Origin of the sequence: Shewanella sp. POL2 (genome assembly GCF_000282755.1) — a bacterium.
In the GTDB taxonomy this organism is placed as follows: domain Bacteria; phylum Pseudomonadota; class Gammaproteobacteria; order Enterobacterales; family Shewanellaceae; genus Shewanella; species Shewanella xiamenensis.
Window position 1 is genome coordinate 1 of record NZ_AKZL01000039.1, and the last position, 42,776, is coordinate 42,776.

A 42,776-nucleotide genomic window follows, 5' to 3' on the forward strand; every position below is an offset into this window, starting at 1 on the left:
CAGACGTATTGGATATAGAACGAAATGCACGGCAATTTAAGCTGGATGGTAAACGGGAAAGGGCATATCCACGAGTTCTTAAAATGAGCAAAAACAAGTTTCCGGTTAGACCAAAGAAAAATGCCGTTCACTCTTAAGTGAACGGCATTACGCCAAAGCGGGATTTTTTATCTCTGTTAACCTTTTAACACGGCATCGAAACTGGCCTTTAAAATGCCAAGCCCCGCTCCGAGCTGCTCATCTGGCACTGTCAATGGCACCAAAATCCGCAGCACGTTACCGTAGGTGCCGCAGGAGAGAAGAATCAGTCCTCGGTTTCTCGCCTCTGCTAAGATTTGCGCGCAATACTGAGGTGCTGGTTTACCATCCTCCATCAATTCAATGGCGATCATCGCCCCTAAGCCGCGCACATCGGCAATTTGTGGATGTTCGACTTGCATGGTATTTAACGCCGACTTAATCCGCTCGCCAATCGCATTGGCACGCTCAAGCAGCTTTTCCTCTTCAAACACCTCAAGTACGGCAAGCGCCGCCGCACAGGCCAGCGGGTTACCGCCGTAGGTGCCGCCAAGGCCCCCGGGGCCAATGGCATCCATGACTTCAGCTTTACCCGTAATACCTGAGAGTGGGAAGCCACCAGCAATGGATTTCGCAAAGGTGGTGATATCAGCGCTCACGCCCATTTGCTCCATCGCGAAGAAGGTCCCCGTGCGACCCGCCCCCGTTTGCACTTCATCGGCGATCAACATAATACCTTCACGGTCGCAAAGCGCGCGTAAACGCTGCATAAAGGCTGGCGAAGCGGCATAAAACCCGCCTTCGCCCTGCACTGGTTCGAGAATAATTGCGGCAATATCACTCGGCTCGGCATCATTTTTAAAGATACGTTCGATAGAGGCCATCGCATCATCATCGGACACGCCGTGTAGCGCACAGGGAAACTCAGCGCGGAACACATTCGCCGACATTAACCCCATGCCTTTACTGTAAGGCGCGACCTTTCCCGTTAATGCCAGTGCCGCCATAGTGCGACCATGATAACCCGAGGTAAAGGCAATCACGCCCGCCCGCTTAGTATATGCTCGAGCAACTTTAACTGCATTTTCAACCGCTTCTGAGCCGCTGGTGAATAAGGCCGTCTTCTTGGCAAAATCCCCCGGCACTAACTGATTCAGTTTTTCACAGACTTGAATATAGCTTTCATAACCCAGCACCATAAAACAGGTGTGGGAGAAGTCCTCAAGCTGCGCCGCAACAGCCGCCTTAACCTTAGGATGTAAATGCCCAGTGTTGAGCACAGCAATACCACCCGCAAAGTCGATAAACTCTCGACCTTCAACATCCCACACACTCGCGTTTTCAGCGCGGGCAGTAAAAATTGGGTGAATTTGACCCACTCCACCAGCTACAGCGGCTTGGCGACGTGCCATTAATGAATCATTAGTTGTGCTCATTTTGTGTTCCTTACTTGCATTCCCAACTTGCTGAAGTCGCATTGCCTGTCAAGCGTCAGTCACTTAAACAGACATACAGATATATTTGATTTCTAAATATTCTTCGATACCGAACTTAGAGCCTTCTCGGCCGAGCCCTGAGGATTTCATTCCGCCAAACGGCGCGACTTCGGTGGAGATCAACCCAGTGTTGACGCCTACCATGCCGTATTCCAATGCCTCGGCCACTTTCCACACTAAGGAGATATCACGGCCATAAAAATAAGCCGCTAACCCAAACTCGGTATCATTGGCTTGCTTAATCACATCGTCCACATCGGTAAACTTAAACAGCGGCGCCAGTGGGCCAAAGGTTTCTTCACGGGCCACGCGCATACTGCTATCGACATGCGTCAGTACCGTGGGCTCGAAGAAGTTGCCGCCTAAGCTATGGGGCTTACCGCCCGCGACTACTGTCGCCCCTTTACTGAGCGCATCCTCAAGGTGGCTCTGGACTTTTTCTACCGCCGCGCGATTGATAAGCGGTCCCGTAGTGACGCCTTCAGTAATCCCCTCGCCCACCTTTAATTTGCCCACGGCAATGCTGAGCTTGCGAGCAAATTCATCATACACACCCGCTTGGACATAGATGCGGTTAGCGCAGACACAGGTTTGCCCCGCATTGCGATACTTAGCGATCATGGCGCCTTCGACCGCCGCATCGATATTGGCATCGTCGAATACGATAAATGGCGCATTACCGCCTAATTCTAAAGATAATTTCTTCAGAGTCGGCGCGCATTGCTCCATCAACTTAATACCCACTTGGGTCGAGCCAGTGAAAGACAACTTACGCACAGTTGGGTTGCTACACATCTCATTACCAATTCCGATAGCATCACCGGTGATCACACTGAATACCCCAGCGGGGATCCCGGCGCGCTCGGCAAGCACGGCTAAGGCTAATGCGGTAAAAGGTGTTTGCGGCGCAGGTTTCACCACCATAGTACAACCGGCAGCCAGTGCTGGCGCGGCTTTACGGGTGATCATCGCCGCAGGAAAGTTCCAAGGGGTAATGGCCGCAGTCACGCCCACGGGCTGCTTGATCACCATGATACGTTTATCGCCCTGATGCCCAGGAATCGTATCGCCATAGACGCGTTTCGCTTCTTCGGCGAACCATTCGATAAAGGAGGCGGCGTAGGTGACTTCCCCCTTAGCTTCGGCAAGGGGTTTGCCCTGCTCAGTGGTCATCATTAGCGCTAAGTCATCACTGTTTTCATTGAGCAATTCAAACCAGCGACGCAGCTTGGCACCACGCTCTTTTGCGGTAAGTGCTCTCCATGCTGGCAATGCCGCTTCGGCTGCCGCAATCGCCGCTTGAGTTTCGGCTTGCCCCATCACAGGGACACTGGCGATCACCGCGCCCGTCGCCGGATTGGCGATAGCGACAGTTTCTTTTGACTGCGCATCGCACCACTGACCATTGATATAACATTGCTGACGCAGCAGACTCGGGTCTTTTAACAACACTGGAAATTCCTCTCGCTGCGAGGTAATGCCTTACCTCGTATAAAAAATTCAAATAAATTAAATACCTAATTTGTCTCTTAGACTGTAATACCATGCTCCCAACGCACTAAAAGGCACACGTAAGGCGTGTCCGCCGGGGAAGGGATAATGGGGCAGCGCCGCAAAAGCATCGAAACGCGTGGCTTGACCATTGAGCATTTCGGCAATTAACTTGCCTGCCAAATGGGTATAAGTAACGCCATGGCCGCTACAACCCTGTGAGTAATAGATATTTTTACCAATACGGCCGACCTGTGGTAGGCGCGATAAGGTCAATAAAAAGTTACCCGTCCAAGCATAATCAACCTTAACCCCTTTTAACTGTGGGAAGGTTTTGAGCATATTCGGGATAATCAGGGATTCAATATCCGCAGGATCGCGGGCACCATACACTACACCACCGCCGTAGATCAGGCGCTTGTCACCAGACAGCCTAAAATAATCAAGCAGATAGTTACAATCTTCGACGCAGTAGTCTTGGGGCAACAGACTTGCAGCCAGCTCTTCATCCAAAGGCTCTGTGGTGATCACTTGGGTACCGCAAGGCATAGACTTGGCTTGTAATTCTGGCATAAGTTTACCGAGGTAAGCGTTACCTGCCACCACCACAAACTTGGCTTTTACACTGCCCTTAGCGGTGTGTACGACAGGACTATCGCCTTCATCGACCCGCAGCACCGCTGAGTCTTCAAAAATCTTGCCGCCGAGGGATTCTACTGCACGGGCTTCACCCAAGGCTAAATTCAGCGGGTGAATATGGCCGCCGCTCTTGTCCAACATACCGCCGACATAGCGCTCAGTATTTACCACAGTTCGAATGCCGTTTGCATCGAGCATCTCAAGCTTGCCAACATGACCATGGCTTTCCCATAACTGCTTTTGATGGCGTAAATGTCCCATCTGCTTTTCGTTCATCGCCGCAAATACGCCGCCATCTTTTAGATCGCAGTCAATGTTGTACTTAGCAATACGTTCACGGATGATGCGTCCGCCCTCGAAGGCCATTTGACCAAAGAGCTTGGCTTGTTCTTTGCCAACGGTTTTTTCAATGGTATCAATGTCACGGCTATAGCTGTTGACGATTTGTCCGCCATTACGCCCCGAGGCTCCCCAACCAATTCGCGCCGCTTCGAGCACCACCACACTAAAACCCGATTCGAGTAAATGCAGTGCGGCAGACAGGCCTGTATACCCCGCACCAATCACACAAACATCGGCTTCAATCGATTCCTGTAAACGCGCGCGCTCAACCTTATCGTTGGCCGATGCCGCATAATATGATCCAGTGTGAGGTATGGCTGACATGATGTTCCCTTGATTTTTATGTTCATTATTTTAAACAACTATCACATCCTACACCTTCAAATCGGGAAACACTAGCCATAAAAGCACAATAATTTACACAATGTTTGATATTTCAAACATTGTGTCCTTTATGTCTTAAACAGATTTGAAAATTGAGTGTAGAGGTACAGATAAGAAGACTTGGCGGGAAGAGAGAAGGATGGCCTTTGGTATTAAGGCCATCCTTTTTCACTCGAGATTTCGACTCAGTGCTTGCTCACTCTGCTCTTGAATCTCAGCACTGGAATCCCCGCTTATTTGTGTATGTTAGTACACGTTAGTTAAGCGGCATTCGTTCACGTTTTTCGGCGCGTCTTGCCATATACCACGACAGGAAGGCAATTAACGACACGCACAGAATGATAAGTGTTGCCAAGGCGTTGATCTTAGGCGATACCCCCAAGCGCACCGAGGAGAACACCACCATAGGTAAGGTCGTCGCACCGGGGCCTGAGGCAAAGCTTGCAATCACTAAGTCATCGAGTGACAGGCTAAAGGATAACAACCACCCCGCCACTAATGCCGGCGAAATCATAGGCACAGTGATCAGGAAGAAGGTCTTAAGCGGTGTTGCACCAAGATCCATTGCCGCCTCTTCGATTGACATGTCTAACTCACGCAATCTTGAAGACACCACCACAGCCACATAGGCCGCACAGAAGGTCGAATGGGCAATCCATACAGTCACCATGCCGCGCTCTTTCGGCCAACCTAAAAGATCTGCCAAATGCACAAATAGCAGCAGTAATGACAAACCCGTGATGACCTCTGGCATAACCAAGGGCGCTGTGATCATATTTGACAAAGTGAGCTTGGCCCATGAACGCTTAAACCGCGTCATCACAAAGGCAGCCATAGTGCCGATAATCACCGCCATAGTGGAGCTGTAAAACGCAATTCTTAGGCTGGTCCATACGGCATCGAGGATCTGCTGATCGGCAAATAGCTCGCCGTACCACTTAGGTGAAAAACCGCCCCACACTGTCACAAGCTTGGATTCGTTAAAAGAATAGATCACTAGAATCAGCATAGGCGCGTATAAAAAGAACAACCCAAACCACAGCATTACAGAAGAAAAACTCAGCTTTTTCATAGGTCTTTCTCCAAACTACGTGCTTGATAGCGATGGAATAAGGTAATAGGAATAATCAGTAGTGCCAGCATCACAATCGCCAGTGATGAGGCCATAGGCCAATCACGGTTATTGAAGAATTCCTGCCACAACACTTTACCTATCATTAACGAATCTGGACCGCCGAGCAGTTCAGGGATCACAAACTCGCCGACTGCCGGAATAAATACCAACATCGATCCAGCAATCACCCCACTTTTGGATAAAGGAAAAGTAATTTTCCAGAAAGTGTTAATCCGGCTTGATCCTAAATCCGAAGCAGCCTCAATCAAGCTCATATCTAACTTCACTAAGGTCGCATACAGCGGCAAGATCATAAAGGGCAAATAGGCATAGATAATCCCGATATAGACCGCGATATTGGTGTTCAAGATTTGCAATGGCTCAGAAATGACACCTAACCACATCAATGTGTTATTGATAATCCCCGTGTTACTTAAGATCCCCATCCAGGCATAAACGCGGATTAAGAACGAGGTCCAAGAAGGTAGCATCACCAATAACAACAGCACAGTTTGCAACCTTGCTGGCGCACGGGCAATGGCATAGGCCATAGGATAACCAATGATCAAACAACCAATGGTTGAAATGAGCGCCATTTTTAATGAGCTGAGATACGCGGTGTAATACAGCGAATCATCTAGCAACATCAAATAGTTACCCAAATGCAGGAAGATATTTAGTACATCATCTGCATATTGAAAAGTCGCCTCATAGGGCGGAATTGAAATCGCCGCCGTAGAGAAACTAATTTTAAGGACAATGGCAAAGGGCAAGGCGAAGAACAGCAATAGCCAAGTATAAGGTAGACTTATCGTCCAGAAGCGTCCTTTAAGCCATTTAAGTTTGGACTTTATCTTCATGATCTTAACACCACGCCACTGGTGTCCTCCCAACTGATAAACACTTCATCATCCCAGGTTGCATGGTCGGCGCGGCGTTCACGGTTTGTCATACTGCATTGCACAATCTGACCATTTTCAAGGCGAATGTAGTACACCGAGATCCCACCTAAATAGGCTATATCATGCACTATGCCCTTAGCCCAGTTGTATTCACCTTCAGGTTGTTCACGGCTGATAATGGTTTTCTCTGGGCGGACAGCGAGCCATACGTGCTTTTCTTCAACACTGGTGGTTACCCCGTAACCCACATAGAAAGGCTGTACTAAATCATTGGGTTTAATGATGAGGTGGTCGACTTCGTCCACTTCAATCTCACCGCCAAAGAGGTTCACTGAACCGATAAATTCGGCAATCATGCGACTATTTGGACTCTCGTAGATATCCATAGGAGAGCCGGTTTGAGCTATCCAACCATCACTCATAATCGAGATCCGGCCCGCCATGGTCATGGCCTCTTCCTGATCATGGGTCACCATCACACAGGTCACACCAACACGTTCTAGGATTTCAACCACTTCCAACTGCATCTGAGTACGCAGTTTTTTATCTAGCGCACCCATGGGCTCGTCAAGCAATAATAATTTCGGACGTTTTGCCAAAGATCGAGCAAGGGCGACCCGTTGGCGCTGACCACCAGAAAGCTGATGCGGTTTACGTTTCCCGTATTGCTCCATATGTACCAACTTGAGCATTTCCTGTACGCGTTGCTCAATTTCAGCTTTCGGTAATTTGTCTTGCTTTAAACCAAAGGCGATATTTTGTGCCACTGTCATATGGGGAAATAGCGCATAGGATTGGAACATCATATTGATCGGACGTTCATAAGGCGGTAGATCGGTAATATCTTCACCATCGAGAAAAATCCGCCCAGAGGTCGGTCTTTCGAACCCCGCGAGCATACGCAACAAGGTAGACTTACCCGAGCCTGAGCCTCCAAGTAAGGCAAAAATTTCGCCTTTATTGATCGTCAATGATACGTCGTCAACTGCACGCACATCATCAAACAGCTTACTGACCCGCTCAATCTTAAGCAGGACTTTTTCTTGCGTCTTTGTAGTGGGTTTATTGGTGACGCCCGAGGTGCTTGCCATAGTACTTCTCCACCCGAGTATTGATGTGATAACACATTCAACACTTGAGATTTACACAATGAATTAATGAATAGAGATTTAATCTTGAAGACTTAATGTCCAAAGGAGCAGCCATTGTCTTGTTTATCAAAAGGGGCAAGCTGTGCTTGCCCCATGTCGATTATTGGCCAGATTTCACTTTGGTCCAGACGCGAGTTAATACACGTTGGATTTTCAATGGACGAATTTCGCCAATATACAATTTATCTAATACTTCTTTTGGTGGATAAATCGCTGGGTCATTGCGAATCGCTTCATCGACTAAGGGCTGTGCAGGATCGTTAGGATTTGCGTAAGCCACATAGTTAGAGATAGGTGCAATCACCTCAGGGCGAAGTAAGTAGTTGATAAGCTTGTGAGCATTTTCCACGTTAGTGGCGTCTGCTGGGATGGCTAACATATCAAACCACAGGTTGGCGCCTTCTTTAGGAATAGAGTAACCAATCTTATTGCCATTACCCGCTTCATCGGCGCGGGCAGCAGCTTGGAACACATCACCAGAGAAACCATAAGCCACGCAAATATCACCATTGGCGAGATCAGAGATATAACGTGATGAATGGAAATACGTCACATAGGGACGAATCTTTTCGAGTAACTCACCGGCTTTTTCGTAATCTTCGGCCTTAGTACTGTTAGGATCGAGCCCAAGATAAATCATCGCCTGTGGCACCATATCATCGGCCGAATCTAACATGGCAAAGCCACATTTAGAGATTTTTTCAGCATATTTTGGGTTAAAGATCAGCTCCATAGAATTTAATGGTGCATCTTCACCCACAGCCGCTTTCACTTTATTGATGTTGTAACCAATACCATTCGTTCCCCAGAGATAAGGGACTGCATATTGATTACCTGGATCGGCCTTCTCTAACAGCTTCATCAGGTCAGCATTGAGGTTTTTAAAATTGGTGAGTTTAGAGCGGTCTAGTGGCTTGAATGCACCAGCCTTAATCTGTTTAGCGAGGAAATGGTTGGATGGGACAACGATGTCATAGCCGCTGCGACCAGATAATAACTTAGCTTCGACGACTTCGTTGCTATCAAACACATCGTAAATCACCCGAATCCCAGTTTCTTTTTTGAAGTTTTCTAAGGTGTCTTCTGCAATATAATCAGACCAATTATATACACGCACAACTTCTTCAGCTTGAGCAGCTACGCTGGCAAGTGATCCTGCGGTTACTAGCGCCAAAGTCGTCATCTTATTAAATAGCTTCATGCTTTCTCCTTTCTCGGGTAGCAGAATTGCCTTTAACAATTCTGAAATTGTGTCACCGACCATCTGCTCGGTTATTGTTGTTATTCTCGACCAATGCTACACCTTAAAAACCGCATCGGCAGTCTCTACAGCACCATAATGCCTTCATCTCTAGGTCGCTGCAATGAATGGGATTATCAGATTTCATGCCAAATTTATCTATATCTATATTTGCATTAACAAGCATAAAAATAGACTAGTTATCGTAACACCATACATCTTGCAATATTAAGGCAAATGCCTCAAGCCCCTAGGGAAACCGCTGCAACCATCTTACAAAGTTATTAACTAACAGCCAGTTAAAACCAAACTTACAGGTTCAACTTTATGTATTTACTCTTAGGACCCAAGCACCGCACACAGAGACACTAAATGAATGAGCACTCAAAAGAGCAGATAAATCTTCCCTTTATCCAAAGTAAGCACTTAAGGTTAAAAGCACTCTGCACCAAAGTTAAGCAAGCAACCCAAAATGGTGCAGAGAGTTTTTAATCACTGTTTGAATGTTCTCATTGTCAGGCGTCAGAATCCGTTAACAACATGACAATATTGAACAAAAACAGTGCAACCCATGTAAAACATTTTATACACTGAGTAATAAAAATTCTCGCTCCCACGAACTCACCACTCTGCGGAAATTTTCAAGTTCGGCCTGTTTGACGGCCACAAAGCCCGTGGTAAAGGACTCACCTAAATATTCCTTACAGGCATCACTTTCTTCCATCGCGGCTAACGCCTCTTCCAAGGTTAATGGTAAGCAGTGTGGGTTATTGCTCCGGCTTTCATTGGATTTACCTTGAACGGGTGTGGAGGGTTTGAGTCCCTCGACCATACCGATATAACCACAGAGTAAACTCGCTGCAATGGCTAAGTAGCAGTTAGCATCCGCACCAGGTATACGGTTTTCAATACGACGATTTTGAGGTGAAGATTCCGGAATACGTAAACCACAGGTCCTATTTTCAACCCCCCATTCCAAGTTAACGGGCGCAGAGGTTCCCGGTAAGAATCGACGGAACGAGTTAGCATTTGGGGCCATCAAAGGTAGGAGTTCAGGGATAAATTTCTGTAGCCCTGCGATATAACTCAAAAACAACGCACTTTGCGTACCATCTTCGTTGGTAAATATATTTTTACCGGTTTCTTTGTTAATCACACTTTGATGAATATGCATAGCACTACCCGGCTCATCGGTTACGGGTTTTGCCATAAAGGTAGCGCAAACATTATGCTTTAATGCCGCTTCACGTAGAGTGCGCTTAAACACAAACACCTGATCCGCTAGTGATAACGGGTTGCCGTGACTGAAGTTAATCTCCATCTGTGCTGGGCCATCTTCATGGATAAGCGTATCAATATCTAAACCCTGAATTTCGCACCAGTCATACATGTCTTCAAACAGAGGATCGTATTCGTTGGCGGCATCAATTGAAAAAGACTGACGCCCCGCTTCCGGTCTGCCTGAGCGACCAATAGGCGGCTTGAGGGGTAAATCGTGATCATCGCTGCGGCTGGTCAGGTAAAACTCCATCTCAGGTGCAATAACAGGCTCCCAGCCTTTTTCATCATAAAGAGACAGCACTTTTTTCAAGACGTTACGAGGTGATAATTCGATAGGATTGCCCATTCTGTCGTAACAATCGTGGATCACCTGTGCCGTAGCTTCAATTGTCCAAGGCAGCATAAATACTGCATTTTCATCGGGAACGCAGACAAAATCGATATCGGCATCATCGAGCAAACTGTAATAGATATCATCGTCGACAAAGTCACCGGTGACGGTTTGCAGCAACACGCTTTCGGGTAAGCGCATACCTTTTTCATCGAGAAATTTATCTACTGGGGCAATTTTGCCACGGGCGATACCAGTCATATCGCTGATAACACATTCGACTTCTGTGATTTTTCGTTCTTTTAAAAAAGCGATTAGCTTATTCATTTTATTTCACTCGAGTTGTAGCCCTACGACGACACGCATCGCCAAAGGCATTGAATATTGAGAGGTAAAATGGGTTTTCACTTACTTTCCATTCAGGATGCCATTGCACACCGAGGGCAAATTCAGTGGCATCTATCACGGAGAAAGCCTCCACAAGACCATCAGGAGCACAAGCTTCTGGCCGCAACCCCATCCCAAGGCGCTCCACGCCTTGAGTATGCACAGAGTTAACCTCTGCAGAGTTACGGCCCCAAGCCTCGTAAATGACCCCCCCAGGCTCCACAGTAATACTGTGGGATGGCCCATATTGCACCTCTAACGAGGCCTCTTTATCTTCTCTATGTTCAATAAAACCGCCCACTTCGTGTAACTTCTGGTGCAGACTGCCACCAAAAGCCACGTTCATTTCCTGAAAACCGCGACAAATCCCAAGCACGGGGACTCCCGCAGCAATGGCAGCTCGAATAAGTGGTAGTGTCGTAGCGTCACGCTTAGGATCGTGGTGAGTACCCGCTTCACTCGGTACCCCCGCATAAAGGTGTGGCTCAACGTTAGAGGGCGAACCCGTAAACAGAATACCGTCAAGTCTTGCCAGAATGGCTTCGATAGGTTGGTCCGCGCCTAAGGATGGGATCACAAGTGGCCACCCCTTAGCACCATTTACCACACCTAATAGGTATTTTTCGCCAACAATATTAAAAGGGTGTGAACCCAATCGTTGGTTACACGCAATAACACCAATAAGGGGTAACAGGGTAGACATAACTCACCTTCCAAGCATTTATTCACGAGTACAATGAACAAGTTAATTTTTAATGTTCATTTTTTCACACAGTACACCGAAATTTAACCTCAGGCAAGAGGTTAAACACTTGTTAATGATAGTTTGATTTAAATGCGTAATTTTCAGTTTTAATACAGAAACTTAAACTAACAATCTTTGTTTTTTGATGACAAAACAACCACCAGCAGTATTGTTAGGATAAAAATTAGCCAAAGATAAAGACTGAAAACCTAAGTTCATTTGAAAAATATTATTTACACTTTGAATGATATATTACAATCCAAAGCCGGACTAATATGGTGAGTAACTGGTGGGTTCTCAAAGATAACGCTACCCTAGGCAATCTAGGACAGCGTTACGCAATTAGAAATTAGCAGGGGTTGTAGCACTGATCAGCCGACAAGGCTCATCGAAGGGATTGCGAAATCGATGGGGTAGCTCACTATTAAAGTAATAGCTATCACCCGCTTCTAAGATATATACCTCGTCGCCAACGGTAAGCTCGAACTTACCTTCAATCACCATGGCAGCTTCTTCACCTTCGTGTTTCAGCATTTCCTCGCCCGTATCCGAACCCGGTGGATAGGTTTCACTCATCACCGACATGGCACGATTGGGAAAATCACGACCAATCAATTTGAATTCTAATGGCCCAGTACCTATGTTGAGGAGTTCATCGGAGCGATATACCACTTTTTGCTCACACTCAATTGAAGCTTCAATTGAGAAAAAATCGACTAAAGACATAGGGATACCCGACAATACTTTTTTCAAAGAACTGACGGATGGGCTAACACTGTTTTTTTCGATCATTGAAATCGTACTGTTAGTCACACCAGCACGCTTAGCCAACTCGCGTTGGGATAAGCCTTTCATTTTTCGAACAGTTCTGAGACTGGCTCCAATATCCAAATTTCACATCTCCCCAAAGGATCGGTCGCCCCGATAGATGAAGAACGGTTGTTCAGGATAAACACCATCCCAAACACATTTTAGCCCTAAAAGCGTGAGTTTAATCGCTTCCGTTGTATTCTAGCTAAAAAGTGTGTTAAATAAAACGAACACTTTAAAGCAGTATCACAAAAGTGTGATGAGTATACTGAGACAAGCCCAATTTACAATAAAAACAATTTTTTGGAGCCCTAATGGCCACTAAACCTCCAGTGCACAGTGAACAATACCCTCACTCTTATTATCTTGATACTGCTAAAGAAATTTACGATCACCCTCAACTTGAAGGCAGCATAACGGCAGATGTTTGTATTGTGGGTGGCGGCTTTAGCGGCATTAACACAGCAATTGAGCTAAGACAGCGAGGCTTAAGTGTGGTGTTGCTTGAGGCCAAACGAATTGGCTGGGGCGCTTCAGGACGCAATGGCGGTGAGCTGATCCGCGGTATTGGCCATGACCCAGCGCAATTTATAAACGAAATTGGACAAGAAGGTGTCAGTGCGATCCAGCAAATGGGCTTTGAAGCCGTGGAGATCGTTAGAAATCGGATACAGACCCATGATATCGATTGTGACTTACAAATGGGTTATTGCGATCTTGCGGTGAAGCCTCGACATATGATTGAGCTTCAAGACGAATTCGACAGTCTTAAAAGCCTAGGATATCAGCATGAAATAAAGCTGCTGACCCAATCCCAACTCAGTGAAGTTATCGGCTCAGAATTTTACCAAGGTGCCCTAGTGGATATGGGAAGTGGCCATTTACATCCACTTAACTTGGCCTTGGGCGAGGCTCGTGTTGCCCGTGAATTAGGTGCGCAATTATTTGAATACAGCGCCGCAGAAAAGATTATTTCAGGCAATAAACCGCGAGTATTAACGGCAAAAGGCGAAGTGACTTGCCAATATCTCGTACTCGCAGGCAACGCCTATATTGGCCATAAATTAAATAGCTACATCGGCGGTAAGGTGCTTCCTGCGGGGAGTTATCTACTTGCAACTGAACCACTAACAGAAGCGCAATGCCAAAGCCTTATCCCGCAAAACATGGCATTTGCAGATATGCGAATCGCCCTAGATTACTTCCACTTATCAGCGGATAGACGCTTACTGTTTGGTGGACTTTGTACTTATTCAGGCAAAGACCCAAAGGATATAGAGGCAGCGCTTAGGCCCAATCTTGAAAAGGTATTCCCACAATTAAAAGGCATCCGCATCGATTACGAATGGGGCGGCATGATAGGCATTGGCGCCAACCGTATGCCGCAAATTGGTCGCCTACCAGATGCGAGTAATATTTTTTACGCCCAAGCCTATGCAGGTCATGGCGTAAATGCCACCCACATGGCAGCTAAACTCCTAGCCGAAGCCATTTGTCAGCAAGCAGGATATTTTGATGTATTCGCCAAGATTAAGCATATGACCTTCCCTGGCGGCCCCACATTCCGCTCGCCTATGCTGGCTGCGGGTATGCTGTACCACAGGTTTAAGGACTTATTCTAAGGTTTGCCCTGTCGTTGGATAAACGAGCAAGTATCCAACGACCTATAGGGCGCGGGTTAATTTAATCCGCCTACGCCGCCTTGCCCACAGAATAAAAGGCAGTGAACCAAGATAATGCACGATTAACGCCACTAACACGCCAAAACCGATACCACTGGCGGTTAACGGGATGCCAGGCTTAAAGTTAACAATAGTCTGCTCTAAATATTCAAAACGAGCGGGATTGAACATATAGGCGGTTTTCTCGAAGAGATTCCCCTGCTCAAAAGTCTTCATTCCCTGTTGAAGTGTTTGCAGCAGAGCCAACGTCTGGCGCTTTTGCTCGGCATCCGCCCTGACGCTAGGCTCTTCATTTTGCAAATGGCGGGCGATCATGGTTTCAACATCGTTGAAGTGATACGCCTTAGCCGTGGCCTTATAGCCCTCAACTTGCCATTGGGTCGAAGTATAGAGCCCCGCCAAAAATTGCTGATAATGATCGGCTAATTGGGGGAGTTGCAGCGCCATCACTAAGATAAAGCCGAAGATCAATTTATCGAACAATCTGGTTATCATGACAAACTCCTTGATAAGTCAAAGGACATATCACCGTCAATTGATTGCTGCAAGGTTAGCATTCCGAAGGACAGCACTCCACCTAATATCGTTCAACGCTCGATGGGAAAATCGTTGCGACAGCCCCAGTCAGCCCAAGAACCATCGTAAAGTACCGCATCAGTATGCCCCGCAGCGACCGAGGCTAAGATTAAAATACAGGCGGTAATACCCGAGCCACAGCTAAAAATCCTTAACGGTTTATCGCTAACAAGCCCTTGAAACAGCTTAACCAATTCGACCACATCTTTGATTTTGAAGCCATTGAGCACGTCACCAAAGGGGAGATTGACCGAATGGGGAATATGCCCGCTGCGCACACCAGGTCGCGGCTCACTCACTTGGCCTAAAAAGCGCGCCGATCCCCGTGCATCAATAATCGCACTATCGCTATCATCAAGCTTGGCTAACACAGCCTCAGCATCCATCACCTTCGCAGGCTGATATTCCAGTACAGCAGTCAGTTCCTCACTATCGCTTGCGCCATAATCTATCCCTTCTTCCTGGTAGCGAGATGAGGTGACTCTGTCTTCAGCCATCCATTGAGGTAAGCCACCATCGAGCACATACACACGGTGAAATCCCATTACTTTGAAAATCCACCAAGCGCGCGGAGATGAATAAATACCTTGATTATCATAGATAACAACCACGCTGTTCGGGCTAATACCAAGCTTGGCAATTCCTTCTACAAACTGTTCAAATTTGGGTAAGGCATGGGTTTGAGAAGACGTTTTATCGCAAAAATCCTCTTCCACATCAAAGCGCCTCGAGCGAGGAATACATACAGGCTCTGAATAGACAATCGGCTCTTTGCCCAAAACCACGGCCATACTGGCGTCGAGTAACACTAAATCAGGCGAGGTAAGATGCGCTTCGAGCCATTGGGTACTGACGAGAGGATATTCCATTGGTTGTCCTTATTGTTGTTTTATTGATTCAAATTCAACACCCCATTGCTATTATCTTGCATTAATGGCGTATTGAAGTTTCGCGGGGTATTTTGACAGCAATTTAACCTGAAAACGCCCCCTAAATACTTTCAAAAGATTTAGGCTTAGTGGTGATTCACCTCCACTAAACCAGCTATTTTCTACAGGTGCAACAAGCATTTTTCGATAACTTTGATACTTAACGGCCTATAATCGCTGAATCAAAACTAAGCCAATACGTTGAATAACAATATAAAAAACACGCTCAACTTTAGTTACTGCAAAGGGTAAACCGAGGTAGCGCCAGATAAACCATCATATCTTTAACCCTAGCTCACCAGCTAGCCATCTTCGCCTTCACGACTTCTAGTCTCATAGGTACCGTTTACTCGTTATCTGTAGGTAAAGCGAGAGTCACAATTGTATGTGCACAGCTCAAAATAATTGGCCTCATAATAAAGACTTATGCTATAAGTTACCCCATTAGGAATAGGCTGATATGGACATAAAATGCGTGTTTGCGGTGAGACTAAGGCTAAAATTGAGCAGCGACGTTTTTCGACACTGTTTTTTTTACTGAGTACCTCACTATTATTGTTATTCTTAGTCAGCCATCAAGCTAAAGCTCAAGAAAGTCAAAATGTTATACAAAACTCCTCATCTCAGACTGTTACCTTAGCAGCCGAAGACAGTTGGCCCCCATTTGCAAACCAGTTTGGCCAAGGCATTTCTCATCGACTGATCGAAGCCGCATTTAAACAAGCTCACATTGAGGTCAATAGTCTTGTTGTGCCCTACAGCCGAGCCTTGATGATGGCCGAAAAAGGGGCTGTCGATGGAGTATTTAATGTCACAAGAGAAGCCAGTACCGAGCAGCGATTTGTGTTTGGTAATACACCTTTATTTATTGCCAAAGCCTCTTTTTACCAACGAAAACAGCGTCCGTTAATTGCAGAAAATAAATGGAAAATCCCAAAAGGTAGCATTATTGGGGTGATAAAAAGCTATGAGTATGGCGATGAATTTCCTGAATTAGTCAAACAACGCCAACTCAATCTCGTCACCGTCGCCACCCAACAACAACTAATCAATTTACTGCTGATTGGCCGAATCGATGCTGCTGTTATGTTTGATCTTGTCGCACAAGAAAAACTGCAAAACATGGGGGTAACCGATGAAGTGATTGCCGCATTCAATAACCACAGCAGTAATATTTATTTAGCTTTCTCTAAACAAAACCCCAAATCCACATTATTAGCCCAAGCCCTTGATCAAGGCTTAGCCATACTTAAAGAAAATGGCCAATATCAGCAATTGCTGAGTGCTAACTAATCACCGCTTCCAGCTTTGCAGTTAACTCCCCACACTCTGCCCTTGAATGCGAATAATCTCTTGATTAACCCAATTTAATAGCTGTTTAATTGCCTTAGATAAAATCTGATTTTGGCGCACAATATAGCCTAGGCTTGTACTTGGAAAATCCGGCAGTGGTGTCACCTTACTCTTTAAGTTTGTCTTAGTGTAAATGGAAAACTCAGGCACAATAGCCACCCCAAAACCAGCCTCAGCCCAATCGATTTGAGCATCAACACTGCCGACTTCCATAATCCGATAGCGAGGCAAATTTAAGCTAGGTAAGGCGGGATCAAGCAGCTCGCGGGTACGGGTATCGTGCCCAAGTAAAATCAAGGTAGGTTGCTCCGCTAATGGCATATCATCACGCCCTTGACTCTGCTGCCATAGCGCTAAATTGTTCCCAAGTGCGCACCATTTGATTTGCTGCAACTCAGTAAAATGTAGCGGCTGACTTTCCTTTTGAGCGATAACAAAACCTAAATCCGCCTCGGCATTGGTGACCAGTTCCGAAGCTTGAAACGAAGTCGTATTAAGCAGGGAAAAATCAATCCCGGGGAATTCCGCTTTAAACAATTGAAAAGGCTGAATTAACAAAAAGCGAGAAATGATGTCGCTAGCCGCTATGGTTAAGGTACCTTGGCTAAGATCGTTGATGGCATTGAGATCCGCCTGACACACTTGCAACTCCATCAAGGTCTTCTGGCTGCTCTCGAGCAAACGGAACCCCGCCTGAGTTAACCTAAACGGATTGCGTTCAATCAACTTCACCCGCGTGTTCTGCTCAAGTTGTTTGATATGTAGGCTGACATTGGGCTGTGTCATATGCAGCGCCGCAGCTGCTTTACCAAAGTGTTTACACTCAGCCAATGTCACAAAGGTTTTTAGCCAATGAAGTTCGAGCATTGCTTTTATCTCCATCCATCATTCCCAATTGCGTCATGATATATGACTTTCTTATCGATGCGATAACTATAATTAATTTCTCTTATTCGATAACGGGGTCTAGCATAACCGCTTAATTCCTGTGGAGATGATGTTATGCCGTCTATCGTAGTTGTGGGTGCAAATTGGGGTGATGAAGGCAAAGGCCGCATCGTAGATTATTTAGCCGCTGATGCTGCTGCGAGTGTTCGCTTTCAAGGCGGTAACAACGCAGGCCATACAGTCGTAAACGACTATGGCACCTTTAAATTACACCAATTACCTAGCGGTATTTTCAATCCAAACTGCGTTGCAGTACTTGGCCCAGGCATGGTGATCAGCCCTGAAAAACTCAGTGTTGAGATCGCCGAAGTCGAAGCGGCTGGCATTGAAGTTAAATTATGCATTTCTGACCGCGCAACCCTTTGCTTACCGATCCACGCACTGGAAGATACCTTAGAAGAACAACGCTTAGGCGATCTGGCCTACGGTTCAACCCGTCAAGGTATCGCTCCCGCCTATGGCGATCGTGTGATGAAAAAAGGCATTCTGGTTGGTTGGTTAAAGCAACCCGAAGTACTGCAAGAGCGCATTCAATTTATGCTTGATTGGAAGCTACCACAGTTAAAGGCGCTCTATCCAAGCTGTGACTTCTCCCAAACTGCCGCCGAAATGACTCAGTGGTTATTAGATGTCACCACGCCATGGCGTCCCTTTATCTGTAACGTGACAGAGCCATTAAAAGCGCTGCAAAAACAAGATGCTAACTTACTGTTTGAAGCGCAATTAGGCGCAGGTCGTGACTTAATTTACGGTGAATATCCGTACACAACCTCTTCTAACGTAACAGCGGCTTTCGCAGGTTTAGGCAGTGGCTTACCCGCACTGCGCCCAGAGCGCATCATTGCCGTAGCCAAAGCCTTTAGCTCATCTGTCGGTACGGGTACTTTAGTTACCGCGATGGAAGAGCAGGATGACTTCCGTAAAAACGCCAACGAGTTTGGTGCGACTACGGGTCGTCCACGTGATATGGGTTACTTCGATGCCGTTGCTACTCGTAATGGTGTTGAGCTGCAAGCAGCAACTGAAATCGCCCTGACCAAGATTGACTGCCTGACAGGCATGAAAGATCTCAAGATTTGTGTTGCCTACGACGGTGAGCACACTGAGAACCCAATTTGGCCACAAACAGCTGCATTAAGCCCAGTGTATGAGCAAATGGAAAGCTGGAGTGAAGACATCACCACTTGCCGTACCTTCGAAAGTCTGCCAAAGGCTGCACAACATTATGTTGAACGCATCGAAGCCCTCATGGGCGTGCGCGTCAGCATGGTGTCAGTTGGACCTGAGCGCGATCAAATGATCATTCGCTAACGCATCGATTACCCTACAAAAAAGCCATATTCGTTTCGGCGAATATGGCTTTTTACTTTTGCTTTTTATACTCATCCCCCATTCCAATGGGACTGAGCGACTCTCTTGGGTTTTGTTTCACAAAATAAACCGCTAGACTGCGCTCAAATGAATAATCCTATATCGATGATTTTATGCCGCAATTTAGCCCGACTTATTCTTTTCCTGTGCAAATTTACTACGAAGATACCGACTTTTCTGGTGTGGTGTATCACCCGAACTTTTTGAAATACTTCGAGCGCGCCCGTGAGCATGTGATTGGCGCCGAGCGTTTACGCGAGCTCTGGCAACAGCAACAATTAGGTTTCGCCGTGTATCGCAGTGATATGTTGTGCCACGAAGGCGTGGAATTTGCCGACATCATCGATATCCGCACTAAGTTCTACTTTGAGAGTAAATACCGCACTGTATGGCTGCAGGAAATTTGGCGACCCAACGGCAAAAAACCTGCGGTTACGGCCACCATTGAAATGGTCTGTATGAATCAAGCGCGACAACTCGCGCCGATGCCAGCAGAGTTAATAACTCAATTAAGCTTAGGAATGTGACCCCATATTGACGCAAAGCATTTTGGGAGCAGGACGAAGTCGATGCCAGTGCATCTCAAGCTCTACTGCCCGCATTGGCTTGGCGTAGCATATGCCTTGAATCCGATCGACGCCCATCTTGACTAAGAAATTAAGCACCTCTTGGGTTTCGACGCCTTCGACCGTTACCTCATAACCGAGTTTTTTAGCAATATTAATGCTGGCCTCAAGGATATATTCAGAGGGTTCGTTCGGTTTCAGATCCTCAAGAAATGCTTTATCAATCTTCACTTCGTTTGCAGGTAAATGTTTTAAATAAGCGAGGGAAGAATGACCTGTACCAAAATCATCGATGGCGAGTTTTACCCCAAGGCTGCGGATTTGCGCTAAGGTATCAACGGCTTTATTTAAATCTGCCATCAAAGTACTCTCAGTAATTTCAATCATTAAGCATTCTGGCGGTAACTGGTAATGCTTTAGGCGCGCATCGATTTCATGGGGTAAGGTTTCACTATCGAGATCGCGAGTCGATAAATTCAACGCAACACAAACAGAAATCCCCGCTAATCGCCATTTTACCTGCTGCTGGAGCACTTGTTCTAAAGCCCAATGGCTAACGAGATCGATCATACCCGCGCATTCGGCAAGTGGGATAAATTCCCCAGGAGAAACCAATCCTAGCTCTTCATGTTCCCAGCGGATTAATGCCTCGACCTGAGTGCATCCGCCTGAAGCAACATCCTGCTTAGGTTGGTAAACCATGTATAAATGATTGCGTTGTAAACCATTAGGCAAGCTATCAATAATCTTTAATTCTCGCAGCTGGCGAATATCGTCATTCTCACTGTAACAGGCTATTTCAATTCGAGTTGAACGGGCTTTTTTGAGTGCTAAATCGAGTCTTCTGAGCATATTACTCACGTCGGCATGGTGCTGCGCTAATTGCAAACAGCCAATTTGTAGGCGCACACTGACTGGCGTATCCTTAATTTTAAAGGGTACCTGCAAGCGACCACGTAAATGCAGCAACGACTCCTGCGACAAACTCTGCTCATAATAGAGAAAAAACTCATCACCATTTAAGCGGGCAATCAGTTTCGGCTTTAGGCTTAAGCCAGTTAACCGATCGGCAAACTGTTTTAGCAAAATATCGCCAAACACAAACCCAAAAAGATCGTTCACATAGCGAAAACGATAAATATCAATAAGTACTAAAGTACCTTGTGTGATAGGCATTAACGAAGCCAGTGCGCGTTTAAGCCCAACACGATTATTTAACCCTGTCAGCTTATCTTTGCCCATGCCCGCTGGCAGTGCAGCGAGCATCTCATTTAAGGAATGATACAGGGACGCATACTCTTGCGGCACATCTGCAATATTAAGTGGGCTTCGGTCAGTCTTTTGCTTTTCAAGTTGAGGGCATAACTGTGCTAAGAATTGCTGCTGTTGGCGCAATGCTTGGGATCTTGTGCGTAAAAGAAACAGCACGGCGATCAAAACGATAACCAACGCTAAACTGATAAACTCCAGAATAACCATATCTAGGCCTCAATCTTACAGCGTAAGCTAATGACCAATATTTCCTCACCATAGGACAAGATTAATTTCCTTCTAAGCCCTAGGATTACTGGTAACTTTCTTTGATTGAATGGAATTTATCCATAAATTCATCACTTGCTAAGTCATTCGCCGAGACGGGCAATCCACGGCTAACAAACACATCCATCCGCTGCTCAAAATCAGCTCCTGCGCGTAACTCGCCAGTGTAGAATGCCGCGGCACGGATAAAATCTAAGTAGGTAACATGGTCGGGTAAATAGGGCAAATCAGCCCATCGCTCAACCACTTCCATCACCTCTGGTGCAAAATCCCAACTTTTTAACACGGCACGACCTAAAGGGCCTTGCATTTTACGTACTAAAGAACGCAATTGCTCAATACTGGTAAATAACTCAGGATGGGCCTCCGCCTCGGTGAGCACAGGCAAAGCACCGATATTATGGACTAAACCTGCAAGGGTTAAAGTGTCTAAATTTAACTGGCTAGGACGACGCTTATTGTACATCTGCAATATGGCACAAGCCGCAGCCGTCACATCGATAGAAGTACGCCAAACCTCATCCATCACTTCCCACACCATTTCATTGGTGGAAATAAATAGCTGCTCCATCGCCACTGATGTCGCAATACTCTTAATTTGGATTAAGCCAATGCGGGAGACTGCGCTATTAATACTCTCGGCGGGAATCCCACGACTATACAAGGCACTGTTGGCCACTTTAATAATACGCGCCGAAATGGCCGCATCTTGACCAATCACCTCAGCCACTTGCTTAAGACTTGCATCTGAGCGGCTCACCACTTCTTGCACCCGCATGGCGACTTCAGGCAAGGTTGGCAATACTAAGGCATCATCTTTTAATTTTTTAAGTAATCCGACTAACAGTAGATGTTCAGTAGACATCTTCGCTCCCATCAATCTGCAAACATAAAGCGGTAATAGTTGGAGTATATCAGTTGACGATCATTTGATGGGCAGAAAAAAGCATCAGACGTTAATTATTTGTATGACGCTGTTATCAATTTAGTCTCACGACAAAACATTTTACGCTTTGATATCTCAGATTAAGTTAAAGGTGAAAATCAATGGAAACACACAAATGGATTCATGGTCTCGCACGATCGTCAGAGTAAGAATGGTAGGTATATTCGTAAAACGCGAACTATACCTAATCTTAGACGTAGCAATTTGCATAACCCTACTTTGATTGTGTAAAATGCCGCCCCCGCGCACTGCGCCTCCATCTACCAACCAATTCGAGAGTCATTATGTTTAAACCAGAGTTGTTATCTCCCGCTGGGACGCTGAAAAACATGCGTTACGCCTTTGCCTATGGTGCAGATGCCGTGTATGCCGGTCAGCCGAGATACAGCCTAAGGGTACGTAATAACGACTTTAAAATGGAAAACCTCGCAACGGGTATCGAAGAAGCCCATGCGTTAGGTAAAAAGCTTTATGTGGTGAGTAACATTGCCCCCCACAACGCTAAGCTCAAAACCTATATCAAGGATATGGAACCCGTAGTGGCGATGAAGCCCGATGCGCTGATCATGTCAGACCCAGGTTTAATCATGATGGTACGTGAGGCCTTCCCTGAGCAGGTGGTGCATTTATCGGTACAAGCCAACGCCATTAACTGGGCATCGGTCAAATTCTGGCAGACCCAAGGCATTAAACGGGTGATTTTATCCCGCGAATTATCCTTAGATGAAATCGAAGAAATTCGCCAACGTTGCCCCGATATCGAGTTAGAAGTGTTTGTCCACGGCGCCCTGTGTATGGCCTACTCGGGCCGTTGTTTGCTGTCGGGTTACATCAATAAGCGCGATCCAAACCAAGGCACTTGCACTAACGCCTGCCGTTGGAAATACGATGTGCACGAAGCGCAGCAAACTGACTCTGGCGATATCATTGCCACCCCCAATGCGGTGCAAATCGAGACGCCGACCTTAGGCGCGGGTCCTGCGACCGACCAAATCTTCCTGCTGCAAGAAGCCAATCGCCCCGGTGAATATATGCCAGCGTTTGAAGATGAGCATGGCACTTATATCATGAACTCTAAGGACCTGCGCGCAATCCAACACGTTGAGCGTTTAGCCAAGATGGGTATCGATTCGCTTAAGATTGAAGGTCGTACTAAGTCGTTCTACTATGTGGCCCGTACCGCCCAGCTATACCGTCAGGCCATCGACGATGCCGCCTCAGGCAAGAGCTTCGATCGCAGCTTAATGAACCAACTAGAAGGCTTAGCGCACCGCGGCTACACCGAAGGTTTCTTACGTCGCCATGTACATGATGAATACCAAAACTACGACTATGGCTACTCGGTTAGCGATACCCAACAATTTGTCGGTGAATTAACCGGTAAACGCAATCTGGCTGGCCTTGCCGAAATCGAAGTGAAGAACAAATTCTCTGTCGGTGATAGTGTTGAATTAATGACGCCGCAGGGCAATATCAGCCTTACTATCGAACAACTCGAAAACCGCAAAGCCGAAGCGGTTGAAGCGGGATTAGGTTCGGGCCATACCGTTTACTTGCCCGTGCCGAAAGAGGTTGATCTGAACCACGGCATTTTACTGCGTAACCTGCCTCAAGGTCAGGATACCCGTAACCCACACGAAGCAGGCTAAGGCATGGCATTACTGATCGACGACAGCTGCATCAATTGCGACATGTGTGAACCTGAATGCCCAAATCAGGCCATCACCATGGGGGAAGAAATCTATGAAATCGACCCAGACCGCTGCACCGAATGCGTAGGCCACTACGATAAGCCGACCTGCGTCTCCGTCTGTCCGATTGATTGTATTGACCCAGACCCTAACCGCGTCGAGTCCCACGACGAGCTGTTGGTCAAATTTGCCATTCTCACGCAAAAAATTTGAGTGAGTGTCAGCCGTTTAAACTTAACAAAAAGCCCCGCAATGTAAGCGGGGCTTTGTTTATCAGTTAATTACAACCACGTTCGCATCAGCTTAAGCTTGGGGATTTAGCTAAAATCACCGTCGGTTTTGCCTCAAGCTGCAAATGCACAATGGCATCGGCCAGCTTTTCAACGCTTAAGCGGATCGGCGCAGGTAAGCTAGCAAACTCGATACTAAGCAGCAGGTTTTTCACCTCAAGCCCTAACTCGGTATCGCCTTCAATGCTCAGTTTACGCTGGAAAAACAGCGTATCAGGGTCTTCTTTCGCCGCCGCAACCAACAATAATTCCGCAGACTTGGCACTAAACGTCACTTGGGCATCGGTCAGTTCACGCACCTGCCAACGGCCATCGAAACTCACTTCAAAATGCAGATTTAGATCTTCAACTCGAATCGCAACCCACTTACCTGCCAAAAAATCTAACTCGCCATCTTCGGCCTGCGATGCCAGCAACTGTGTTAGTAGCTGGCTTAGCACCTTAGCCTTGAGGCTAAAGGGCACTTTAGAGAGTGGTAAACGGATCAGTTTTGGGGTGAGTTCTAACAATTGTTTAGCAAGATTAGCTGAAAAAACAGCGGACATAAGCAGTTACCTAAGGATAAAAAACACTATATCTCCCAGTTTACCGAGATTTTATGATCTTAAACCTGTTTTAAATCAATTCACCGCCATTCAATCTTCCCTACACTCTGCCCCTGTTATTTTATCGGGAGCACCATTATGGAGTTGTTGTGTCCAGCAGGAAACCTGGCCTCGCTAAAGTCGGCGCTGCAGGCCGGAGCCGATGCTGTCTACCTTGGGTTAAAGGATGATACCAATGCACGTTCATTCGCGGGCTTAAACTTCACCCCTGCAAAATTACAGGAAGCCGCCGAGCTCACCCATCAGCGGGGCAAGAAAATCTTCCTCACCTTAAATACCTTTCCTAAGCCGAATGAGGAGCACCGTTGGTATCAAGCTATCGACTTGGCGGCCAGTATTGGCGTTGATGCCTTAATCGTTGCCGATCTGTCGCTGCTCGACTATGCCCACAGGCAATATCCGCATATTCCGCTGCATTTATCGGTACAGGCCAGCGCCACCAACTTGGGCGCACTGAGTTTTTATAAAGAGGCTTTTAATATCGCGCGGGTGGTATTACCCAGAGTGCTGTCGATGAAACAAGTACGCGACCTCGCCAAGGTCAGCCCTGTCGATTTAGAGGTCTTTGCCTTTGGCAGTCTGTGCATTATGGCCGAAGGCCGCTGCCACTTATCCTCCTATGTTACCGGTCAATCACCAAACACTGGTGGCTCTTGCTCGCCAGCGAAACACGTGCGCTGGCAGGAACAGGGCAAAGACAGATTGACCCGCCTCAACGAGGTCTTAATTGATAAATCAGGGCTCGATGAACAAATGGGCTACCCCGTGGTCTGTAAAGGCCGTTATCTCACCCAAGACGATGATAAACCGCAATATCTGCTCGAGTCTCCCACCAGCTTAAATACCCTTAGCTTGCTGCCTGAGCTTGCCAAGGCGGGCATAGTGTCACTCAAGATTGAAGGGCGTCAGCGCAGCCCTGCCTATGTAGAACAGGTGACTAAGGTTTGGCGCCAAGCGATTGATACCTATCTTCATCAGCCAGATAAATTCCAGACTCAGGCCCATTGGGAGCAAGCCCTCGCGAAAGTCTCCGAAGGCCAAATTACCACCTTAGGCGCCTACGAGCGTGACTGGCAGTAGCCCTAGCGATAACCACGAAGAAGAAACGATTATGAAAATTTCCCTCGGCCCACTGCTCTATTGCTGGGAAAAACAACAGGTCATCGACTTTTACCAGCAGGTGGCCAATAGTCAGATCCCGTTAGTTTATTTGGGTGAAGCCGTCTGTAGCCGTCGACGCGAACTCAAATTTGGTGACTATCTCGAACTGGCCAAAATGCTGAAATCTGCGGGTAAAGAGGTAGTGCTGTCAACGCTCGCCCTTATCGAAGCGCCCTCGGAATACACAGAGCTTAAACGTCAGGTCGATAATGGCGAATTTAGCATTGAGGCCAACGACATGGCGGCCGTGTATCTCGCCAAGGAGCACAAGCTACCCTTTGTCTGCGGCGCCAGCATCAATAACTACAACCGCGCCAGTTTAGATATTTTGCAGCGCTTTGGTATGCAGCGCTTTGTGATGCCGGTAGAACTGTCGAAGACTTGGCTTAGCCAAGTGATAGAGAACAAGCCCGCATTCGAAGTCGAAGTGCTCGGCCATGGCTACTTGCCGCTCGCCCACTCGGCGCGTTGCTTTACCGCTAGGCATCGACATTTGTCGAAGGACAGCTGCGAAACCGTTTGCCGCCAATACAGCAAGGGTTTACTAGCGCAGACGCAAGAGGCGCAACCTTTACTGAGGTTAAATGGCATTCAAACCCAGTCGGCCAGCTGTGTCGATTTACGCAGCGAAATCAATGAAATGATAAAGGTTGGCGTAGATGTGTTTCGGGTTTCGCCCAGCAGCGTAGCCTGTATCACTAAAGCCGATGCGCTGGTCGAGGCGTTAACTAGCAAGGCAACGGACGCTCAGTTTCCTCTTAGCGATGAGCACTGTAATGGCTACTGGTTTGGCGAAGCAGGGCTAAAATCCTTGGTCAGATAAAAGACATAGCCTACTTCACTCAAGCGTTTGCTGCTGGGTCAATGTGGGGATACATGATGGTGGCGTTAATAGCAGCGCCACCGTCCAACTTAATAGACTCCCAAGCCCAATCCATTCCAGCAATGCAGGCCACCATAAATCGGGCCTTGGCAATTGCAGTACCATTTCTTGATAGAAAGGTCTGTCTCCTTCCGTTAAGCCCAATGCTAACAGCGGCACATAGAGAAAAGTCATCATACTGAGCAATACCAACAGCGCTAATAATATCGTCAAGCGCTGACGGTGCTGCGAGCCGAATCCCACCCATAGTAGATAACAAATTGCACTTAAGCTGCCAAAGTAGAAAAACCATTTAAGTGCGAGGATATGCAAGTGATACACATTGACCGGAAATAGCCCAACACAGGCCAAGGCTAAAAACGTCAGTGCTAGAGCGCAAAAGAAAGGATACCCCCAAAACCCGCTTACAGTCTGTAGGGAGGAAAGACAATAAAAAACAACGCTTAAACTGCCAAAAAACAAACCGCCATTGAGCACCACGGCAAAGCTAGAATGGCCATAGGTTCCCAATTCACTCAGTGTATGATTTAAAAAATTGAAGGAGCGTGTTTCAGAGTAATCAAATCCGAATACTGCCACACAGATCCCCAGCATCAATCCAAAAATACCAAGGAAACCAAACTTAGTGGCAAGTGCCGAGCCCCTTGTTGCCATATTCATTTTTATAACAGTCATGGATAATTTAGCCAAACCAAAGTAGTACTAACTTACATGGAATTACAAAGAATTAAAGCGGCCCCTATCCTCTTTAGCGTAATATTTTATTTCATCACTATTCGCGATTTTTTAGTCATCGCAAAAACACTCCGAATTTAGTCATTTTTCAATAAAATATATGCAAATCCAAAGTTAAAAATGAATAAATAATCACAATAAATTCAATTATCGCTGTATCGTCCCAAAAGGTTAACCCATCATTGCCACCAGTGTTAGTTCGCTCACATTAAGTTAGCAACAACTGAAGCCCCGATACGATTCATGGACAAAAAAGCATCTAAAAGTGTATTTAGTGAAGATCCATTGAGAAAATTTTGAACAAAATATCACAAAAAAACCAATAACCCCAAGAGCAAAACAACTCAATAAACAATTCGCAACATGACAATGTAATCACTTGATTCAATAAAAATAAACCGCATCAAAACGTAATTTCGCACCCAAATCATTCATTAGAAATCGCCCAAATAACTATGCTATTTTGCTGCTTATCTCAAACAAATTTCCGAATCGTTTTACATGGCGGCGCTAAGCGAGTAATCTTCCCCCTTCTCGATTTTGAGTTGAATTAAAATGCACCTCACCCCAGCAAAGAATGCGGTTTTGAGAGAGCATTTATTCAAGTTTATTTGTGCGACTCGTACTTTAAGGTGTACACCATTGGCTACTGAACATAAAAACCGCAACATTAAGACGATACTCACCTTTATCGTCCCTTCGCTGATCGGTCTGCTGCTGTTTATGACCCCTATCAGCTATAACGATGCGATAACGATTCCCATCGCAATCATCTCTAAAGCACTGCAAAGCGTGTTAAGCGATGTATTAACCTTAATCGTGACTGTGATTGTTGTCGCCATGGCCTTTGCCTCTGTGCTGACAAAGTTACTCAAACCTAAGTTTGTGCTGAACAATCACTTCCTCAATGGTTTACTCAACATCAGCCCGCTGTGGCTTACCACCCGTGTCGTTGGCGCTGTCTTTATCGTGCTGACCTACTTTGGCATTGGCCCTGAAGCGATTAACTCCTCAAGTACTGGTGCCTTAGTGCTGAACGACCTGTTACCCGTACTCTTCTCGGTGTTTATCTTCGCCGGTATGTTGCTGCCACTGCTATTAAACTTCGGTCTATTAGAGCTATTTGGTACTCTGCTGACTAAAGTGATGCGCCCCGTGTTTAACCTGCCAGGTCGCAGCGCCATCGACTGTATGGCCTCTTGGTTAGGTGATGGTAGCGTTGGGATCCTGCTGACCAGCAAGCAATACGAAGCGCGTTTTTACACCCAAAGGGAAGCCGCGGTTATCGGTACCACCTTCTCGGCGGTGTCAATTACCTTCAGCTTAGTGGTGATCTCACAGGTGAAGTTAGAGCATATGTTTGTGCCCTTCTACCTGACTGTGTGTTTAGCGGGTTTTGCGGCGGCCGTGATTGTACCTAAGTTACCGCCACTGTCGTGGAAGAAGGATAACTATATCGACGATACGCCACGTCAACCCGATGATGAGATGATCCCCGCAGGACACGGCGCACTCTCTTGGGGCTTTGATAAAGCGCTCGAGAAAGCGGCCAGTGCTGGTGGTATCAAAGCCGTCTTAAATGAAGGTATTAAAAACGTTATCGATATGATATTTGGCATTCTCCCTGTAGTAATGGCCATTGGTACCACGGCGCTGATCATCGCCGAGCATACGTCCATCTTCAATTACTTAGGTATGCCGTTTATTCCGTTACTGGAACTGCTGCATATCCCTGAAGCGACCGAAGCCTCTAAAACCATCGTTGTCGGCTTTGCCGATATGTTTATCCCGTCGATTTTAGCCAGCTCTATCGAATCGGATATGACCCGCTTTGTGATTGCTGCCTTATCAGTCACACAGCTGATTTACATGAGTGAAGTGGGCGCGCTGCTGATTGGCAGTAAGATCCCAGTGAATTTTGTTGAGCTATTTGTCGTGTTCGTACTGCGTACCTTAGTGACGTTGCCAGTCATTGCTGGCGTGGCTCATTTGCTGTTCTAAGCGCAACATCACCTAAAATATCAAGGGGAGTCAGATTAACTGACTCCCCTTTTTTATACTGTCCAAACTCCACTCGTAACCACACAACTCAGTTTAAGAATAAAAGCAAAATAGCCATTTGATCTGCTCAACGAGTTTATTGTCATTGTTTCCCCAGTGACTCGCCGTGAATATATCCCTATAGGCTCGACGGCGACATCCATGTCGCCAACGGTCACTGATGCCCCAATGCCAATTTTAACTACCCATTTGCCGTATGTACGCAAAAAGCTAAGGGACAAAAGCGTGTCAGAACCTCGGCTGCATCAGGCGAATTTCGGATAAAAATTTCTATGGCGATAACGGCGTTGTAATCGGCAAAAAATTGTTGGCTAAAATTTTGTGAGGCACGAACAAAGCCAACGGTTTTTTGTTCGCGTTTACAACTTTGTTAGCTGTGCGCTGCGCGGTCATTGTAAATGTTATCGGCTCGTTCAAAAACAGCTCTGTGTTCATTTGAACATACCGCAACTTCAGCCCAAGTAATAACGGCGTCGAAATTCCTAACAGTAGTTGCTTTAGGCCTGTATTTCGATGAGCACAACCCTACAAGATAAACTTGATTCCAAGGTAGCTCACTACTCTGTATCATTTCTTTAGCAAGAACCATCTTTTCGATTTGATTAGGGCTAAATTTTTGGTTTGCTTTGGCCTCAACCAATACGATTGATTCATCAGAAAGAACAAACACATTATCGAATGTCTGTTTCTCAAACGACTTATCTTCACGACCAATATATCCCTCTTTCGCTAAATCTCTGAATAAACATATTTCATAGCCACTATCTATTATTTCAACACCACTATCCAAACCTAGCTTATTGATTAACAACGTTTGAAGCGGTTCACGATCGCTGACATACGCATGATGCAGAGATGAAGTAAAAAAAACTTCCGTTCTTGTTATTTCACTTAATTTTTTCATATACATTTGAGAAGCCATGAGATGAATTGCTATTGACACCTAACGTCTGAAATAAGCGGCGCGTGGTAGCGCGTCCGGCGCCGAAGGCGCGAAGTTAATTGATTTGTTAGGCATTATTTCAGCTTCCCTTCAAAGGCCAACAACTGCTCCGCCTTTATGATGATCCCTAAATTATTCGGAATTCCTGCAACAGCCACTGCTCGTTGTTGCGTTGCAACTGGAACAACTATTACATCACCTTGCACCGTATGTTGAGGTCCTGCGTATAACACCCCTAAAAGCTTTATCCTAGACCCCATCACAAGCGCATTACGAGTTTGGTAATTACCGATCTCAAACAGCAGAACAGGTGAGCCACTGGAGCCAGGAAAACAAGCCGCATCAATCAAAAACTCTTTCTTTCCGTTCCAATCTCTTTTGTAATCAGATGCCAAAACACCTTTTCTGAAAATTGGAAGGTTATTAGCCTTGTCCCATAATCCGTTAGGATAGCCAACCATTAAAATATTCTCTAACCCGAGCATATCGTTTAGATCGGCCTCTGTGGGAATAAGCTCCTTATCCAGAGTTATAAAATAAAACTGGGTGTTTGTTGCTTCAGCTTCCCGGATTAGCGGCGCTATAGGCATAACGCATAGGTCAACTTCATTATCAGGATGTGGTAGCCATCTTGCTTGAAAGTTATCAAGCTCAAATGATTTTGAGTTACCAATATCAGGACCACCTTCGGCATTTCTCAAGGTTAGGAGAAATCGACCTCTGGTTGCCCCTTCTATTACATGCTTGTTGGTTACGATAACAGGGATATGTTGATCACCGTTTTTATCCAAGCTATAGAAAAAGCCAGTACCAGTACCAACCCCACCACCTTTCATATCACATTCAATTCGTACAGTGCTATGAGCAAATTGCTCTGCGGGACTCAATTCCATGTGTATATCTCCTGATGCCTAACGCCTCTAACACCGGCTTGGTGAAGTTGGCGGCTTTTTTGCGCAAGCGAAAAAGGTGACAGCTTTACCAAGTCCGAGTGCTTTGACTTGTTATGCGTGAATGGCACGAAGCTCATTTACCAAGCCTTTATATTCTTTGCCCACCAAGCCAAGGTTTTGATGGAACCGAAAACCAGACTTCTTTATTTGAGCAGCGTCAAATGCTTGTCCGGCATGATTGGCAGCCTGCTCAGAGTTGCCACTTTCTGCGGAAATTATTGCCTTTGCTGCATGCCAACGAAAATGGTCAACTGGAAACATTAACCGCTCCTGATGTTCATCTAGGACTTGGTTGGCAGACTGATATAACTTAGAAAGTTTGTTCTCAACGATCACTAGCGGATAAAGAATATATGCATCGGTCTTTAAATTTGGAAATACCGACTCTCTTTCTAAAGCCTTGCCATAAGAGTTGATTGCATTTTCGAGCTCACCCTTAGCGATATATGCAGTTGCCATATCACAGTAAGCCTGAGCATGGTCGAAGTCATCGTTAAGCTCGAAGTATTGTTTGAGTAGCGAAAGTGCAATATCAGGTTCTGTACTGGCAATGGTGCAAGCCTGGATTCGCAAATACTGCTCTTTTCGACGAGCACGCTTTAGCTTCTCGAAGAACTTGCTTTCAATTTCTTCGCTCCACTCTTTGTTTCTATACCAGTCTTCGCTACTCACTCGGTATTTCCTTTACGCATAACATTTTATTCGTGCGCATGCGCGTTTACCTCGTTGGACCAGTGAAAACGCGCACGGTTAACTATCTGTATGCAAAGAACTTATCAGCTTTCTTCCAAATACACCATCTGGAAAAACGCGCATGCGCGTTTTCCAAACCTATTATCTAATCCATGTGATTTATATGTAATTGATTATAAATATATTTATTTGTATTCAAATGTGAAAACGCGCACAAAGTTAGGATGAAAATCATCATTTTTAAATATGACTGTATGCCTATCCAGCCTTTAGTCATCTGTATGAATTGCAAAAGTTGAGTTATTAAGGATGAAAACTTTTAGGCAAGAAAGTCTGCTTTTAGATGCACCACAGACAACTTGTTAAATCACTTTGGGGGCAAAAATGAGTTAACTCAATCTATCGACAGTCAATGCACCCAGAACGGAATCTTGTTGGGTTAACTCCAGCCTAATCCACTCTTTTGTCATCTGCATGTCACTTAAGCTTCATCATTCAGTCAAAGCCCGTCACTAATCTCTAAGGCAGTCAACAGCCGCATAGGGTGAATATGAGATGACTGGAGCTAATTACAGGGGACTTGATCGCACGCTTATCGACGCACTTAAGGCTCCCCGCAACGCTTCCCGTAACACTCCTTCCAACTCTTCCGACAATGCTCCATCCAGTGTTAACGCCACTTCCTTCTCAACCCCACATATTGCCAACGCCAGCAATGCCGCAAATAACCAAGCCATCACAGTTAACGCCCTCTGGTTATCGGATATCCATCTAGGTTGTAAGGATTGCAAAGCCGACTATCTGTTAAGCCTATTAAATACCGTGCGTTGTCAGCACTTGTATCTGGTCGGCGACATTGTGGATTTATGGGCGCTCAAACGCCGCCTGCACTGGCCCGAGAGCCACAATAAGGTATTACAAAAGCTGATTGAACTGGCACAAAACGGCACTCAGGTGATGTACCTGCCGGGTAACCACGATGAGCTAATCAAGCCCTATGCCGAACTGACGCTGCTGAATATCAAAATTGCTCGTCAACATATTCATCAGGGGATTGGCGGCCACAAACTATTAATGCTGCATGGCGATCAGTTCGATGCAGATGTTTGCGTTGGCCGCTTCTACGCTATCTTGGGCGATCACCTCTACGACTTACTGCTGTTTCTCAACCGCAACCTCCATCGCCTGCGTGAGCGTTTAGGTTACCCGTATTGGTCACTTGCCAGCTATATGAAATCACGCGTTGGCAAGGCGCAGACGGCTATAGCCCGTTTTCGCCAAGCCGTGGTGAATTATGCCCAGCACTATGATGTGGATGGCGTCATCTGCGGCCACATCCACCAGCCAGAGCTATCGGTTCACGCTCGAGATAACCAATACAGCACGCCGGATAAGCGCCAGATAATCTATGCCAATGATGGCGACTGGGTCGAAAACTGCAGCCTGATCACCGAAACCTTAAACGGGGAATTACAGCTCTGCCGCTGGAACGAGCAAAGCGTAAACCTCGATATTCTGAGCAGTATTGTGCTGGCGCAAACGCCACCCCAAGCGCCTGTTAACGCCCCCAAACCTATTCCACAAACGGCCACACACAGCCCCAAACAAGCAGAAATCCAACCAAGGGATGTCGCCTAATCATGAACCCATTAACACCTCATACCCCAAACGCCGAGTCATTAAACCCTAACACATTAAGCGCCAACGCATTAACGCAGAACGCAGCCATGCCACTGCCCGCCTTAAAAGCCAGTTCGATGATCTTTACCGTCGATAATGTGGTGGAGCAAAACCTGCCCGCCCTCAAGGACAAACCTTGGTTAGCCAAGCCGACTAAGGCCATGCTGCGCTACCTGTTGAATGAAAAACAATGTAACGAGATAGCCAATCAATTTGCCTATCTGCAAGGGGTCGATTTTGTCGAGCAAGTGCTCGCCAGTTTCGATTTTAGCTTTACCGTGCCCGCCAACGAGGTCGAAAATATTCCCTGCGAGGGCCGCGTGGTGATCTTCGCCAATCATCCGATTGGCTCCCTCGATGCCCTCGCCCTGATTAAACTCGTCAGCGAAATCCGTCCCGATATCAAGGTTGTAGCGAACGAGCTCCTGATGGCGCTCGAGCCTTTGCATTCGATCCTGCTACCAGTGCGCAATATGACGGGCGGCACGCCGAAACAGCACCTCGAAAAAATCCATCAGCATCTGCGCAATGAAGGCGCGGTACTGATTTTCCCGTCGGGGGAAGTCTCTCGCCTGCGTCCGAGCGGCGTGCGCGATACCCTGTGGCACTCGGGCTTTTTAAAGATGGCGATTTCCTGTAATGCGCCGCTGCTGCCAATCTTTTTGGATGCCAAAAACTCCGCCACCTTTTACGGCGCCTCAATGATTTATAAACCCTTAGCCACACTGCTACTGGTTAAGGAAATGTTTAAGCAGGCCAAGCGCAATATGCCTATCCGCATCGGCGAGCTTATCCCGAATGAAGCCGTGCGCTCGATGGATTTCCCGCTAAAGACCAAGATAAAACTGCTTAAAAATCATCTGTATCGCATCGGTAAAGATAAAGACCCGCTGTTTATTACCCAAAGCGCCATCGCCCACCCTGAGTCGCGCCGAGAGTTGCAGGCCGCGCTACAACAATGTGAACTCCTCGGTGAAACCCAAGATAACAAGTTGATTTATTTGTATCAGCATCAGGACAGCAACCCCATCATGCGCGAAATTGGTCGCCTGCGGGAAATTGCCTTTCGCGCCGTCGGCGAAGGCACGGGCAAGCGCCGCGATATCGATAAATACGATTCCTACTACCAACATCTGGTGCTGTGGGATAAAGAACAGTTTGAAATTGTCGGCGCCTATCGTTTCGCCAGCGGCGAGCAAGTGCTAAATCGCTACGGCGACAACGCCCTCTACAGCCAATCCCTGTTCCAATATGCCGACAGCTTTATGCCCTACGTCAAACAAGGCTTAGAACTTGGCCGCAGTTTTGTGCAGCCCAAATATTGGGGCAAACGCAGTCTCGACTACCTCTGGTTTGGCATTGGCGCCTTCCTCGCTAAACACCCTGAATACCGCTACCTGTTTGGCCCAGTGTCCATCAGCAATCAACTGCCTGGGAGCGCGCGGGAGATGCTAGTGCATTTCTACTCCAAGGAGTTTGCGCCAGCAGAGCAGCTCGCGGTATCCATGTCGCCCTTTGGACTATCCAAGCAGCGCAAATTGCAGTTGGATGAAATCTATTCGGGCGAGGATTACCAAAGCCACTTTAAGCAGCTAAAACAAATGCTGGCGAGTATGGGCGCCGCGGTGCCAACCCTGTACAAGCAGTATGGCGAGCTGTGTAAGCAGGATGGGGTGAAGTTTCTCGCCTTTGGTATCGATGCCGATTTTGGCGACTGTGTCGATGGCTTAGTCTTGGTCGATACCCATAAACTGAAAGGGAAAAAGTACCAACGTTATATCGGCGCCCATTTACCCGAAGACTTACGCAATCCTTTGATGGCTGAAGATGGATCCGACGAGCAGGATTAAGCATAATCCTGTTTAAGGTATTGGCTAAATAAACATCGGTCTGTTATAAGTATCTGTAATACAGTGCATTAAGGATACATATCCTTGTAAGGGTTTATCATGCCGATCATTATCGCCGATATTATGCGTACCCGAGTCGTCACAGTCGAAATGGACGATCGTTTAACCGTGGCGAAGGAGATTTTCGAGCAGGCAAACTTCCACCATCTGCTGGTGGTGGATGAATATAAACTCGAAGGCGTACTGTCGGAGCGCGACTTGCTGCGTGCTATCAGTCCGAATCTGGGCAGCAGCGCCGAAACCTCGAAAGATCTCGAAACCCTACAAAAACGCGTCCATCAGGTGATGACCCGTAATCCGGTGACCGTAGCGCCACATGTGTCGCTCGATGTCGCCAGCCGTACCTTGCTGGAACACAATATTGGCTGTTTGCCAGTACTCGATAATGGCGATCTGGTCGGGATTGTGACTTGGAAGGATTTACTGCGAGCCTATTGTGAACACAATGAGGTGAATGAAAGCGAGTGCTAACGGCACTCGCTTTCGACTTTATAGAGTAACCTAGATTGCCCAGCCACCCATATAAAAGGCCACCAGGCCCAGTGTAATGGCGAGCACGCCTAACTTAAGCTGACGGATTTCACCGCTAAAAATACGGCCAACCACTAAGGTCACAAAGCCGAGCATAATACCGGTCACAATGTTACAGCTGAGGATGATGAACACGGCGCAGGTTAAGCCCGCCATCGCATCGACCTTGTCGTTAAAGTCCAGCTTAGTCACATTGCTGAGCATCAATAGCCCCACATACATCAGCGCTGGCGCCGTCGCATAGGCAGGCACCAAATAGCTGAGCGGCGCTAAAAACACCATCAGCAGGAATAATCCGCCCACTATGGTCGCGGTTAAGCCCGTCTTACCGCCCGCCGCCGTACCCGCCGCCGATTCGATATATACGGCCGCAGGAGCGCCACCAACGATACCCGCAAACATGCTGCTGACAGAATCTGACGTTAATGCCTTGCCACCGCCGACGATATTATCGTCTTTATCCAGCAGATTGGCTTGCCCCGCAACCGCGCGGATGGTGCCCGTGGCATCAAAAATCGCCGTCATCACCAGCGCCAGCACAATCGGTAATACCACAGGATTCAAGGCGCCCATAATATCCATTTGACCAATCAGCGAGTGCTCAGAGGTAAAATCAGGCACGGCGAATAAACCTTGGAATGTCACGCTTGGATCAAACACTAAACCGAACAGGGACAGGCCGATAATCACCAATAAAATCCCGCCGGGTACGCCGCGACGCTCTAAACCAATAGTGGCCGCTAAGCCCAGCACGGTGGCGATAACGGGCAGGCTGTTAATGTCGCCTAACTTCACTGGCAGACCCGCGTCATTGGCCACAATCAACTGCACACTGTTAGTGGCAATTAAGAGTAAAAACAAGCCAATACCTATACCTGTACCATGGGCAATCCCCTTGGGTAGGTTTGCCAGCACCCATTGACGCACGCCCGTGACACTCACGACGGTAAAAATCACCCCCATCCAAAAGATGGCGCCTAAGGTGACAGGGATACTCATGCCCTGACCTAACACCAAGCCGAAGGCGGTAAAGGCGGTGAGTGAAATCGCACAACCAATGGCCATGGGCAGATTCGCCCAGAGTCCCATCAGCAGCGAGCCAAAGGAGGCAATTAAACAGGTAGCGACGAACACGGCACCGGGGTCGAATCCGGCTTTACCTAACATATTGGGTACCACAATCACTGAGTACACCATAGCGAGGAAGGTGGTTAACCCTGCAATCACTTCTTGGCGAACTGTGCTACCACGTTGTTGAATTGAAAAAAAACGGTTCAGAAATGAACCAGAGGGTACGGCTGTTGAACTCAATTGCTCAGACATATCTTGTTATACCTTGTGATCTCTTAAAATAGGGTCGATACCAATTGGCTTTACCATTGGCGACGCCGGCTGCGGCAGATTAGAGCCCCAAATCCAATGACTTGGGTGAGAGATCCACATCATTCTCCTACATCGGGAAAAATCCATGATCTGCAAGCAGTGACGCTTTGCCCAGTTAAAATCACTTTAACCATGCAAACGCAGCCTTTGTTGGCCGCGGATAATACTGTAAACGCCGCCAGATAGCTAAGACCTCGCCTGCACTTCAGTAAATAATTAGCCAAAAAAGTCAAAATCAGTGTTTAAAAAAACACCTAAACTGCATATCAAACTGCCGATAGCGATCACAGAAATAAGATTAACGCTCTGTCAGTAAAACAAAAAATGATGAGACTTTTAAAATTTTCATAATTTTTCATATATTGTCAAAGCCCATTCATCCCAACAGGCAAGTCCATTCACATCTCCCCTTTATAGTGCTCCCATCAAAAATCGCTTTCGAACGGAGCTCTTCCCAATGACAAAGCCCACTATGCAAACATCGGATAAGTCCTCACGCAGCAATGAGTTAAAGGCGCTGGGATTCATCATTTTCATACTCTTTCCCGCACTGACTATCGCGGGGATCAGTCTCTACGGTTTCATCATTTGGATGATCCAAGCCTTCGGCGGCGTTGTCGGCCACTAATTCACTGATACTTTGAGGACGCTATTATGAAGTGGTTAATCAACCTCTGCCGCACGCTAAATAAACCCACCAAAGCGCTGACCTTAGGCGCTGTCAGCATCAGTGCTTTTATCATGGGCATCATCTTCTGGGGCGGATTTAACACCGCATTGGAAGCCACCAACACCGAAGCCTTCTGTATCAGCTGCCACAGTATGGAAAGTAAGCCCTACCAAGAGTTACAGGAAACTGTGCATTGGTCGAATCACTCTGGTGTGCGCGCCACCTGCCCCGACTGCCACGTGCCCCACAACTGGAGCCGTAAGATTGCCCGTAAGATGGAAGCTTCCCACGATGTCTGGGGCTGGTTATTCAATACGGTCAACACCCCTGAAAAATTTGAAGCTAAACGTCTCGAAATGGCGAGCCGCGAATGGAAACGTTTCGATCGCGACAATTCTCTGGCGTGTAAAAACTGCCACAACTACAACTCGATGAAGTGGGAAAGCATGTCACCGCTGGCGCAAAAACAGATGAAACGCGCCGCCGAAATTGACCAAAGCTGTATCGATTGCCACAAAGGCATTGCTCACCATCTACCTGAAATGGGCACGGCCCGTGCACCTGAACTCATCGCCGAAGTCGGCGCTGGCGTCAGCTCACTGGAAACCAACCAAACCTACTACAGTGCCCTAACTAAGCCACTGTTCTTTAGTGAAAAAGGTGACGTTGAAGCCGGTACCTTAAACGTCGCGACTAAAGTCAAAGTGCTCGAAACTAAAGGTAAGCGCATCAAAATTGCTATCGATGGCTGGCGTAAGAAAATCGGCGCAGGCCGCGTGATCTACATGGACTTTGGCGTAAACATTCTGTCGGCACAGTTAAGCAAAGATGCAGCAGAAACCGAAGGTGTTATCCAAACCTTTGAAGAGAAAGAAGACCCAATGACAGGCCTGAAATGGCAACGGGTTGAAGCCCAAATCTGGACCGATAAAGATTACCTGCTCACCGAGCTGCAACCACTCTGGGGCTATGCCCGCGATACCTTCCGCTCAAGCTGTAGTGTGTGCCATACCCAGCCAGATGAAGCGCATTTCGATGCCAATACCTGGCCAGGCATGTTCCAAGGCATGTTGGCCTTCGTGAACATGGACCAAGACACTCAAGCGCTGGTGCAGAAATATCTGCAAGAACATTCGTCAACCTTCGTGAAAAAAGAGCACTAATTCGGGAGTAATACCATGAACAGAAGAGACTTTTTAAAAGGCTTAGCCTCAACCTCTTTCGTTGCTTTAGGTGGCAGCTCAGTGTTAGCGCCCTTAAATGCGCTCGCCAGCACAGGCTTAAATGAAGACGAATGGCTGACCACAGGCTCACACTTTGGCGCCTTTAAAATCAAACGTAAAAACGGTGTAATTGCCGAGGTCAAAGCCTTCGATTTAGATAAATATCCAACGGATATGATTAACGGTATCCGCGGTATGGTCTATAACCCATCCCGCGTGCGTTACCCTATGGTTCGCTTAGACTTTTTACTGAAAGGCCATAAGAGCAATACCCAGCAACGGGGGGATTTCCGCTTCGTTCGCGTGACCTGGGATAAAGCATTAAAGCTGTTTAAACACTCACTCGATGAAATCCAAACCCAATACGGTCCATCGGGCTTACACGCAGGACAAACAGGTTGGCGCGCAACCGGGCAACTGCATTCCAGCACCAGCCATATGCAGCGCGCGGTGGGGATGCACGGCAACTATGTGAAGAAAATCGGAGACTACTCCACCGGTGCAGGCCAAACCATTCTGCCATATGTATTAGGCTCAACCGAAGTGTATGCCCAAGGCACCTCTTGGCCGCTGATCTTAGAAAACAGCAACACGATTGTGCTCTGGTCAAACGATCCTTACAAAAACCTGCAAGTGGGTTGGAACGCTGAAACCCATGAGGCCTTCGCGTACCTCGCGCAATTAAAAGAGAAGGTCAAACAGGGTAAAATCCGCGTGATCAGTATCGACCCTGTGGTCACCAAAACCCAGGCTTACCTTGGCTGTGAGCAGTTATATGTCAACCCACAGACTGACGTAACCCTGATGCTGGCGATCGCCCATGAGATGATCACCCAAAAGCTACACGATGAAAAATTCATCCAAGGTTACAGCTTAGGTTTCGAAGAGTTTGTACCTTACGTGATGGGCACTAAAGATGGTATCGCCAAAACCCCTGAGTGGGCGGCGCCTATCTGCGGTGTTGAACCACACATTATCCGCGATCTGGCAAAAACCTTAGTTAAGGGCCGTACCCAAATCATGATGGGTTGGTGTATTCAGCGCCAACAACACGGTGAGCAACCTTACTGGATGGCCGCGGTACTCGCGACCATGATAGGCCAAATCGGCTTACCCGGCGGTGGTATTAGCTATGGTCACCACTACTCCAGTATTGGTGTGCCGGCGACCACAGCTGCAGCTCCGGGGGCTTTCCCACGTAACTTAGACGAGAATCAAAAACCGCTGTTTGACAGCACAGACTTTAAAGGCGCAAGCAGCACGATTCCCGTTGCCCGCTGGATTGATGCGATTCTCGAACCCGGCAAAACCATTGATGCCAACGGTTCTAAAGTGGTGTATCCCGATATTAAGATGATGATTTTCTCGGGTAATAACCCATGGAATCACCATCAAGACCGTAACCGCATGAAGCAAGCCTTCCAAAAGCTTGAATGCGTGGTCTCTATTGATGTGAACTGGACAGCCACTTGTCGTTTTTCCGACATCGTGTTGCCAGCTTGCACCACCTATGAGCGTAACGATATCGACGTATACGGCGCCTATGCTAACCGCGGTATTTTGGCGATGCAGAAGATGGTCGAGCCGCTGTTTGAAAGTTTGTCAGACTTTGAAATCTTCACTCGCTTTGCCGCGCTGATGGGTAAAGAGAAAGAATACACCCGCAATATGAGCGAAATGGAGTGGATAGAAACCCTCTATAACGAGTGTAAAGCCGCGAATGCGGGTAAGTATGAGATGCCAGATTTTGCCACCTTCTGGAAGCAAGGTTATGTGCACTTTGGTGATGGCGAGCTGTGGACACGCCACGCCGACTTTAGAAACGATCCTGAAATCAATCCACTAGGCACGCCGTCTGGCTTGATTGAAATCTTCAGCCGTAAGATTGAACAGTTCGGTTATGACGACTGCCAAGGCCATCCCATTTGGATGGAAAAAGCCGAGCGTAGCCATGGTGGCCCAGGTTCGGACAAATATCCAGTGTGGCTACAATCTTGCCATCCGGATAAACGTCTGCACTCACAGATGTGTGAGTCGAAGGAATACCGCGAAACCTACACAGTCAATGGCCGCGAACCCATCTATATCAGCCCTGTGGATGCCAAAGCGCGCGGCATTAAAGATGGCGATATAGTGCGCGTCTTTAACGACCGTGGCCAACTGTTAGCGGGCGCCGTGGTATCGGATCGCTTCCCTAAAGGTGTAGTGCGAATTCATGAAGGCGCATGGTATGGCCCAGTGGGTAAAGATGGCAGCGTCGAAGGCGGCGCCGAAATCGGTGCCCTGTGTAGCTATGGCGATCCAAATACTCTGACCTTAGACATTGGCACCTCGAAGTTGGCGCAAGCCTGCTCAGCCTATACTTGTCTGGTCGAGTTTGAGAAATACCAAGGCAAAGTCCCTAAGGTCAGCTCCTTCGATGGTCCTATCGAAGTCGAAATCTAACTGAGCCCACAAGGCGTGCGCCTAGTCAACTAGGCGCATTCCACTGTTAATCTTGAGGAATATGCAATGAGCAACATCGATATCAATCATGCCAGAGCCTTAGTGTATCAGCTGCTGTCTTCTCTGTTTGCCCGTGAAATTGATGAGCAGCGCCTTAAGCAACTCACCAGTGAGCAAGCGCAGCAATTCTGGACACAACTGGGTTATGCGCCCGAGTTTAGTGCGCCAGTCGTCAGCATACAGAAGGTACTGAATGGCTTAACGAGCGATGAAGCCTTGCTCGAACTTGCCGCCGATTATTGCGGTTTATTCCTCGTAGGCACAAAACACAGCGCCTCGCCCTATGCCAGCCTGTACTTGAGCCCCGAGGAAGAACCCTTGCTATTTGGGCAGCAGCATCAACAAATGAGCGAGTTTTTTACACCAGAGCAAACTGCAAGTGCAGAGTCACTTCCCTGAGCCTGCCGATCACTTAGCCGTGATCCTCGCCTATATGGGACACTTAGCTTGCCACAGTGAAGATGCAGCCCAATTAAGCTTCCTAAACGCTTGTATAGATTCATGGTTAGCCAAGTTTGTCGCCAAGGTCGTTGAGTGCGATAGCAAGCACAGCAATGGCTTTTACAGTGCTCTTGCCACGCTGGCATTGGCTTGGGTCAAGCAAGATAAACAACTATT

36 protein-coding genes and 2 pseudogenes are annotated in these 42,776 nt (G+C 47.1%); 17 read left to right on the top strand and 21 right to left on the bottom strand.

What is annotated here, in order from left to right; translation table 11 throughout:
* Positions 1-137: pseudogene (locus SHEWPOL2_RS22895) on the top strand (IS4 family transposase); the annotation flags it as partial.
* Between the two features lie 39 nt (positions 138-176).
* On the opposite strand, the gene gabT reads toward SHEWPOL2_RS22895, so the two are convergent.
* From gabT to SHEWPOL2_RS12060, 10 genes are all read right to left on the bottom strand, one after another.
* On the bottom strand, positions 177-1,454 hold the full coding sequence (gene gabT / locus SHEWPOL2_RS12015; protein WP_037428533.1) for a 4-aminobutyrate--2-oxoglutarate transaminase: 1,278 nt from the start codon (positions 1,452-1,454) through the stop codon (positions 177-179).
* A 63-nt stretch (positions 1,455-1,517) separates the two neighbouring features.
* On the bottom strand, positions 1,518-2,966 hold the full coding sequence (gene gabD, locus SHEWPOL2_RS12020; RefSeq protein ID WP_037428535.1) for an NADP-dependent succinate-semialdehyde dehydrogenase: 1,449 nt from the start codon (positions 2,964-2,966) through the stop codon (positions 1,518-1,520).
* Positions 2,967-3,023: 57 nt separating this feature from the next.
* Positions 3,024-4,310: an FAD-binding oxidoreductase gene (locus SHEWPOL2_RS12025; RefSeq protein WP_037415423.1), complete on the bottom strand. Its 1,287-nt coding sequence runs from the start codon at positions 4,308-4,310 to the stop codon at positions 3,024-3,026.
* A 316-nt stretch (positions 4,311-4,626) separates the two neighbouring features.
* Positions 4,627-5,442, bottom strand: a complete 816-nt coding sequence (locus SHEWPOL2_RS12030; protein ID WP_037415420.1) for an ABC transporter permease subunit — start codon at positions 5,440-5,442, stop codon at positions 4,627-4,629.
* Entirely contained in the window at positions 5,439-6,344 is a 906-nt protein-coding gene (locus SHEWPOL2_RS12035; RefSeq protein ID WP_037415417.1) for an ABC transporter permease subunit, read from the bottom strand. Before SHEWPOL2_RS12035 ends, SHEWPOL2_RS12030 begins: the two co-directional genes overlap by 4 nt.
* The gene (gene potA, locus SHEWPOL2_RS12040) at positions 6,341-7,477 is read right to left on the bottom strand and encodes a polyamine ABC transporter ATP-binding protein (RefSeq protein WP_037428537.1); all 1,137 of its coding nucleotides are present in this window, start codon (positions 7,475-7,477) and stop codon (positions 6,341-6,343) included. Before potA ends, SHEWPOL2_RS12035 begins: the two co-directional genes overlap by 4 nt.
* Before the next feature lie 160 nt (positions 7,478-7,637).
* Positions 7,638-8,738: a polyamine ABC transporter substrate-binding protein gene (locus tag SHEWPOL2_RS12045; protein WP_037415411.1), complete on the bottom strand. Its 1,101-nt coding sequence runs from the start codon at positions 8,736-8,738 to the stop codon at positions 7,638-7,640.
* A gap of 622 nt (positions 8,739-9,360) precedes the next feature.
* Positions 9,361-10,716, bottom strand: coding sequence for a glutamine synthetase family protein (locus tag SHEWPOL2_RS12050; protein WP_037415407.1), 1,356 nt, complete (start codon positions 10,714-10,716; stop codon positions 9,361-9,363).
* A 1-nt stretch (position 10,717) separates the two neighbouring features.
* Positions 10,718-11,479, bottom strand: coding sequence for a gamma-glutamyl-gamma-aminobutyrate hydrolase family protein (locus tag SHEWPOL2_RS12055; protein WP_037415404.1), 762 nt, complete (start codon positions 11,477-11,479; stop codon positions 10,718-10,720).
* A 384-nt stretch (positions 11,480-11,863) separates the two neighbouring features.
* Positions 11,864-12,412 (bottom strand): cupin domain-containing protein, encoded by a 549-nt coding sequence (locus tag SHEWPOL2_RS12060; RefSeq protein ID WP_037415400.1) that lies wholly within the window; start codon positions 12,410-12,412, stop codon positions 11,864-11,866.
* A gap of 233 nt (positions 12,413-12,645) precedes the next feature.
* Between SHEWPOL2_RS12060 and SHEWPOL2_RS12065 the strand changes: the two genes are divergently transcribed.
* On the top strand, positions 12,646-13,953 hold the full coding sequence (locus tag SHEWPOL2_RS12065) for an FAD-binding oxidoreductase (protein WP_037428538.1): 1,308 nt from the start codon (positions 12,646-12,648) through the stop codon (positions 13,951-13,953).
* A gap of 42 nt (positions 13,954-13,995) precedes the next feature.
* Here the strand turns inward: SHEWPOL2_RS12065 and SHEWPOL2_RS12070 are convergent, their stop codons facing one another.
* On the bottom strand, positions 13,996-14,508 hold the full coding sequence (locus SHEWPOL2_RS12070; protein ID WP_037428541.1) for a DUF2937 family protein: 513 nt from the start codon (positions 14,506-14,508) through the stop codon (positions 13,996-13,998).
* A 92-nt stretch (positions 14,509-14,600) separates the two neighbouring features.
* Positions 14,601-15,458, bottom strand: coding sequence for a sulfurtransferase (locus SHEWPOL2_RS12075; RefSeq protein ID WP_037428542.1), 858 nt, complete (start codon positions 15,456-15,458; stop codon positions 14,601-14,603).
* Between the two features lie 531 nt (positions 15,459-15,989).
* Here SHEWPOL2_RS12075 and SHEWPOL2_RS12080 point away from each other — a divergent pair.
* The gene (locus SHEWPOL2_RS12080; RefSeq protein WP_037415389.1) at positions 15,990-16,811 is read left to right on the top strand and encodes a transporter substrate-binding domain-containing protein; all 822 of its coding nucleotides are present in this window, start codon (positions 15,990-15,992) and stop codon (positions 16,809-16,811) included.
* Positions 16,812-16,832: 21 nt separating this feature from the next.
* On the opposite strand, the gene SHEWPOL2_RS12085 is transcribed toward SHEWPOL2_RS12080, so the two are convergent.
* Complete coding sequence (locus tag SHEWPOL2_RS12085; RefSeq protein WP_037428544.1) at positions 16,833-17,738, bottom strand: LysR family transcriptional regulator; 906 nt, start codon at positions 17,736-17,738, stop codon at positions 16,833-16,835.
* A 135-nt stretch (positions 17,739-17,873) separates the two neighbouring features.
* On the opposite strand from SHEWPOL2_RS12085, the gene SHEWPOL2_RS12090 reads away from it, so the two are divergent.
* Positions 17,874-19,130 carry an adenylosuccinate synthase gene (locus SHEWPOL2_RS12090; RefSeq protein WP_037428546.1) on the top strand — a complete coding sequence of 419 codons (1,257 nt, stop codon included), beginning with the start codon at positions 17,874-17,876 and terminating at the stop codon, positions 19,128-19,130.
* Positions 19,131-19,303: 173 nt separating this feature from the next.
* The gene (locus SHEWPOL2_RS12095; protein WP_037428549.1) at positions 19,304-19,717 is read left to right on the top strand and encodes a thioesterase family protein; all 414 of its coding nucleotides are present in this window, start codon (positions 19,304-19,306) and stop codon (positions 19,715-19,717) included.
* Here the strand turns inward: SHEWPOL2_RS12095 and SHEWPOL2_RS12100 are convergent.
* Together SHEWPOL2_RS12100 and SHEWPOL2_RS12105 are read right to left on the bottom strand one after the other, a co-directional pair.
* Positions 19,706-21,235, bottom strand: coding sequence for a bifunctional diguanylate cyclase/phosphodiesterase (locus SHEWPOL2_RS12100; protein ID WP_037415378.1), 1,530 nt, complete (start codon positions 21,233-21,235; stop codon positions 19,706-19,708). The genes SHEWPOL2_RS12095 and SHEWPOL2_RS12100 overlap by 12 nt on opposite strands.
* An 85-nt stretch (positions 21,236-21,320) precedes the next feature.
* Positions 21,321-22,160 (bottom strand): HDOD domain-containing protein, encoded by an 840-nt coding sequence (locus SHEWPOL2_RS12105; RefSeq protein WP_037415376.1) that lies wholly within the window; start codon positions 22,158-22,160, stop codon positions 21,321-21,323.
* Between the two features lie 365 nt (positions 22,161-22,525).
* Here SHEWPOL2_RS12105 and yegQ point away from each other — a divergent pair, with 365 nt between their 5' ends.
* Both yegQ and SHEWPOL2_RS12115 read left to right on the top strand, forming a co-directional pair.
* Positions 22,526-23,890 (top strand): tRNA 5-hydroxyuridine modification protein YegQ, encoded by a 1,365-nt coding sequence (gene yegQ / locus SHEWPOL2_RS12110; RefSeq protein WP_037428551.1) that lies wholly within the window; start codon positions 22,526-22,528, stop codon positions 23,888-23,890.
* Positions 23,891-23,893: 3 nt separating this feature from the next.
* A complete protein-coding gene (locus SHEWPOL2_RS12115) occupies positions 23,894-24,145 on the top strand; it encodes a YfhL family 4Fe-4S dicluster ferredoxin (RefSeq protein WP_011621854.1) in 252 nt (83 codons plus the stop codon).
* Between the two features lie 85 nt (positions 24,146-24,230).
* Here SHEWPOL2_RS12115 and SHEWPOL2_RS12120 read toward each other — a convergent pair whose 3' ends face one another.
* Positions 24,231-24,767, bottom strand: a complete 537-nt coding sequence (locus tag SHEWPOL2_RS12120; protein WP_037428553.1) for an SCP2 sterol-binding domain-containing protein — start codon at positions 24,765-24,767, stop codon at positions 24,231-24,233.
* A gap of 138 nt (positions 24,768-24,905) precedes the next feature.
* Between SHEWPOL2_RS12120 and SHEWPOL2_RS12125 the strand changes: the two genes are divergently transcribed.
* Both SHEWPOL2_RS12125 and SHEWPOL2_RS12130 read left to right on the top strand, forming a co-directional pair.
* On the top strand, positions 24,906-25,907 hold the full coding sequence (locus tag SHEWPOL2_RS12125) for a peptidase U32 family protein (RefSeq protein ID WP_037415373.1): 1,002 nt from the start codon (positions 24,906-24,908) through the stop codon (positions 25,905-25,907).
* Between the two features lie 31 nt (positions 25,908-25,938).
* Positions 25,939-26,811 (top strand): U32 family peptidase, encoded by an 873-nt coding sequence (locus SHEWPOL2_RS12130; protein WP_037428577.1) that lies wholly within the window; start codon positions 25,939-25,941, stop codon positions 26,809-26,811.
* A 15-nt stretch (positions 26,812-26,826) separates the two neighbouring features.
* On the opposite strand, the gene SHEWPOL2_RS12135 is transcribed toward SHEWPOL2_RS12130, so the two are convergent.
* A complete protein-coding gene (locus tag SHEWPOL2_RS12135; RefSeq protein ID WP_037428556.1) occupies positions 26,827-27,546 on the bottom strand; it encodes a DUF998 domain-containing protein in 720 nt (239 codons plus the stop codon).
* A gap of 702 nt (positions 27,547-28,248) precedes the next feature.
* Here SHEWPOL2_RS12135 and SHEWPOL2_RS12140 point away from each other — a divergent pair.
* Entirely contained in the window at positions 28,249-29,607 is a 1,359-nt protein-coding gene (locus SHEWPOL2_RS12140; RefSeq protein ID WP_037415367.1) for a YjiH family protein, read from the top strand.
* A 430-nt stretch (positions 29,608-30,037) separates the two neighbouring features.
* Here SHEWPOL2_RS12140 and SHEWPOL2_RS12145 read toward each other — a convergent pair whose 3' ends face one another.
* The 3 genes from SHEWPOL2_RS12145 to SHEWPOL2_RS12155 form a co-directional block, all read right to left on the bottom strand.
* Positions 30,038-30,589: a hypothetical protein gene (locus SHEWPOL2_RS12145; RefSeq protein ID WP_140906908.1), complete on the bottom strand. Its 552-nt coding sequence runs from the start codon at positions 30,587-30,589 to the stop codon at positions 30,038-30,040.
* 95 nt (positions 30,590-30,684) lie between these two features.
* Positions 30,685-31,503: a serine protease gene (locus SHEWPOL2_RS12150; protein WP_037428560.1), complete on the bottom strand. Its 819-nt coding sequence runs from the start codon at positions 31,501-31,503 to the stop codon at positions 30,685-30,687.
* A 111-nt stretch (positions 31,504-31,614) separates the two neighbouring features.
* Positions 31,615-32,235, bottom strand: a complete 621-nt coding sequence (locus SHEWPOL2_RS12155) for a hypothetical protein (protein WP_037428562.1) — start codon at positions 32,233-32,235, stop codon at positions 31,615-31,617.
* A gap of 576 nt (positions 32,236-32,811) precedes the next feature.
* On the opposite strand from SHEWPOL2_RS12155, the gene SHEWPOL2_RS12160 reads away from it, so the two are divergent.
* The 3 genes from SHEWPOL2_RS12160 to SHEWPOL2_RS12170 all read left to right on the top strand — a co-directional run bounded on the left by SHEWPOL2_RS12160 (position 32,812) and on the right by SHEWPOL2_RS12170 (position 36,317).
* The gene (locus tag SHEWPOL2_RS12160; protein ID WP_037428564.1) at positions 32,812-33,894 is read left to right on the top strand and encodes a UDP-2,3-diacylglucosamine diphosphatase; all 1,083 of its coding nucleotides are present in this window, start codon (positions 32,812-32,814) and stop codon (positions 33,892-33,894) included.
* 89 nt (positions 33,895-33,983) lie between these two features.
* On the top strand, positions 33,984-35,786 hold the full coding sequence (locus tag SHEWPOL2_RS12165) for a lysophospholipid acyltransferase family protein (RefSeq protein ID WP_086024031.1): 1,803 nt from the start codon (positions 33,984-33,986) through the stop codon (positions 35,784-35,786).
* 99 nt (positions 35,787-35,885) lie between these two features.
* On the top strand, positions 35,886-36,317 hold the full coding sequence (locus SHEWPOL2_RS12170) for a CBS domain-containing protein (protein WP_037415302.1): 432 nt from the start codon (positions 35,886-35,888) through the stop codon (positions 36,315-36,317).
* A gap of 30 nt (positions 36,318-36,347) precedes the next feature.
* Here the strand turns inward: SHEWPOL2_RS12170 and SHEWPOL2_RS12175 are convergent, their stop codons facing one another.
* Entirely contained in the window at positions 36,348-37,700 is a 1,353-nt protein-coding gene (locus SHEWPOL2_RS12175) for an NCS2 family permease (RefSeq protein ID WP_037428568.1), read from the bottom strand.
* A gap of 517 nt (positions 37,701-38,217) precedes the next feature.
* On the opposite strand from SHEWPOL2_RS12175, the gene torE reads away from it, so the two are divergent.
* From torE to torD, 4 genes and pseudogenes are all read left to right on the top strand, one after another.
* Positions 38,218-38,388, top strand: coding sequence for a trimethylamine N-oxide reductase system protein TorE (torE, locus tag SHEWPOL2_RS12180; protein ID WP_011071462.1), 171 nt, complete (start codon positions 38,218-38,220; stop codon positions 38,386-38,388).
* A 26-nt stretch (positions 38,389-38,414) separates the two neighbouring features.
* Complete coding sequence (gene torC, locus SHEWPOL2_RS12185; protein WP_037428571.1) at positions 38,415-39,593, top strand: pentaheme c-type cytochrome TorC; 1,179 nt, start codon at positions 38,415-38,417, stop codon at positions 39,591-39,593.
* A 15-nt stretch (positions 39,594-39,608) separates the two neighbouring features.
* A complete protein-coding gene (gene torA, locus SHEWPOL2_RS12190; RefSeq protein ID WP_037428574.1) occupies positions 39,609-42,098 on the top strand; it encodes a trimethylamine-N-oxide reductase TorA in 2,490 nt (829 codons plus the stop codon).
* 66 nt (positions 42,099-42,164) lie between these two features.
* Positions 42,165-42,776 (top strand): annotated as a pseudogene (gene torD / locus SHEWPOL2_RS12195) (molecular chaperone TorD); the annotation flags it as partial.

Excerpts from the sequence above, each read along its gene's own strand:
- gabT (WP_037428533.1), bottom strand. The coding sequence starts at position 1,454 with ATGAGCACAACTAATGATTCATTAATGGCACGTCGCCAAGCCGCTGTA.
- SHEWPOL2_RS12025 (WP_037415423.1), bottom strand. The coding sequence starts at position 4,310 with ATGTCAGCCATACCTCACACTGGATCATATTATGCGGCATCGGCCAAC.
- SHEWPOL2_RS12030 (WP_037415420.1), bottom strand. The coding sequence starts at position 5,442 with ATGAAAAAGCTGAGTTTTTCTTCTGTAATGCTGTGGTTTGGGTTGTTC.
- SHEWPOL2_RS12035 (WP_037415417.1), bottom strand. The coding sequence starts at position 6,344 with ATGAAGATAAAGTCCAAACTTAAATGGCTTAAAGGACGCTTCTGGACG.
- potA (WP_037428537.1), bottom strand. The coding sequence starts at position 7,477 with ATGGCAAGCACCTCGGGCGTCACCAATAAACCCACTACAAAGACGCAA.
- SHEWPOL2_RS12045 (WP_037415411.1), bottom strand. The coding sequence starts at position 8,738 with ATGAAGCTATTTAATAAGATGACGACTTTGGCGCTAGTAACCGCAGGA.
- SHEWPOL2_RS12050 (WP_037415407.1), bottom strand. The coding sequence starts at position 10,716 with ATGAATAAGCTAATCGCTTTTTTAAAAGAACGAAAAATCACAGAAGTC.
- SHEWPOL2_RS12055 (WP_037415404.1), bottom strand. The coding sequence starts at position 11,479 with ATGTCTACCCTGTTACCCCTTATTGGTGTTATTGCGTGTAACCAACGA.
- SHEWPOL2_RS12065 (WP_037428538.1), top strand. The coding sequence starts at position 12,646 with ATGGCCACTAAACCTCCAGTGCACAGTGAACAATACCCTCACTCTTAT.
- SHEWPOL2_RS12070 (WP_037428541.1), bottom strand. The coding sequence starts at position 14,508 with ATGATAACCAGATTGTTCGATAAATTGATCTTCGGCTTTATCTTAGTG.
- SHEWPOL2_RS12075 (WP_037428542.1), bottom strand. The coding sequence starts at position 15,458 with ATGGAATATCCTCTCGTCAGTACCCAATGGCTCGAAGCGCATCTTACC.
- SHEWPOL2_RS12080 (WP_037415389.1), top strand. The coding sequence starts at position 15,990 with ATGCGTGTTTGCGGTGAGACTAAGGCTAAAATTGAGCAGCGACGTTTT.
- SHEWPOL2_RS12085 (WP_037428544.1), bottom strand. The coding sequence starts at position 17,738 with ATGCTCGAACTTCATTGGCTAAAAACCTTTGTGACATTGGCTGAGTGT.
- SHEWPOL2_RS12090 (WP_037428546.1), top strand. The coding sequence starts at position 17,874 with ATGCCGTCTATCGTAGTTGTGGGTGCAAATTGGGGTGATGAAGGCAAA.
- SHEWPOL2_RS12095 (WP_037428549.1), top strand. The coding sequence starts at position 19,304 with ATGCCGCAATTTAGCCCGACTTATTCTTTTCCTGTGCAAATTTACTAC.
- SHEWPOL2_RS12100 (WP_037415378.1), bottom strand. The coding sequence starts at position 21,235 with ATGGTTATTCTGGAGTTTATCAGTTTAGCGTTGGTTATCGTTTTGATC.
- SHEWPOL2_RS12105 (WP_037415376.1), bottom strand. The coding sequence starts at position 22,160 with ATGTCTACTGAACATCTACTGTTAGTCGGATTACTTAAAAAATTAAAA.
- yegQ (WP_037428551.1), top strand. The coding sequence starts at position 22,526 with ATGTTTAAACCAGAGTTGTTATCTCCCGCTGGGACGCTGAAAAACATG.
- SHEWPOL2_RS12115 (WP_011621854.1), top strand. The coding sequence starts at position 23,894 with ATGGCATTACTGATCGACGACAGCTGCATCAATTGCGACATGTGTGAA.
- SHEWPOL2_RS12120 (WP_037428553.1), bottom strand. The coding sequence starts at position 24,767 with ATGTCCGCTGTTTTTTCAGCTAATCTTGCTAAACAATTGTTAGAACTC.
- SHEWPOL2_RS12125 (WP_037415373.1), top strand. The coding sequence starts at position 24,906 with ATGGAGTTGTTGTGTCCAGCAGGAAACCTGGCCTCGCTAAAGTCGGCG.
- SHEWPOL2_RS12130 (WP_037428577.1), top strand. The coding sequence starts at position 25,939 with ATGAAAATTTCCCTCGGCCCACTGCTCTATTGCTGGGAAAAACAACAG.
- SHEWPOL2_RS12135 (WP_037428556.1), bottom strand. The coding sequence starts at position 27,546 with ATGACTGTTATAAAAATGAATATGGCAACAAGGGGCTCGGCACTTGCC.
- SHEWPOL2_RS12145 (WP_140906908.1), bottom strand. The coding sequence starts at position 30,589 with ATGGCTTCTCAAATGTATATGAAAAAATTAAGTGAAATAACAAGAACG.
- SHEWPOL2_RS12150 (WP_037428560.1), bottom strand. The coding sequence starts at position 31,503 with ATGGAATTGAGTCCCGCAGAGCAATTTGCTCATAGCACTGTACGAATT.
- SHEWPOL2_RS12160 (WP_037428564.1), top strand. The coding sequence starts at position 32,812 with ATGACTGGAGCTAATTACAGGGGACTTGATCGCACGCTTATCGACGCA.
- SHEWPOL2_RS12165 (WP_086024031.1), top strand. The coding sequence starts at position 33,984 with ATGCCACTGCCCGCCTTAAAAGCCAGTTCGATGATCTTTACCGTCGAT.
- SHEWPOL2_RS12170 (WP_037415302.1), top strand. The coding sequence starts at position 35,886 with ATGCCGATCATTATCGCCGATATTATGCGTACCCGAGTCGTCACAGTC.
- SHEWPOL2_RS12175 (WP_037428568.1), bottom strand. The coding sequence starts at position 37,700 with ATGTCTGAGCAATTGAGTTCAACAGCCGTACCCTCTGGTTCATTTCTG.
- torE (WP_011071462.1), top strand. The coding sequence starts at position 38,218 with ATGACAAAGCCCACTATGCAAACATCGGATAAGTCCTCACGCAGCAAT.
- torC (WP_037428571.1), top strand. The coding sequence starts at position 38,415 with ATGAAGTGGTTAATCAACCTCTGCCGCACGCTAAATAAACCCACCAAA.
- torA (WP_037428574.1), top strand. The coding sequence starts at position 39,609 with ATGAACAGAAGAGACTTTTTAAAAGGCTTAGCCTCAACCTCTTTCGTT.